Origin of the sequence: Pedobacter ghigonis (assembly GCF_903166585.1) — a bacterium.
GTDB lineage: Bacteria > Bacteroidota > Bacteroidia > Sphingobacteriales > Sphingobacteriaceae > Pedobacter > Pedobacter ghigonis.
Genome location: NZ_CAESCM010000007.1, coordinates 173,014 through 230,684, shown reverse-complemented (window position 1 = coordinate 230,684; position 57,671 = coordinate 173,014). Strand labels below are relative to the sequence as shown.

The following is a 57,671-nucleotide window of genomic DNA, read 5'->3' as shown; positions in this document are numbered from 1 at the left end:
CACAACTGCTCCAACTTTGGCAGATGTAACCATCACCAACGGTACAAATGATAGCAATGGAAAAGTAACACTTGATCCTGCAACAGGCGCGGTGAGCGTAGCAGCGAACACCCCAGCTGGTGTTTATACCTTAACATATACCATCACCGATAAACTGGATGCAAGCAAAACCTCTACTGCAACAGTAAAAGTAACGGTAGCTTCTGGTGCGATATTGGCCAAAGATGATGCTGGTTCGGCAAATTCAGTAACCGGCGGAACAGCAGTAGTGAATGTATTGGCGAATGACAATTACAACGGTACCACAACTGCTCCAACTTTGGCAGATGTAACCATCACCAACGGTACAAATGATAGCAATGGAAAAGTAACACTTGATCCTGCAACAGGCGCGGTGAGCGTAGCAGCGAACACCCCAGCTGGTGTTTATACCTTAACATATACCATCACCGATAAACTGGATGCAAGCAAAACCTCTACTGCAACAGTAAAAGTAACGGTAGCTTCTGGTGCGATTTTAGCGAAAGACGATGCAGGTTCGGCAAACTCCGTAACTGGTGGAACAGCGGTAGCTAATGTTTTAGGAAATGACACTTATAATAATGGTGCTCAGGCGAATCTTGCTAATGTAACCATCACCAACGGCACTAACGATAGCAACGGAAAAGTAACACTTGATCCTGCAACAGGAGCGGTAAGCGTTGCAGCGAATACTCCGGCTGGCGTTTATACCTTAACTTATACCATCACCGATAAACTGGATGCAAGCAAAACTTCGACTGCAACCGTAAAAGTAACGGTAGCTTCTGGTGCGATATTGGCCAAAGATGATGCTGGTTCGGCAAATTCAGTAACCGGCGGAACTGCAGTAGCGAATGTACTTTCAAACGATACGTACAACGGTACTGCAACTGCTCCAACTTTAGCAGATGTAACCATTACCAATGGTACTAACGATAGCAACGGAAAAGTAACACTCGATCCTGCAACAGGAGCGGTAAGCGTTGCAGCGAATACTCCGGCTGGTGTTTATACCTTGACCTATACCATCACCGATAAACTGGATGCAAGCAAAACTTCTACTGCAACAGTAAAAGTAACCGTGGCTTCGGGTGCAATATTGGCTAAAGACGATGCCGGTTCGGCAAACTCAGTAACCGGTGGAACAGCTGTAGTTAATGTTTTGGCAAATGACAATTACAACGGCAGCACAACTGCTCCAACTTTGGCAGATGTGACCATTACCAACGGTACAAATGATAGCAATGGAAAAGTAACACTCGATCCTGCAACAGGAGCGGTAAGCGTGGTTGCAAACACTCCGGCTGGCGTTTATACCTTGACCTATACCATCACCGATAAACTGGATGCAAGCAAAACTTCTACTGCAACAGTAAAAGTAACGGTAGCTTCAGGTGCGATATTGGCCAAAGATGATGCTGGTTCGGCAAACTCGGTAACTGGTGGAACGGCTGTAACGAACGTTTTGGCGAATGACAATTACAACGGTACCACAACTGCACCAACTTTGGCAGATGTAACCATCACCAACGGTACAAATGATAGCAACGGAAAAGTAACACTCGATCCTGCAACAGGTGCAGTGAGCGTGGCAGCGAACACTCCGGCTGGTGTTTATACCTTAACGTATACCATCACAGATAAACTGGATGCGACCAAAACTTCTACTGCAACAGTAAAAGTAACGGTAGCTTCGGGTGCGATATTGGCCAAAGACGATGCAGGATCTGCAAACTCGGTAAGCGGAGGAACAGCTGTAGCTAATGTTTTGGCGAATGACAATTACAATGGCACCACAACTGCGCCAACTTTAGCAGATGTAACCATTACCAACGGTACAAATGATAGCAACGGAAAAGTAACACTCGATCCTGCAACAGGTGCAGTGAGTGTTGCAGCGAACACTCCGGCTGGCATTTATACTTTAACTTATACCATCACCGATAAACTGGATGCCACGAAAACTTCAACCGCTACTGTTAAAGTAACGGTAGCTTCTGGTACAATTTTAGCGAAAGACGATACTGGTACAGCTAACTCAGTGACTGGTGGAACAGCAGTGGCGAATGTACTTTCAAACGATAGCTACAACGGTACCACAACTGCACCAACTTTAGCAGATGTAACCATCACCAACGGTACAAATGATAGCAATGGAAAAGTAACACTCGATCCTGCAACAGGTGCGGTAAGCGTAGCTGCGAACACTCCGGCTGGTGTTTATACCTTAACGTATACCATCACAGATAAACTGGATGCCACGAAAACTTCAACCGCTACGGTTAAAGTAACAGTAGCTTCTGGTGCGATATTGGCTAAAGATGATGCTGGTACAGCTAACTCAGTGACTGGTGGAACAGCAGTAGCGAATGTACTTTCAAACGATACCTACAATGGCACCACAACTGCACCAACTTTAGCTGATGTAACCATCACCAACGGTACAAACGATAGCAATGGTAAAGTAACGCTTGATCCTGCAACAGGCGCGGTAAGCGTTGCAGCAAACACACCGGCTGGTGTTTATACCTTAACTTATACCATCACCGATAAACTGGATGCAAGCAAAACCTCTACTGCAACAGTAAAAGTAACGGTAGCTTCTGGTGCAATCTTAGCGAAAGATGATGCTGGTTCGGCAAACTCGGTAACTGGTGGAACGGCTGTAACGAACGTTTTGGCGAATGACAATTACAACGGTACCACAACTGCACCAACTTTAGCAGATGTAACGATCACCAACGGTACAAATGATAGCAATGGAAAAGTAACGCTCGATCCTGCAACAGGAGCGGTAAGCGCTGCAGCAAACACTCCGGCTGGCGTTTATACCTTAACGTACACCATCACCGATAAACTGGATGCAAGCAAAACTTCTACTGCAACAGTAAAAGTAACTGTAGCTTCAGGTGCGATATTGGCTAAAGATGATGCCGGTACAGCTAACTCAGTAACTGGTGGAACAGCTATTGCAAACGTACTTTCAAACGATACCTACAACGGTACTGCAACTGCACCAACTTTGGCAGATGTAACCATTACCAATGGTACCAACGATAGCAACGGAAAAGTAACGCTCGATCCTGCAACAGGGGCGGTAAGCGTAGCAGCGAATACTCCGGCTGGCGTTTATACTTTAACGTATACCTTTACAGATAAACTGGATGCAGGCAAAACTTCTACTGCAACCGTAAAAGTAACGGTAGCTTCGGGTGCAATTTTAGCGAAAGATGATGCTGGTTCGGCAAACTCAGTAACCGGCGGAACTGCAGTAGCGAATGTACTTTCAAACGATACCTACAATGGTACTGCAACCGCGCCAACTTTGGCGGATGTAACGATCACCAACGGTACAAATGATAGCAACGGAAAAGTAACGCTCGATCCTGCAACAGGAGCGGTAAGCGTAGCAGCGAATACTCCGGCTGGTGTTTATACTTTAACGTATACTATCACCGATAAACTGGATGCAAGCAAAACTTCGACTGCAACAGTAAAAGTAACGGTAGCTTCGGGTGCGATATTGGCTAAAGATGATGCTGGTACAGCAAACTCCGTAACTGGCGGAACTGCAGTAGCGAATGTACTTTCAAACGATACCTACAATGGTACCACAACTGCCCCAACTTTAGCAGATGTAACCATCACCAACGGCACTAACGATAGCAACGGAAAAGTAACGCTCGATCCTGCAACAGGTGCAGTGAGCGTAGCAGTGAACACTCCGGCTGGCGTTTACACTTTAACCTATACCATCACCGATAAACTGGATGCGACCAAAACTTCGACTGCAACCGTAAAAGTAACAGTAGCTTCAGGTGCGATTTTAGCGAAAGACGATGCAGGATCTGCAAACTCGGTAACCGGCGGAACAGCTGTTGCAAATGTACTTTCAAACGATACCTACAATGGTACTGCAACCGCGCCAACTTTGGCGGATGTAACGATCACCAACGGTACAAATGATAGCAACGGAAAAGTAACGCTCGATCCTGCAACAGGAGCGGTAAGCGTAGCAGCGAATACTCCGGCTGGTGTTTATACCTTAACGTATACCATTACCGATAAACTGGATGCAGGCAAAACTTCGACTGCAACAGTAAAAGTAACGGTAGCTTCGGGTGCGATATTGGCTAAAGATGATGCTGGTACAGCAAACTCCGTAACTGGCGGAACTGCAGTAGCGAATGTACTTTCAAACGATACCTACAATGGTACCACAACTGCCCCAACTTTAGCAGATGTAACCATCACCAACGGCACTAACGATAGCAACGGAAAAGTAACGCTCGATCCTGCAACAGGTGCAGTGAGCGTAGCAGTGAACACTCCGGCTGGCGTTTACACTTTAACCTATACCATCACCGATAAACTGGATGCGACCAAAACTTCGACTGCAACCGTAAAAGTAACAGTAGCTTCAGGTGCGATTTTAGCGAAAGACGATGCAGGATCTGCAAACTCGGTAACCGGCGGAACAGCTGTTGCAAACGTACTTTCAAACGATACCTACAATGGTACTGCAACCGCGCCAACTTTGGCGGATGTAACGATCACCAACGGTACAAATGATAGCAACGGAAAAGTAACGCTCGATCCTGCAACAGGTGCAGTGAGTGTAGCAGCGAATACTCCGGCTGGCGTTTATACTTTAACTTACACCATCACCGATAAACTGGATGCGACCAAAACTTCGACTGCTACAGTAAAAGTAACGGTAGCTTCGGGAACGCTTACAGCAAAAGACGATACGGGAAGTGTTAATGGTTTAGTAGGAGGGACTCCAGTGGCGAATGTATTAGCAAATGATACTTATAACGGAACAACTGCTGCGCCTGGATTAAGTGAGGTGACGCTTAGTCAGGTTTCAACAACTAATCCGAACGTTACACTTAATACAACAACCGGAGAGGTTAATGTTAAACCTAATACCCCGGCAGGTGTTTACACGATAGTTTACGAAATTGCAGATAAATTAGATCCTGCTCAAACAAGGCAAGCTACGGTAACCATCACTGTTACCGCACCAGCGATGCTTGCTACAAACGATGCTGGAAATGCAAACGGCTTTACCGGTGGCACAGCAGTAGAAAATGTGTTGGTAAACGATACTTATAACGGTAACCCTGCAACTTTGGCTGATGTTAAATTAATCCAGGTTTCGAGCAGCAATCCTAATGTAAGTTTAGATGTGACCACCGGAAAAGTGAATGTAGCACCAAACACACCTGCAGGAACTTATACTTTGGTTTACCAGATTGAAGATAAACTGAACCCTGCTCAAACAAGGCAAGCTACGGTAACCATTACTGTTACTGCCCCAGCCATGGTTGCTATAAACGATGCTGGAAATGCAAACGGCTTTACCGGAGGCACCGCAGTAGAAAATGTATTGGTAAACGATACTTATAACGGTAACCCTGCAACTTTGGCTGATGTTAAATTAACCCAGGTTTCGAGCAGCAATCCTAATGTAAGTTTAGATGTGACCACCGGAAAAGTGAATGTAGCACCAAACACACCTGCCGGAACTTATACTTTGGTTTACCAGATCGAAGATAAACTGAACCCTGGTCAAACTAAAACAGCTACAGTAACCATTACCGTTGGTACAGGTGCAATTTTAGCAAAAGATGATGCCGGTACTGCTAATGGATTTACAGGAGGTACTGCAGTTGCCGATATTTTAGTGAACGACCTTTATAATGCAGTTTCGACCGCAACAACCGGAACCGTTTCAATCACCCAAAATTCAACTGATAACCCGAATATCAACATCGATGTTACCAGCGGAAATGTAAATGTAGCAGCTAAAACACTTCCAGGGGTATATAACCTGACCTATACCATTACCGATAAACTGGATGCGACCAAGACTTCTACAGCTAAAGTTGTGGTTACCATTCCGGATTGGAGCAGCGATCTTCAGATCAGCAAAACAGCCAATGTTAGCGGTGTAGAAACCAGCGGAAATATCAGCTATACCATTAAAATCAAAAACAATGGTCCGGCTACTGTTTTAAGTGGAAAATCGATAGGCGTAACAGAAAACCTTCCGGCCGGACTTGAAAATATTACCTACACAGCTACAGGTGGCGTTTACAGTGCAACTGGAAATACCTTTACCTTATCGGCTGATTTATTGACAGGTGATGAAGTAAGTTTAGTAGTGAATGGAAAAGTAGCAGCAGGCTATTCAGGCTTGTCGCTGGTTAATCAGGTGTCTTTAACCGCACCTGTCGGAACAAATGATCCTGAAAATACCAATAATCAATCTTCGGTAACTACGCCATTATTAAAAGGCGGTATCGCACTGGTTAAAACAGGTGCCTTAAGTGCCGATGGAAACCAGATTACCTACACTTTTACCATTACCAATACCGGCGATGTAACCATCAATGATATTGTACTGGTAGATAGTAAACTGGCCCTCACCAAAACCTTACCGGGTACTTTGGCGGCAGGTGCCAGTTTAACCTATAATGAAGTTTACACCCTTACTCAAAGTGATAAAGATGCCGGAAAAGTAAGCAATACGGCTTCGGTAACTGCAAAAACACCTGCTAGCAATACCGTAACCGATATTTCGGGTAGCGGAAGAAGTAACGATACACCGACTGAAACACCGGTGCTGAGCAGTCCGTCGTTTACCTTTACCAAAGTTGCCACTTCAGTAGGTACCAAGGCTGGCGAATCAATCGATTATACCTTCACCATTACCAATACCGGTAGCACTACATTGAGTAATCTGGTATTGAGCGATGCAGCAGCAAATGCAGGTAGCATACAGCCGGCAAGCATTGCAACGTTGGCACCTGGAGCAAGTATTAATGCTGTGGCTAAACATACGCTAACACAAAGTGAGGTCAATTCAGGTAGCTTTACCAACCAGGCTACTGTAAAAGTTACCGATAGTAAAGGAAATACGATTACCCAGTTATCAGATGATCCGGCTACCACCACGCCTAACGATCCTACTGTAACGAAACTGGTTCCTTCGCCTGCTTATACTTTAACCAAAGCTGCTGCAAATACAGCAACCAAAGCCGGCGACGTAATTAATTACAACATTATTTTCAAAAATACAGGTAATGTAACCTTAACCGATATTGCTTTAACAGATGCAAATGCTGATGCCGGAAGTTTAATACCTGCTAATATTAGCCGCGTATTACCTGGCGAAACGGTGAGCATTAGCGCTAAACATACCGTAAAACAAAGTGATGTAAATGCAGGTGGTTTCAGCAATCAGGTAAATGCAACGGCTAAAGATCCGCAGGGAAATACTTTAACCAAAGTGTCTGATAATCCGGCTACACCTGCTGCCGATGATGCTACTTTCTCGCCAATTGTTGCCGATCCATCTGTAAGGTTTACCAAATTGGTAGCCAGCGGTGCCGGCGTAATCAAGGTGATTGAATACAGTATCCAGGTAACCAATACCGGTAATATCACCTTAACCAATATCGTAGTAACCGATCCGGGTGCCGATGCGGGTAGCATTACACCTGCGGTTATTGCCAAATTAGAGCCAGCAGAAACAGCTATGATCCTGGCACGACATACGTTAACCCAGCCTGAAATCGATTACGGAAAATTTGTAAACCAGGCCAGTTTAACGGCTAATTATGGTGTGGGTAACAAGCTGGCCAAGCTGTCTGATAATCCAAAAACTTTGGCACCAGACGATCCGACAGTTTATATTATTCCTGAAGCTCCGGGTTTAACTTTGGTTAAAACAGGTGCCCTAAGTGCTGATGGCAATACGGTTTCTTATACATTCACAGCGAAAAACACAGGTAATGTTACTTTAGGCAACTTTAACCTGGTTGATGCTAAAATCCCTTCAACGATTACTTTTACGCCGGCAAGTATTGCACCTGGTGAAACTGCTGTAGCCACCGTAGTGTACACCATTACCCAGGCCGAGAAAAATGTAAGTTCGGTAAGTAATACCGCAACACTTACGGCAAGTACTCCGGCAGGGAATAAGGTTACCGATATTTCGGGCACGGCTGAAGATAACGACAGTCCGACAGTTTTAGAGCTGCCGCGCATTGCGAGTGCCAAAACGGTTACTGATGCCAATAACAATAGCAAGGCCGAGCCTAACGAAGTATTAACCTATAGCATTGTGGTGCGTAATAACGGTACTACAAACCGCACAGGTGTTAAAATTACCGATCAGGTACCGGCTAATACCACTTATGTTACGGCTAGTGCCGATAAAGGTGCTGTATTGGCAGGCAATGTATTAACCTGGAGTAACCTAAGCATACCAGCAAACGGACAGGTGGTGGTAACTTTCAAAGTGATTGTTGATGCAGCCCTTCCTTCAGGCGTTTTAAACATCAATAACATTGCAACAGTGGTTGATCCGGCCAATATCGCATCGCCATTAAATCCGGCAGTTGTAATCCCAACCGAAGGTAAGTTAGAAGGCAGTAAATCGGTAACCGATAACAAAGGCAATAAAGATGGTAAGGCACAGGCAAACGAAGTATTAACTTATGCCTTACAGGTGCGCAATACCGGCGGTTCGGCCTTAAACGGGGTAACCATTACGGATGAGCTTCCGGCAGGTTTAACCTACGTACCGGGTTCGGTGTCGGGTTATGGAACGGTAACAGGCAACAGCCTGAAATGGACTATCAATATGCAGCCTAATTCGAGCACAGTGCTCACTTTCGATGCTAAAGTTGCACCAGATGTAAATAGCTACAATACCATTAAAAACGTAGCTACAATGACTGCTCCAAACGGAACAGTGATTAAGCCTGAGGTAATTATGGATGTAGATAAATCGGCCGATCTGGTAATCACCAAAGAACTGATGACCAAAGGCGAAATCAGGACTGGATCTGACGTAACCTATAAAATTACCGTAACCAATAAGGGAGCAAATAAGGCTACTGGTGTTACCGTTACCGATAGGTTAACAACGCTTATCGATGCGCCAAAAGAGATTACTGTAACCGTGGGTACTACTACTTACAGTACCACAACGCGTGATTTTGTGTGGTTGGTTGGCAGTCTGGATTTAAACCAGTCGGCAACCTTAACCTTCAAATCTCGTACACTGGCTACAGGTATATTGAATAATAGTGCTACGGTAAAAGCCGATCAGCCCGATCCGGTGCCAAATAACAATACCGTACTGGCAGATGCTGCCACCATTTCGGGCGATGATTTGCTTATCCCGAACCTGTTTACACCAAACGGCGATGGTATTAACGATACTTTCGAAATAAACGGACTGGCCAATTTTGCCGAAAACGAACTGACTATTGTAAACCGGTGGGGTAACGAAGTTTACCGCGCCAAAGGTTACCAGAACAGCTGGACAGGGGAGGGGCTGAACGAAGGTACCTACTACTATCTGTTACGTGTACGTAAATCGGGTAGCAGCGAACTAAAAGTGTTTAAAGGTTACATTACATTAATCAGGGCATTTAAGAACTAATACGAAACTGAAATGATGAAGAAATTAATTTGGCTGATAGCAGGTTCTTTTTTGTTGCTTTTGCAGCCTGTATCTGCACAGCAGGATGCCCAGTACAGTCAGTACATGTTTAACGGCATTTACATTAATCCGGCCTACGCAGGTTATAAAGAAGTGTTAAATGTGCATAGCTTTTACCGTAGCCAGTGGACGGGAATTACCGGTGCACCAAGAAGCATGTCGCTGGCGGTCGATGCAATTGCCAACAGTGGAAATGTGGGTTTGGCCCTGCAAATAGCAAGCGATAAACTGGGCGCGCAAAATAACCTGAGTATTTATGGTAACTATGCTTACCGAATCAGGCTGAACGATGATGGCAGCTCACGTCTGGCTTTAGGTTTTGGCGTAGGGATGGCACAGTTGGGTATAGATGGTTCGATGCTGAACCCCAACAATCCGGAGCCTAATCAACCGGTAGGCATGCAAAGCACCATTGTGCCCGATGCCAGGGCAGGGGTGTATTTTGCCAACGATAAATATTATGCAGGTTTCTCGGTCGATAACCTGATTGCTACTTATATCGATATTGATCGTTATGCATTTATTCCGCAACCCAAACCACATTATTATTTAACTGCAGGTGCATTGTTTCCACTTTCAGAAAATTTTCAGCTTAAGCCGTCATTTTTGCTGAAAGACGATCGTGGCGGGCCAACCAGCTTAGATTTAAATGCTTTTTTAATGATCAAAGATTTTATCTGGGTAGGCGGTTCTTACCGCACAGGAGTAAAACTGTATGATAAAAGTTACTTACAGAAAGATCTTACGCCACGTAACTCTGCTGTTGCAGCAATACAGATTTTTCCTTCCGAAAAAATCAGGATAGGTTATGGCTATGATTTCTCAATTGGGCCCTTACAAGGCTATAGCAGCGGCACTCATGAGATTTCTATTGCCTATTCATTTATCAGGCAAAACATCAGATTAGCCACCCCAAGGGTGTTTTAAACAAAATAACTTAATTGTGTATAATAATATTTACACTTTTGGACAAAAAATAACTTACATTAGCGTACAAAAAAATAACTTTTTATTAACTTGCACAATATTATAAAAACAATGAAGACAAAAAATGCTGTTAGCGGCTTCACCGTGCTTATTGCCGACGATCATGAGATCATTCGTCGTGGCTTAAAAGGTTTAATATCAGACTTTTGGCCAGGTGTCGAAATTATCCATGCATCAACGCTTGAGCAAGCCCTTGTTGAAGCAGAGAAATCGCCGAGTTTAATTATCATTGATGTAAACTTGCCGGGTGGAAACAACCTTAAGGTAATCGATCAACTTAAATTGGTTCAGCCAAATGCAAAAATCCTGGTATTTTCTTCATTAAATGAGAATATCTACGCGGTTCCTTATTTGAAATCGGGCGCATCGGGTTACTTAACTAAAAATGCTGAAGAATCAGAAATTGTGATTGCAATTACCACAATTTTAGCGGGTAGCCGTTATTCGAGCAGAAACGTTAAAGAAAATATGTTCAATAGCATATTGGGTAACGATGCCGATAATCCTTTTACCAAACTTTCGGGCAGAGAGCTTGAAGTAGCAGAACTTTTAACCAAAGGTATTGGTGTATTGGAGATCTCTAATCAGTTAAATCTTCAAATGGGTACTGTAAGTACGTATAAGTTGAGGCTTTTTCAAAAACTGAAAATAAAGAGTATTATCGAACTTGCCGAAAAAATGAGCATTTACGAAAGATAAAAAGAGTATTTTACTCTTTTTATCTTTCCCTGTTCTTATTTTTGGTGCCCAAACCGCTCTCTCCCGATTCGTTGTGAGTGGAGCCTGCCTGTCCAAATTTATCCGACGAGCCTGCTCCATTTTGATCAAAAGAGGCTTTTTCTTTTGAAGTTCCTTTCGCATTCTCCTTATTTTCTCCTATGCTGTCTTTCTTTTCTGTACTCATGATCTTCGTATTTAGTTAAAGAAGAACATACTAAAACAGGTAAAGGTTTGGATGGGCTGGTCTTTGCTGCTTTTGTATTGCAGATCAGCTGACCTGCTTCAACCGCTATCCGGCCTTCTAAACATACAAAGCGGTGTAAACCCTGCTGTACAATTTTGATACAAATTTTCGGGCGGTTATACACAAAATCGTGTATTGCCTTACTTTCTACAGCTACAATCCGGTAATGTTAACAAACTGAATCATGTTTATCTGCTTTTCAGGTTTACATATTTAAATTCTATCTGATTTAAGCTTTGACCCAGATGCCTATAAATCGCTATATAGCTGTAGGTTGTGAGTCAGTAATTGATCCAGATCAACAATTGCAAAACACAATAAGTTTAAAACATTCGATTAGGCACATCCAGGCAATGATTTTTTTGATAGAAATCAAAATATAACTTTTTTGTAGGATTAATTGTACGATTTTCGTTGTGCAGGTAAAAAACGTGATACTTAATAATATATCTTTGCAGCTGATTGAAGCAGTGAGTAAAAATTTATTGTATTCTTAAAACCACAGGTTTTAAAATTTCGTAAGTAGGGGGATGTGGAATAGCACGAAATAAATTTATTACAACAGTGCTCTTTCAATTATGACGATCATCTGCCGTGTATGAATAAAAATTTACCTTCTCATTCCTTGTGCCTTTCTTTGTCTAAAACTTTTGGTTTTTTTAAACCATTGGCAAACGCTTTTAGTCGCTTTTTAGTCTTTTTGATGTTGTTTTTGCTCGCCAATATTGGCTTAACGAAAGCACAAACTTATAAAACACATTATATTGCCCCGGCTCCGTGGCAATACTGGAGCCAGGCGAACGAACTGGTAGTTACTACCAATACATCCGGAACATCGGTAACGGTTAAGAAAAGTGACGGAACCCTGGTTACTACGCTTACGCCAACGCCAACAGCACCTGCCGTTTATCGCTTCGTAGGGAACCCAAATTCAGTTTCGGCCAATGCCTTAAATACCATATTAAACGATCGTGGAATTATTGTAGAAGGTAATAACCCGATTACGGTAAACATCCGTAACGTGGCTTCTGATGCCTATACTGATGCCAATATTAAAGGAAATTCGGCGCTATTCAGTTTTGGAGATGCAGCTATAGGTACTTCTTTCAGGGTAGGTTATTACCGGGATGGCTTAAGTAATGTGGTGTACAGTGTAATGGCGATTGAGAATAATACCACCGTGAAATTAAACGGAACGGCTATTACGACTTTAAATGTTGGACAAAGTTATATTTTCCAAACGCCCATTGGCGGATTAGTAGAAAGTTCGGCTCCTGTAGTAATGAACTCAGGCTCTAATTTAGATGCACCTGCCGGCTGTGGTGATGGTGTTTTTAATCCGGTGCCACCAGTTACCTCGTTAGGTAGCGAATACCTGGTAATTAGAAGTGCGGGTAACTCTACTGCAGAGCAAACCACTATTGTGGCCACGCAAGCCAATACCACTTTAACGGTAACCAATTATAATGCTAATGGTACTTTAACCTCAACAAATACTTATAATTTAGTTGCGGCGGGTAGTTTTGTAACCATCGTAAACGGTGTTTCAGGAAGTCAATACAGTACATCAAGGATTTTGGCAACTAAGAATGTGGTAGCCTATTCGGGTACAGCAGATGGATGTGAGGTGGATATGCTTACATTGGCTCCGGTAACTTCGTGTGGAGGTAGTTTAGTGGCCAAAACCTATAAATTTAGGGGCAGCGGTGGTGGAGATCTGCCTTATTTTGGCTATATCACCACTAAAAGTGCAACCGATAAGGTATTTTTAACCACAACCGGGGGGACTACAAACTATACCAATACCGACATAGAAACTATTGCTGGGGTTGGCGTAAGGCGACAACTGGGAAGTACCGGAAATTATATTATCGATTTTACCAATGCAAACATTGGTACACCAGCAGCCTTAACCTTTACAAGTGCTACCAGGATGAACATTGCCATGGTACAAAGTGGTGGTGGTTATTCCATGTCAAATTTTATTACGCCTTTGCCCGAGCAGGCGCTTAAACCAACGCTCACTCAACCAAGCTGTAATAGTGCAACCTTAACAGCGGATCCTTCAGGCGTTGCGCCATTTCAATGGTACTTTAATGGAGTGGCAATTGCTGGTGCAACCGGGAACAGTTACACTCCAACCGAATCAGGAACATATACCATTACCTCTAGACTAAGTTGTGGTACAAGCGCACAATCTTTACCTGTAACTGTAGCTTTATGTAATGTTGACAGGGCAATTCCAAAACGGTAGATAATTCAACTCCTGCAGTAAACGGATCAGTAAAATTTACTGTAACAGCAAGTAACAATGGGGTAGGTACTGCGCTTGGGGTATCAGTAACCGATTTACTGAAATCGGGTTATACTTACGTAAGTCACACGGCATCTACCGGAACCTCATATACCAGCGGTACTGGTCTTTGGAATGTGGGCTCGTTAGGCCCCAATTCATCAGCTACACTGGTAATTACAGCCAAGGTAAATGCCTCTGGCGATTACAGCAACACGGCTACCATAACCGGAACACAAACCGATCCTAATACGGCAAATGATGCTGTTACCATCAGTACAACACCGATTACGGCTATTTCTTTAACTTCTGCAGCCTCAACAGATGCGCAAAATATTTGTATAGGTTCGGCCATTACCAATATTACTTATTCTATTGGTGGTACCGCAACAGGTGTTAATGTAACGGGTTTGCCAGCGGGTGTTACGCCTAGTTATAATTCGAGTACTAAGGTGCTTACTATTTCTGGCACTCCAAGTGCGACAACCAATGGTGCACAGGTTTATACCGTAACCACTATAGGCGGAAGTCCTAACGTATCAGCATCGGGAACGATACAGGTAAATGGACTGGTAGGCACGCCGGTATTTGCTGCCGGAAGCACTTCTACCAGGTGCCAGGGAGCGGGTACACAAACCTATACGGCAACTGCAACTAACGCAACCAGTATTACCTACAGTATCAATACTACCAGTTCGCAGGCAGTAATTAATGCTACAACAGGTGAGGTTACTTTTTCGCCTGTATTTTCGGGTACCGCAACCATTACTGCAACTGCAGCAGGTTGTACGCCTAAAACGGCTACCCATACCATTACCATTACTTCTACCGGAACCATTACAGGTGCTTCGCCGGTTTGTAGCGGCAGTAACGGAACCTTAACATTGGGCAATACCACAGCTACCCCGGTAAGGTGGGAATATTCTACCGATAACGGTACGACCTGGAGTACTTATTTGCCTAATACTACCTCAACTACTTTAAATTATACCAACCTTAACGTTACAACTTCTTTCAGGGCAATTGTAACAGGTGGAGGTTGTACCGAAGCATCATCAACGCCGGTAACCATCAGTGTAACTACCAGGCCAAGTATTGCTAACCAGAGCTATAATTTATGTGTATCGGGCTCTTTCAATTTTGCCCCGGTAGATGCTCCGGCAGGTACCACTTATAGCTGGTCGGCTCCCACCATTTCAGGTGGTACGGTTACTGGTGGAACTTCAGGCACTGCTGCCAGCTCAGTTTCGCAAACTTTAACCAATACCGGAACTACTACAGCAACTGCAGTTTATACCGTTACGCCAACCAATGCAGGTTGTGCGGGTACTGCTTTTACCATTACAGTTGTTATTGGGCCAAATATTTCTGCTTCGGCTGCAAATCCGGCTACCTTATGTAGCAACGGCACTTTCTCGGTAACGCCTACAAGCAATATTGCCAATTTAAAATATACCTGGACAGCCAGTCTGATTAGCGGAAGCAACGTTACCGGCTTTAGTAATGGTACAACAGCAGTAAGTGCGCCAATTAGCCAAACCCTGGTTAACAGCTCGGCTGCCACTGCAACCGTTCGCTACACCGTAACACCGGTGTTAGATAATTGTAGCGGCAATACATTTACCTTTGATGTAAACGTACAGAGTGCGGTTACCGCCGGAGCAATTGCTGCCAGTCAAACCATCTGTACCAATACAACGCCAACTCCAATTAGTTCAACCACAGGCGGAACAGGGGCTGGCACAATAACTTATATCTGGGAAAATTCTACCAACGGTACCACCTGGAATATCATTAGTGGTGCAAACGCTGCAACTTATGCGCCGGGTGCTTTAACCCAAACTACCCAATACCGCAGAACAACGGTATCAACCTTAAACGGAGTTGCCTGCCAGTCGGCAGCTACAACACCGGTAATCATTACCGTAGGTACGGCGAGTACCATCACAACTCAGCCTGTTAACCAAAATGTAAGGGCTTTATCTAATGTTACTTTAAATGTTGTAACCAGCGGTGGTACAGGTACAAGCCAATATCAGTGGCAGGTAAGTACCAATAACGGAACAAGCTTTAGCAATATTACCAACAGCAGTTTATATAGCGGGGCAACAACCAATACCTTAACCATTACAGGTGTAAACAGCACCATGGAAGGTTATAAATACAGGGTGTTGATTACCCAATCTGATAATGCCTGTGCCAGTGTAGTTTCTAATGTTGTTAACCTTACCATCGATTCTGACCGCGATGGGGTGCCAGATAGCGTCGACCTCGACGACGACAATGACGGTATTTTAGATACAGTTGAAGGAACCGCTGATTTTGACCGCGATGGTATTCCAAATTACCTGGATGTAGATTCGGATAATGATGGCATTGTTGATGCCATAGAATCGAACGGAAATCCCAATAACGATCCTGATAAAGATGGTAAATTTGGTACGGGCGCATTTGTAGATGTTAACGGAAACGGATTAATCGATACTTTAGATCCGGCCGCTGGTGGTACTGCACTGGTTATTCAGGATAAAGACAAAGATGGTAAACCCAATTACCTTGATCTCGATTCGGATGCAGATGGAATTCCGGATACTTACGAAGCAGCTTTTTACATTATAGATGGCGAAAACGATGGTATTATTGGTACCGGGGCGATAGTTGATGCGGATAAAGATGGACTTTCAGATTTGAATGACCCGGATTTTGTAACCATTAGTACCTTGTTTAATCAGGATCGTGATTTCGACGGACTTTCAAATTACCTGGACATTGATAATGATAACGATGGAATTATCGACAATATTGAAGGTCTGCCTACAAGTTTGTACGTGGCACCAAAAGGCCTGGATACCGATGGTGATGGTATTGATGATGCTTATGATGTAAACAATGGCGGTGCCGTTTCGGGTTACTCAAACATTGATGGAGGTAGTGCTCCCGATTACGTAGATACAGATGCCGATAATGATGGATTTAGAGACTGGCTTGAAAACGCAGTAAATAGTTCATTAGAGGTTGACGTAAAAAATAACCAAACCGGCGCTGCAGGTGCCGATGGCATTATGGATGTATTACCTGATGCCGATGGCGACGGATTGGCCGATATTTATGATAACGATAATGGCAATACCAGTCCGATAGGTTACGCTACAAACGCTGGTCAAACACCACTTTCTATGCCTGATACGCAGACACCGGGTGGTGAAAGGGATTGGCGATCAACATCAGATTACGATAGGGATGGTGTTCCTGACGGTATTGATTTAGATGATGATAACGACGGAATTTTAGATACGGTAGATGGCTTTACCGATGACGGTGGCCGCGATGGTTTGCCTAACTATCACGATTTGGATTCGGATGGCGATGGTATTCCGGATGTAATTGAAGCGGGAGGTTCTGATCCTGATAACAATGGTTTGCCTGGGATTGGTCTAATCGATGCTTCAAAGGTTGATGCAAACGGTGTTCCGCTGGCAGCTAACGGAGGCTATACGCCACCAGATAAAGATGGCGATGGTATTCCGAATTTCAGAGATTTAGATTCTGATGGCGACGGTATTTTTGATGTAACCGAAAACGGAGGCCCTGATCCTGACGGAGACGGAAAAGTAGGTACGGGTGTAACCAACGATTTTGATAACGACGGTATTGTAGATATTGTTGATGATTACAATAACCTTACCGGTTCTTTAACAGGCGATCCTTCTGGTACCCCAATGACCGTAAAAGATGCTGATGCTGATGGGATTCCGAATTACCTTGATCTGGATTCTGATGGCGATGGCATTAAAGATTCGGTAGAAGGTACTGTAGATACAGATGGCGATGGCATTCCAAATTACCTGGATCTTGATTCAGATGGTGATGGTATCCCGGATAATATCGAAGCACAAACTACTGCCGCCTATATTGCACCATCGGGCGCTGATACCAATCAGGACGGTATAGATAATGCCTATGGAACAGGTTTAACTCCTGTAGATACAGATGGTGATGGCAAACCTGATTATCTGGATTTAGATTCAGATAACGATGGCGACAGCGATACCATTGAAGCTTACGATACCGATAATAACGGCGTGGCCAATGTAATCGCCTTGGGTAGCGATGCCGATAAAGATGGCTTGGATGATGCTTTTGATAATAACGATGCGGCTTATAATCCAACTAATGGTCAAACACCTGCATCATTCCCTAATTTAGATACTCCTGCAACTGCAGAACGCGATTGGCGCGAAGATTACAATATAGCTCCGGTGGCTACGGTACCAGCTTCAATTGCACTAGTTGAGGATACGCCAAAGGCATTAACAGGTATTAGCGTGGCTGATGCCGATGCTGGCAATCTGAATGTAGTGGTTACCTTAAGCGTTCCTGCTGGTCAGGGTACGCTAAGCGCCGCCAGCGAAGCAGGTATTGTAATTACCGGCACAGGTACCAACAGCATTACCATTACCGGAAGCACTACGGCAATTAATGCTTTTATTGCTGCCAGTAAAGTAACTTATGCACCGGCAGCCAATGCAAATGGTAATGTTACCTTAACCGTGGGGATAAACGATCAGGGGAATACCGGCGGTCCGGCATTAACCGATAGCAAAACAGTAACCTTAAGCATTCAGGCGGTTAATGATATTCCAACGGTGGCTAATGTTGCTAAAAACGGAACAGAAGATACCAATGTTACTTTCACTGCCACAGATTTTACCAGTCAGTTTACCGATGTTGATGGCACCTTAGCTAAAATCCAGGTGATAAGTTTACCATCAGCAGCGCAAGGTTTGCTTAAATTAAATGGTGTTAATGTTACTGCAGGGCAGGAAATTGCAACTGCAGATTTGGCCAACCTGGTTTTTGTACCAGCAGCTAACTTTAATGGTAATGTATCATTCAGTTACAATGGTAGCGATGGCACTGCTTACGCAACTACCCCGGCTAATGTAAACATCAATATTGCCGCTGTTAATGATAACCCGGTAATTACGGCCGTACCGAAAGCAGGTACTGAAGATGTAACTTTAACCTTTACAGCCAGCGATTTTACCAATCAGTTTACCGATGCGGATGGCGATGCACTGGCCAAAATCCAGATCGTAACCTTGCCACCGGCCGCACAGGGTGTATTGAAATTAAATGGAACCAATATCGTTGCCGGTCAGGAAATAACTGCTGCCAATCTGGCAAATATCACCTTTGTTCCGGCACCTAACTTTAATGGTGCAGTTACCTTTAAATGGAATGGTAGCGATGGTACAGCATATGCAACTGCACAAAATGATGTAAATATTGTTATTGCGGCAGTTAACGATATCCCAACCATTAACAACGTCAGCTTAACTACTGCTGAAGATGTTAACCTACCGTTTACGCTGACTAATTTTAGCAGCAACTTTAGCGATTTGGAAGGCGATGCATTGGCTAAAATCCAGTTGTCTAACCTTCCTCCAAATACACAGGGAACGCTGTTGCTAAACGGATCGGCGATTACCGCCGGTCAGGAAATTTTAGCATCGGATATTGCCAATCTGGTTTTTGCTCCTGCCTTAAACTTTAACGGAAATGTGAGCTTTAACTGGGCTGGAAGCGACGGCACTTCATACTCGTCTGTTGCTACAGTTAATATTTCGGTTACTCCGGTAAATGATCCACCGGTTGTAGATAACTTTAACAAATCCGGAAATGAAGATACGGTTATACCTTTTGTACCTGCCGATTTTACCGGTCACTATACCGATGCCGAAAATAATGCCTTAACTAAAATTCAGGTGGTAAGCCTGCCAGCTAATGGCCTGCTTAAATTAAACGGTGTAAATATTACCGCCGGACAAGAAATTAACAGCGCTGATTTAGATAAAATAACCTTCACACCTGATGCCAATTTTAATGGCACTGCAAACTTTGACTGGAATGGATTTGACGGAACAGTTTATGCTACAGCGGCTAAAACCGTTACCATTACCATCAATCCAATAAACGACGCACCATCTTTTGTAAAAGGTGCCGACCAGCTTATTAATGCCAATACCGGTGCACAAACCGTAAACAACTGGGCTTCGGCTATTGCCGCCGGACCAACTGATGAGGTGGCCACGCAAACGGTAAACTTTAGTCTGACCAATAACAATAATGCTGCATTTACAGTACAACCAGCTATCGATGCTTCAGGTAATTTAACTTACACGCCTGCAGCTAATTTTACAGGTAAGGTTACGGTAACAGTTGTATTAAACGATAACGGAGGTACAGCAAATGGCGGTGTAAACCAAAGCGCATCGCAAACTTTCATCATTTCGGTTAAACCGGTAGGGGTAACCGACAACATCAATACTTTGGTAAATACACCCGTAACTACCGATGTTAAAGCCAATGATGGTGCAAGTGCAACTAATGCCACTGTATTGGCTGGTAACGGAGCACATGGTACAACCACTGTTGATGGAACCGGAAAAGTAACCTACACACCAAATACAGGTTATACCGGAACAGATAGCTATACCTATACTTTAACCACTGCAGATGGGGTAGTGAGCGATCCGGTTACGGTTAATGTGAGCATTTACCCAACAGTTGTATTGTCAGGACCTGCTTTAGTTAACGAAAATGCAGGTACGGTTAATTATACCGTTACGCTTACCGGTACGCCTGGTACAACACTGGCTTCGCCGGTTACTGTGGTAACAGCGATTACACCTAATACCAGCAATGCAGCCGATTATAACTTTACAAGTTCGACCATTACTTTCCCTGCAGGGGCAGTTGTGGGCGCAGCAAGTGGTACCATTACTTTTCCGGTTACCATTGTTGATGATAATATCCTTGAAAGCACGGAGAGTTATACCGTATCTATCGGATCAATAGCCGGCCCGGCATCTTTGGGTAATGCAAGTGTTGCTACATCAATTACCGATAACGACAATGCATCAGTAGCCATAAACAATGTTACAGTGGCCGAAAATGTAAATGGTGGTGTGGCTACTTTTACGGTAACCTTAACCGGTGCGGTACAAAATAGTTTTACTGTTAATTTTGCAACGGCCGATGGTACTGCTGTTCAACCAGGCGATTATACCGCAACAACTGGTACTGTTACTTTCCCGGCAGGATCGGTAAGTGGCGCAACACAAACCTTTACCGTTCCGGTTATTAACGATAACATTACCGAAACAAGCGAGACTTTTACTGCTACACTTTCAGGAATAACCGGACTTACAACCATTGCTACTGCAACCGGTACGGCTACCATTACCGATAACGACCCTGCAACGGTAAGCATTTCGGCAACGCCAACCAGTTACGATGAAGCAGCCGGAACAGCGACTTTTACGGTGACCTTAAATAATGCCGTTCAAAATGCATTTACGGTAGACTATGCTACAGCAAACGGCACAGCAACTGCCGGATTAGATTATACAGCTAAAAACGGAACACTAACCTTCCCGGCAGGCTCAGTGGCAGGTGCCATCCAAACTTTCACGGTTTCCATTACAAACGATAACGTAGTAGAGCCAGCCGAAACCTTTACGGCTACCTTAAGTAACCCAACAGGTGGTTTGGTAACCATTGCTACTGCAACAGCTACGGCAACCATTACCGATAACGATACTTCGGTTGCATCTATTACGGCGGGTACGAGTGGAAATGAAAACGGACCAGTAAACGGAACATTTACCGTTAACTTAAGTAATCCATCGGCTACTGATACGCAGGTTACTTATTCATTAGGTGGTACTGCGGTAGAAGGTACCGATTACGATGCCATTGCAACCAAAATCATTACCATTCCTGCCGGTCAAACCTCAGCAACCATTACCATTCCGGTTAAAACCGATGCCCTGGTTGAAGGAACTGAAACGGTTATTGCCAACCTGTTGTCTACAAACAGTTCTCTGGTTAACGTAACCACAGTACCAGCCGATAAAACAGCCAGCATTAATATTCTCGATAATAACACTGCTACTGTAAGTATTTCGGCTACACCAACCAGTATTAATGAGGCTGCAGGTATAGCCACCTTTACGGTAACCTTAAACAGTGCGGTTCAAAATGCATTCGATGTTACCTATGCTACAACAAATGGAACAGCAGTTGCGGGACTTGATTATACCGCAACCAGCGGAACGCTAAACTTCCTGGCAAATGCTGCTGCAGGTACTACCTTAACCTTTAATGTACCTATCAATAACGATAACCTTGTTGAGCCAAACGAAACCTTTAACGGAACTTTAACCGGTGTAACAGGTGGTTTGGTTACCATTGCAACGGCCAGCGCTGCCGTTACCATTACCGATAATGATGCGGCTGTAGCCAGCATTGCAGCGGGTATAAACGGTAACGAAACCGGGCCAATAAACGGAACTTTTGTAGTTACCTTGAGCAATCCGGTATCAACCGATACACAGCTTACCTATACTTTAAGTGGTTCGGCTACAGAAGGAAGTGATTATAGTCCTATTGCCACTAAAACCATTACCATTCCTGCAGGCCAAACTTCAGGTACCATTACCATTAACGTTCAGGCCGATGCGCTTACCGAAAGCACTGAAACCGTAATTGCGGCTTTGGTTAGTTCGAATAGTGCTGCAACGGTAAATACAACGCCGGCTAGCATCAACATTATCGATGCCAATACTGCCAGTATTAGTATTGCCACAACGCCAACCGTTAATGAGTCGGCCGGTACGGCAACCTTTACCGTAACTTTAAATAATGCGGTTCAAAATGCATTTAGTGTAAATTACAGCATAGCTGATGGAACTGCAACTGCGGGACTAGATTACACCGCAACCAGTGGAACATTAAACTTCCCAGCCAATGCAGCTGCTGGTACGGTGTTAAGTTTTACCGTTCCTATCAATAATGATAACATAGCCGAAATTTCTGAAACCTTTACGGCTACATTAAGTGGCATTACAGGTGGGATAGTGGTGATCAGTAATGCTACCGCTACCGCAACTATTACCGATAACGATGCCGCAACTGTATCAATTATTGCAGGTACTAACGGAAATGAAAACGGACCAGCAAACGGAACATTCACCGTTAAATTAAGTAATCCGTCGTCAACCGATACACAAATTACCTATACCCTGGGCGGAACAGCAACAGAAGGTACCGATTACGATGCCATTGCTACCAAAACCATTACCATTCCGGCCGGACAAACCAGCGGAACCATTACCATTCCGGTTAAAACCGATGTTATTGTTGAAGGAACAGAGACTGTAGTGGCCACAATTGTAGCTACAAACAGTGCCCTGGTAACGGTAGCGCCGAGTCCGGCTGATAAAACCGCAAGCATTAACATAAATGACAATACCACCGCAAGTATCACCGTTTCGGCCACTAACGATGGGGCTGAACCTGGCACACAGGGCTTGTTTACCTTTACGTTAAGCAATGTTGCTACCACCGATACCCAAATTACTTATGCCCTGAGCGGAACAGCAACCAGTGGAACGGATTACAGCACTTTAGGTACAACGGTAACTATACCAGCCGGACAAACCAGTGTAACCCTACCGGTTTTAGTACTCGATGATACCTTTGTTGAGCCGACTGAAACCGTTGTGTTAACGATGGTGGCGGCTACCAGCAATCCGGCTATTACGGCAAGCACAGCGCCTGCAACGGTAAATATTAACGATAACGATAATGCGACAGTAAGTGTTGGTAATGTTTCGGTAACCGAAAATGGTACCAATGCAACTTTTACGGTAACTTTAACCGGTAATGTTCAAAATGCGTTTACTGTAAATTATGCAACTGCAAACGGATCGGCCTTGGCTGGTACCGATTATACTGCCACAACAGGCAGTGTAACTTTCCCGGCGGGTTCGCTTAGTGGTGCAACGCAAACCATCAACATTCCGTTAATTAATGATAACATCGCCGAATTGGCTGAAACATTTACCGTAACGCTGAATAGTGTAGGAGCGGGATCAACCGTAACTATTCCTGCCACCGGTGCTACCGGAACAGCAACCATTACCGACGATGATGCCGCTAGTGTGGCGATTGCCAATACATCGGCCATCGAAAGTGCCGGTAATATGGTTTTCACCATAACTTTAACAGGTAATGTACAGGATGCTGTTTCGGTAAATTACACCACTGCAGATAATACTGCCATAGCGGGTAGCGATTATACTGCTAAAACCGGCGTGATTACTTTCCCTGCCGGATCGGTATCGGGTGCAACACAAACCATTCTTATTCCGATAACTGATGATAACGTTACCGAAAACGCCGAAAGTTTCAAGGTAACATTAAGTGGTGCCACTGCTCCGCTTACCATTACGCAGGCGGAGGGAATCGGAACCATTAACGATAATGATGCTTCGACGGTTAGTATTTCAGCAACTCCAACCAGTGTTGATGAAGCAGCAGGCACCGCAACCTTTACGGTAACTTTAAACCGCGCCGTACAGGCAGGCTTTAGTGTTGATTATGCAACAGCCAACGGAACTGCTACCGCAGGTAACGATTACACTGCTACCACCGGAACATTAAACTTCCCTGCCGGATCTTTAGCAGGGGCAACTTTGACCTTTACCGTTCCGGTTACAAACGATAACATTGTTGAGCCAGCCGAAACTTTTGTGGCCACCATCAGCAATGTAACAGGTGGATTGGTAACCATTGCTACCAATACTGCTACGGCAACCATTACCGATAACGATACATCGGTAGCGACCATTACGCCAGGAACACCAGGTAACGAAAATGGTCCTGTTAGTGGTACCTACACGGTTACTTTGAGTAATCCATCGGCAACAGATACGCAGCTTACCTATACTTTAGGCGGAACAGCTACCGAAGGAAGCGATTACGCAAGTATCGTAACCAAAACCATTACCATTCCTGCGGGTCAAACCACGGCAACCATTACTATTCCGGTATTAACTGATGCGCTTGTAGAAGGTGCCGAAACCGTAATTGCTACTTTGGCTACTACCAATAACCCAGCGGTAACGGTAAGCAATACACCAGCCAGCATTAATATTGGCGATAATACTACAGCTACCGTAACGGTGGCGGCAACTGCCGATGGTGCTGAGCCTGCTGTGCCAGGTACCTTTACTTTTACCTTAAGTAATGCAGCAACAACCGATACACAGATTACTTACGCCATTAGCGGAACTGCCACCAGCGGAACCGACTACACTGCCATTGGCACAACTGTAACGATCCCGGCTGGTCAGAAAACAGCAACAGTTTCTGTTCCTGTAACAGACGATAACATTGCCGAGGGTAATGAAACGGTGATTTTAACCATGACCGCTGCTACAAGTAATCCATCAATTACGGCAAGTACAACACCGGCAACAGTAAATATTGCCGATAACGATACCGCTGTGGCTACCATTACCCCAGGTATTGCCGGTAACGAAAACGGACCGGTGAGTGGTACATTTACCGTAACATTAAGTAACCCTTCTTCGCAAGCTACCACCATTACCTATACTTTAGGTGGATCGGCAGCTGAAGGAAGCGATTACACCGCTATTACCACCAAAACCATTACCATCCCGGCTGGTCAAACCACTGGTACCATTACCATTCCGGTATTGGCCGATGCCCTGGTAGAAGGAACTGAAACGGTAATTGCTACATTGGCCACTTCGGCAAATGCACTGGTAACCGTAAGCAATACTCCTGCAAGCATAAATATTACCGATAACAATACCGCAACACTAAGTATCGCGGCAACACCTGCCAGTATAAACGAAGCAGACGGAACGGCAACTTTCACCGTAACCTTAAGTAATGCAGTACAAAATGCATTTACTGTTGATTACGCAACTGCAAACGGAACGGCAACAGCAGGTATCGGATCGGATTACACCGCAACAAACGGTACCCTTACTTTCCCTGCGGGATCTCCTGCCGGTGCAACCTTAACATTTAGTGTTGCCATTAATAACGATAACCTGGTTGAACCAGCCGAAACTTTCGATGGTATCTTAAGTAACGTTACCGGTGGATTGGTAACCATAGCCACCAGCTCTGCTACCGTAACGGTTAACGATAACGATGTTTCGGTTGCTACCGTTACACCGGGATCGAACGGCGATGAAACCGGACCTGCTAACGGAACCTTTACCGTAACTTTAAGCAAGCCATCATCAACCGATACGCAGATTACCTATACTTTAGGTGGTACAGCAACTGAAGGAAATGATTACTCAGCCATTACCACCAAAACCATTACCATTCCGGCTGGTCAAACTACCGGAACAATTACCATTCCGGTACTGGCTGATGGAGTAACAGAAAGTATAGAAACTGTAGTAACGAATCTGGTAAATACCTCAAATCCATCAATAACCATTAATGCTGCTCCGGCATCTATTAATATCCTCGATGCCAATACTGCAAGTGTAAGTATTACCGCAACACCTTCAGTTAATGAGGGCGATGGAACTGTTACTTTTACCGTAACCTTAAATAATGCTGTTCAGGATGCATTCAGTGTGAATTATGCTACTGTTAACGGAACTGCGATCGACGGATTGGATTATACCGCAACAAGTGGTGTGTTAAATTTCCCTGCAAATTCTGCCGCAGGCGATAAATTAACATTCACCGTGCCGGTAACCGATGATGGTATTGTAGAAGCGACTGAAAACTTCACCGCAACATTAAGTAATATAACCGGTGGGGTAGTGTTAATCAGTAATGCAACCGCAACCGCTACTATTTTAGATAACGATAGCTCAATTGCAACTATTGCGGCAGGTGTACCGGGCGATGAGAATGGTCCGGTTAACGGAACATTTACCGTAACCTTAAGTAAACCATCATCAACCGATACGCAGATTACCTATACTTTAGGAGGAACTGCAACTGAAGGAAGCGATTACACACCGTTTGTTTCCAAAACATTAATTATCCCGGCTGGTCAAACCACGGGTACCATTACTGTTTCGGTACTGGCTGATGATTTGGTAGAAGGAACTGAAACGGTTATTGCAACCTTAACTACTTCTGGCAATCCGCAAATTACAGTAAACAATACGCCTGCAAGCATCAACATAAATGATGCGACTACGGCAACAGTAACGGTAGCCGCTACTACTGATGGTGCCGAGCCAACAACACCAGGTTTATTTACCTTCACCTTAAACCATCCGGCTACAACTGATACCCAAATTACCTATAGCGTAAGCGGAACAGCTGTAAGTGGTTTAGACTTTACTGCAATTGGTACAACTGTAACCATCCCTGCCGGCCAAACCACTGCAACAGTTAGCGTACCTGTGTTAAATGATAATGTTGCTGAAGAAACAGAAACAGTAATTTTAACCATGGTAGCCGCAACAAGTAATCCTGCTATTACCGCAGGTACGGCTCCTGCAACGGTTAATATTACCGATAACGATACATCGGTAGCGACCATCACAGCAGGAACGCCAGGAAACGAAAACGGCCCTTTAAATGGTACATTCATTGTTACTTTAAGCAACCCGTCGTCGGTGCCAACTACCTTAACCTACACTTTAAACGGTACAGCAACAGAAGGCAGTGATTATACCACAATAGTAACGAAAACAATTACTATCCCGGCTGGTCAAACCACCGGTACCATTAGCATTCCGGTACTGGCCGATCAGATTATTGAAGGCAACGAAACAGTAACAGCCACTTTAACAAACTCTGCTAATCCACTTGTAACCGTAAGCAATACGGCTGCAAGCATTAACATTGATGATAATAGTACGGCAACTGTAACGGTATCGGCCACAACTAATGGGGCTGAACCTGCAACACCGGGCTTATTTACCTTTACCTTAAGTAATGTATCTACTACCGATACGCAGATTACCTATTCGGTTAATGGTTCTGCCACCAGCGGTACAGATTATACCGCAATTGGTACAACGGTAACCATCCCTACCGGACAAACCACTGCAACAGTAACGGTACCAGTGATAGATGATAACATTGCCGAAGGAATCGAGACAGTTGTTTTAACCATGCAGGCTGCAACAAATAATGCTGCAATTACTGCAAGTGCAACTCCGGCTACTGTAAATATCGCCGACGATGATACCTCGATAGCAAGCATTAGCGCAGGTACAAATGGTGCAGAAAACGGACCGGTTAACGGAACTTTTGTTGTAACCTTAAGCAACCCATCGGCGCAGCCAACTACAATTACCTATACCATTGGTGGTACAGCAGTTGAAGGAAGTGATTATGCAACAATAGTAACCAAAACCATTACCATCCCTGCCGGACAAACTACTGCTACCATTAGCATTCCGGTATTGGCCGATAATCTGGTAGAAGGAATAGAAACAGCTGTGGTTACTTTAACCAGCTCTGCTAATTCACTTGTAAGCGTAAGCAACACACCTGCCAGCATTAACATTATCGATAATACTACTGCAACAGTAACTGTAGCTGCAACAACCAATGGGGCAGAGCCTACCACTGCGGGTCAGTTTACTTTCACCTTAAGCAATGTATCAACCAGCGATACACAAATTACTTACGCAGTAAGCGGAACCGCAACCAGCGGAACCGACTATACGGCAATAGGTACAACGGTAACTATCCCGGCCGGACAAACAAGTGCAACAGTAAGCGTACCGGTATTAAATGATGAACTTGTTGAAGGAACAGAATCGGTTGTTTTAACCATGACTGCTGCAACAAATAACGCAGCAATTACAGCAAGTACGAGCCCTGCAACCGTTAATATTACCGATAACGATACAGCTATTGCAACCGTAACAGCTGGAACAACAGGTAATGAAAACGGACCAGTTAACGGAACATTTACCATAACCTTAAGTAAAGCATCGGCTACCGATACACAGCTTACTTATACTGTAGGCGGAACAGCTGTTGAAGGAAGCGATTACTCGCCAGTGGTTAAAACCATTACCATTCCGGCAGGAGCAACTACCGCAACCATTACTATTCCGGTGTTGGCCGATGCCATTGTAGAAGGAACAGAAACTGTTGTGGTTACTTTGGGTACTTCAAATAACCCATTGGTGAGTGTAAACAATACACCGGCAAACATTAACATTTTAGATAACAACACGGCAACAGTAAGTATCGCTGCCACACCGGTTATCAACGAAGCTGCCGGAACAGCAACCTTTACGGTTACGCTAAATACAGCAGTACAAAATTCGTTTAGTGTTGATTATAATACAGCGAATGGAACAGCAATTGCAGGTTTAGATTATACTGCAACAGCAGGAACATTAATATTCCCTGCCAACTCAGCAGCAGGTACGAGCTTAACGTTCACGGTACCGGTTAATGATGATAACATTGTTGAACCAGCCGAAACCTTTAGCGCTAATTTGAGTAATGTAATTGGCGGATTGGTAACCATCGGCACATCAGCAGCAACGGTAAGCATTACCGATAACGATACCGCAGTGGCGACAATTGCACCGGGTATAAACGGAAACGAAAGTGGCCCGGTTAACGGAACATTTACGGTAACCCTGAGCAACCCGTCAGCAACCGATACGCAGCTGACCTATACTTTGGCAGGTACTGCAACCGAAGGTACAGATTACGCCAGTATCGTAACCAAAACGGTTACCATCCCGGCCGGACAAACAACCGCAACGATTACCATTCCGGTTATTGTTGATGCTGTGGCAGAGAGTATCGAAACAGTTGTGGCTACTTTAGCCACTTCGAATAATCCGGCCATCAGCGTGAACGGAACAGCGGCCAGCATCAATTTATTAGATGCCAATACGGCCAACGTAAGTATCTCGATCAGTGCACCAAGCATTAGCGAGGGGGTAAGCACAGTTACCTTATCTGTACTGCTTAATATTGCGGTTCAGAACAGCTTTACTGTTGATTATGCAACTGCAAACGGAACCGCTTTATCTGGATTGGATTACACCGCAACCAGCGGAACTTTAACCTTCCCGGCTAATTCGGCTGCAGGTACTGTACTTAATGTGGTTATTCCGATTATCGACGATCACCTGATCGAAAATTCAGAATCGTTTACGGTTGGCTTAAGCAATGTAGTAGGGGCAGATGTGGCCATTGGTACGAGTCCGGCAACAGTAGTAATTGCCGATAACGACAGCGCAGTGGCCAGTATAACCGCAGGCACGAATGTAAACGAGAATGGTTTAATAAACGGCGTATTTAATATTACGTTAACCAATCCTTCGGCCACGCCAACAACCTTAACCTTTGCTTTAACTGGTACAGCGACAGAAAGTTCCGATTACAGTGCGGTAACCAAAACTATTATTATCCCTGCAGGTGCTACCACGGCAACCATTACCATTCCGGTATTGGCCGATGCATTGGCCGAGGGAACTGAAACGGTTATAGCCACTTTAACAGCATCTGATAATCCGGCAATTACACTTGATAATACACCGGCCAATGTAAACATTACCGATGCGGATGCGGCAAGTGTAAGCATTTCTGCTACGCCGGTAATTAACGAAAACGCTGGTACCGCTACTTTCACGGTAACGTTAAACAACGCCGTACAAAATAGCTTTACTGTAAATTACGCTACGGTAAATGGTACGGCTGCTTCGGGTACCGATTTTACAGCAACCAGCGGAACTTTAACTTTCCCTGCAAATTCGGCGGCAGGTGCAACTTTAACCTTCACCGTACCAATTAACGATGATAACCTGGTTGAACCAACCGAAACATTCAGCGTGGCATTGAGTGATGTTACCGGAGGCGTAGTTACGCTTGGAACTTCTTCTGCAACGGTATCCATTACCGATAACGATGTTTCAGTAGCAACAATCACCACGGGTACAAACGGTAATGAAAATGGTCCGGTTAGCGGAACTTACACCGTAACATTAAATAATCCGTCATCAACCGATACGCAGATTACTTTCACAGTTGGTGGTACGGCAACCGAAGGCAGCGACTACAGCGTTATTACCAAAACCATTACTATACCAGCTGGTCAAACTACCGGAACCATCACTATTCCGGTGGTAAGCGATGCAGTTGTAGAGGGAACCGAAACGGTAGTAGTTACTTTGGTTAGCACCAATAACTCAAATGTAACGGTAAACAATACGCCTGCAAGCATTAATATTTTAGATAACAATGCTGTATCTGCAAGTATTTCGGTATTCCAAACCAATGTAGATGAAGCAGCAGGAACGGCCACCTTTACTGTAACCATGAGCGGATCGGTACAGGATGCTTTCAGTGTTGATTATAACACATCGAACGGAACTGCAATTGCAGGTTTAGATTATGTGGCTACCAGTGGAAAATTAACCTTCCCTGCGGGGTCGGCTGCAGGTGCAAGTTTAACCTTTACCGTTCCGATTATAGATGATAACCTTGCCGAACCGGCCGAAACTTTCAATGGTATAATCAGTAATGTAACCGGTGGCCTTGTTACCATCGATGATGGTATTGCAACAGTAACCATTACCGATAACGACGCATCGGTAGCTACCATTACTGCGGGCACAGCCGGAAACGAAAACGGTCCCGTTAACGGAACCTTTACGGTAACATTAAGTAAACCTGCTGCTACTGATACGCAGCTTACCTATACTTTAAACGGAACCGCAACCGAGGGTAGCGATTACAGTAACATTGTAACCAAAACCATCACCATTCCGGCGGGACAAACCACCGCAACCATTACGATTCCGGTACTAAGCGATGCCATTGTTGAAGGTGCAGAAACCGTTGTGGCTACGCTGGTAACTTCAGGAAATCCGTTGGTAAGCATCAGCAATACGCCAGCTACCATAAATATTGCCGATAATACACAGGCAATTGTAACTGTAGCTGCAACTGTCGATGGTGCTGAACCTGCAACAGCTGGGCAGTTTACCTTTACGCTAAGTCATGTATCTACAACTGATACCAAAATTACTTATGCCGTAAGCGGAACAGCAGGCAGCGGAACCGATTATACTTCAATTGGTAATACGATAACCATCCCTGCCGGACAAACTACGGCAACGGTATCAGTACCAGTATTGAATGATAACATTGTTGAAGGAACCGAAACGGTAATTTTAACCATGAACCCGGCTACCAGTAACACGGAGATTATTGCAAGTGCTACACCGGCGACAGTAAACATTACTGATAATGGTTCCTCTATTGCTTCGGTAACAGCTGGTACAAATGGTAATGAAAACGGACCGGTTAACGGCATATTTACCGTTACTTTAAATAATCCGTCGGCAACCGATACGCAGCTTACCTATACTTTAACAGGCACAGCAGCAGAAGGAACGGATTACAGTATCATTGTAACCAAAACCATTACCATATCTGCGGGTCAAACCACCGGAACAATTACGATTCCGGTACTTACTGATGCCATAGCAGAAGGTAATGAAACCGTAATAGCTACGCTAATTTCATCAGGTAATCCATTAATTACAATAAGTAATGTTCCGGCAACGATTAATATTGCCGATAACAACAATGCAGCGGTAAGTATCTCTGCCACACCAACCATTAATGAATCGGCTGGTACAGCTACATTTACCGTAACGCTGAGCGCGGCTGTACAAAATGCATTTACGCTGGCTTATACCACAAACGATGGAACAGCATTGGCCGGTTTAGATTACACCACAACCAGCGGAACTTTAACATTCCCTGCAGGTGCAGCAGCCGGTAGCACTTTAACGTTCACTATTCCGGTTAACAACGATGATATTGTTGAAGCCGACGAAACATTTAGCGCTACAATCAGCAATGTAACTGGCGGACTGGTAACCATTGGCACTGCTACCGCGACAACAACCATTACCGATAACGATACTTCAGTAGCTACTATTGCAGCTGGGGTTGATGGTAATGAAAACGGTCCGGCAAACGGTACATTCACGGTTACATTAAGCAAAGCATCGGCTACCGATACGCAGCTTACCTATACGCTAGGTGGAACTGCCTCGGAGGGTAGCGATTACAGCGCCATTGTAACCAAAACCATTACCATTCCAGCTGGCCAAACTTCAGGAACAATCAATATTCCGGTTCTCACCGATGCGCTGCTTGAAGGTGATGAAACCGTTATCGCAACATTAACTCTTTCGGGTAACCCTGCAATAACCGTAAGCAATGTTCCGGCAAGCATTAATATTACCGATAACAATGCTGCAACGGTAAGTATTTCTGGTGCACCAACCGTTAACGAATCGGCAGGTACTGCTACATTTACGGTTACATTGAATAATGCAGTTCAAAATGCTTTCACCGTGGCTTATGCTACCAGCAATGGTACTGCAATGGCAGGCCTGGATTACACCACAACCAGCGGAATTTTAACCTTCCCTGCAGGTGCTGCGGCCAATACCAGCTTAACGTTTACCGTGCCAATTAACGATGATAATATTGTTGAAACGGGCGAAACGTTTAATGCAAGCATCAGCAATGTTACCGGAGGTTTAGTAACCATTGCTAATAATACTGCAACGACTACTATTGTCGATAACGATGCTTCGGTGGCAACCATTACTGCCGGAACCGATGGTAATGAAAGTGGTCCGGCCAACGGATCTTTCAATATCACCCTGAGCAAAGCTTCGGCTACCGATACACACCTTACTTATACTTTAGGTGGTACCGCAACCGAAGGCAGCGATTACAGTGCTATTGTAACCAAAACCATTACCATTCCGGCTGGTCAAACAACGGCAACCATTAGCATTCCGGTATTGAGCGATGCCATTGTGGAAGGAGTAGAAATCATAATCGCTACCTTAACACTGTCTGATAATCCTTCAGTAACGGTAAGCAATGCTCCGGCAACCATCAATGTTTTAGATGGAACAAATACCACGGTAACGGTAGCAGCAACAGCCGATGGTGCCGAGCCTGCCACAGCAGGTCAGTTTACATTTACTTTAAGTAATGTATCTACAACAGCTACGCAAATTACTTATACGGTAAGTGGTACCGCAGCAAGCGGTACCGATTATACAGCCATAGGTACTACGGTAACTATCCCTGCCGGACAAACCACCGTAACCATTTCGGTTCCTGTACTTGATGATAACCTTAACGAAGGAAATGAGATGGTAATTTTAACGATGAATGCAGCTACCAACAATGCATTAATCGTAGCCAATACTACACCTGCTACAGTTAACATCAGAGATAACCGTGCACCAGTAGCTACATCACCGGCGCTAAGCACCAACGAGGATAGTGCTGTGAATGGAAGCATAACTGCTACCGATGCTGATAACGATCCGCTTACTTTTGCGGTAACTACACCTCCGGCACACGGTACGGTAGTGGTAAACCCTGATGGTACCTATATCTATACGCCAGCACCAAATTATAATGGTACAGATGTATTTATCATAACTGTAAGCGATGGCAAAGGTGGTACAACCGCAGTTACTGTTTCGGTAACTGTAACGCCGGTAAACGATGCGCCAGTTGCAACTGCACCAGCTGTTGTTACCAATAAAAATACACCGGTTAACGGAACCATTACCGCCAGCGATGTAGATGGCGATCCGCTTACCTTCACCGTAACTACGCAACCGGCACACGGAACTGTTGTGGTGAATGCCGATGGTACCTATACTTATGCACCTGCTAATAATTACAGCGGTGCTGATAGCTTTACGGTAACGATAAGCGATGGTAAAGGTGGTACAATTGCGGTAACTATACCAGTAACAGTTAATCCAACAAACGTTGCTCCGGTTGTTACGGCACCAGCTATTACCACAAACGAGGATAATGCGGTGAACGGAACCATTACTGCTACAGATGCTGATGGCGATCCGCTTACTTTTGCGGTAACTACGCCACCGGAACATGGCACGGTTGTGGTTAATGCCGATGGTACCTATACGTATACACCTGCTCCGAATTATAACGGTACGGATACCTTTACGGTTACTGTAAGTGATGGTAAAGGGGGTACAACTACGGTAACCATTTCGGTAACAGTAGCACCGGTGAACGATGCTCCTGTGGCCACAGCACCATTCCTGGTAACTACCAAAAATACACCGGTAAATGGTACAATTACCGCTAGTGATGTAGATGGCGATCCGCTTACCTATACAGCAACCACATTGCCTGCACATGGTACTGTGGTGGTTAATGCTGATGGTACTTATACCTATACCCCAACAGCAGGTTATAGCGGAGCTGATACTTTCACCGTAACGATTAGCGATGGTAAAGGTGGTACAACCACGGTAACCATTTCGGTAACGGTTAATTCAACCAACGATGCACCTGTGGCCACAGCCCCAGCGATAACCACCAACGAAGATAATTCGGCGAATGGAAAAATTACGGCTACCGATGCTGATGGCGATCCGCTTACCTTTACAGTAACTACGCCGCCTGCACATGGTACTGTAGTCATGAATCCGGATGGTACCTATACGTACACACCTGCGCCTAACTATAACGGTACAGATACCTTTACGGTAACCGTGAGCGATGGTAAAGGCGGTACCACTACTGTGAGCATTTCGGTAACGGTAAGTCCGGTTAACGATGTGCCTGTGGCAACCGCGCCAGCAATTACTACACCACAAAATACTGCGGTTAACGGCAGCATTACGGCCAGCGATGTAGACGGCGATCCGCTTACTTTCACCGTAAGTACGCCTCCTGCGCATGGTACGGTAACAGTTAATGCCGATGGTACTTATACCTATACCCCGGCTGCGGGTTACAGCGGTGCCGATAGCTTTACCGTAATCGTAAGTGATGGTAAAGGAGGTACAACTACCGTAACTATTCCGGTAAATGTAACCCTGGTTGCTGCTCCGGCCATGAGTTTAACAAAAGTGGCTACCAATGCGGTAAGCAAAGCAGGCGATGTGATTAATTACAACATTGTAGTAACCAACACGGGTAATGTAACCTTGACAAATGTTACTGTTTCTGATGCGGGTGCCGATGCCGGATCGATCTTGCCAGCTGGAATTGCAAGCTTATTGCCAGGTGCCAGCGTAACAGTTACAGCTAAGCACACGGTAACTTTAACTGAGGTAAATACAGGTTTGTTTAGCAACCAGGCTTCTGCAACTGCCCAAACACCAAATGGTGGTACTTTAAATAAACCAAAATCTGATGATCCGAATACAACGGCTGTTGATGATGCCACAGTAACGGTAATCGCTCCGGCATCAACCCTTACTTTGGTTAAAACAGGTACTTTAAGCAGCGATGGAAATAGCATTACCTACAACTTCACTGTGAAAAATACAGGCAATGTAACCTTGCATATTATCACGTTAACTGATGCTAAACTGGGCTTAAACAGGGTAATTCCTGGAACATTGGCTCCGGGTGCAACCGTAACCGATAGTTATGTGTATCAGTTAACTCAGGCTGATAAGGATGCAGGTAGCGTGACCAATACGGCTGGCATTGCTGCTCAAACACCGGCAAATGTTACGGTAAAAGATGTATCCGGAACGGCCGAAAATAACGATGCGCCAACCGTTACGGTAATCCAGAGTTCGGGAGCAATTGCCCTGGTTAAAACGGCAACATTTAGTGGCAACAAAGTTACCTATACCTTTACCATCAAAAACACTGGTGCGGTTACTTTAAACACCATTACGTTAACCGATGCTAAGCTCGGCTTAAACAATAAGGCTATCACTGTTGCCGGCGGACTTGCTCCGGGAGCAACGGTTACCAATGTTGAAGTGTACACTTTAACCCAGGCCGATAAGGATTTAGGTACAGTAACCAACACCGCAAGCGTAAACGCAAAAACTGCAGGTGGCGCTAATGTTTCCGATATTTCCGGAACATCAGATGGTAATAATGCCGCAACTGTAATCGCGGTGCCTAAATCGCCAAAAGCAGTTGATGATGAAGGTGGAACCGTTGCCAATAAACCGGTAACCATTAATGTACTCGCTAACGATGATCCGGGAAATTCTACCCTCGATCAGTTAACGGTAGAAATTATGGTTCAACCTAAACATGGTAAGGTGGTTGTAAATGCCGATGGTAGCATCACCTACACGCCTGATCCTGGTTATAACGGCGATGATACGTTTAGTTACCGCGTAAAAGATGCTTTCGGATATTACACCAACGTAGCTGCGGTAACTTTAACCGCCAACTTCGCCGGACTCACCATTCCGAACCTGTTTACGCCAAACGGCGATGGTATTAACGATACCTTCGAAATTTTGGGTATCAACCAGTACCAGACCAACGAACTTACCATTGTAAACAGATGGGGTAACGAGGTGTTCCGGGCTAAAGGTTACCAGAACAACTGGACAGGAGAGGGATTAAACGAAGGTACTTATTACTACCTGTTGCGTGTTAAAAAAGCAGGCAGCGATCAGTACGAAGTATTTAAAGGTTATATTACATTAATCCGGGCGTTTAAAAAATAGATAAGAGGCTTAGTAGGGTCTGGTTTTTAAACCAGACCCTACTTTAAGATATTAAGACGATGAAGAAATTAATTTGGATAATAGCAGGTGCGTTCATGTTGCTTTCGGGGGCAGCATCTGCACAGCAGGATGCCCAGTACAGCCAATACATGTTCAACGGCATTTACATCAATCCGGCCTATGCAGGTTATAAAGAAGTGTTAAACGTACACACCTTTTACCGTAGCCAGTGGACGGGAATTACCGGTGCACCAAGAAGCATGTCGCTGGCAGTCGATGCCATTGCCAACAGTGGTAATGTGGGTTTGGCCCTGCAGGTAGCCAGCGATAAACTGGGCGCGCAAAATAACCTGAGCATTTATGGTAACTATGCTTACCGCATCAGGCTAAACGATGATGGCAGTTCGAGGCTGGCACTGGGCTTAGGTGTAGGTATGGTACAGTTGGGGATTGATGGTTCAATGCTTAATCCCAACAATCCGGAGCCTAACCAACCGGTAGGCATGCAGAGCACCATTGTGCCCGATGCCAGGGCAGGGGTATATTTTGCCAACGATAAATACTATGCAGGCTTCTCGGTCGATAACCTGATTGCGACTTACATCGACATTGATCGTTATGCATTTATTCCGCAACCCAAACCGCATTACTATTTAACCGCAGGCGCACTGTTTCCACTTTCAGAAAATTTTCAGCTTAAGCCATCATTTTTGCTGAAAGACGATCGGGGCGGGCCAACCAGCTTAGACTTAAATGCATTTTTAATGATCAAAGATTTTATCTGGATAGGTGGTTCTTACCGTACAGGAGTAAAACTGTATGATAAAAGTTATCTGCAGAAAGACCTTACACCACGTAACTCTGCTGTTGCGGCAATACAGATCTTTCCTTCCGAAAAAATCAGGATAGGTTATGGATACGATTTCTCAATCGGACCCCTGCAGGGCTATAGCAGTGGTACCCACGAGATTTCGATTGCTTATTCATTTCTCAGACAAAACATCAGATTGGCAACCCCAAGGGTGTTTTAAGTGAAGCATATTTTATATTTTTGACCAAATTAACCAAACGCTATAATGAAGAAAATTTTATTGGGAACCTGTTTTTCTGCATATTGTTTATTTGCCCTCAGTTTTTCAGCAAAAGCACAGTATGTTTTAAAAGATGCTGACAAACAGTACGAGCTGTTTAATTACAGAAAAGCCATTGATTTATACGAACAGGCCTATAAAAAGAAAGCAACTTTGCATACCGCCGAACGTTTAGCCAGTGCCTATGCCCTGGTTTATAACTATAAGCAAGCCGAAAGCTGGTATGCCATTGCCTCGAAAATGCCTGGCAGCAATGCCGAAAATATTTTGGGTTACGCCAAAGCTTTACAGAATAATTCCAAGTACAGTGAAGCCAAAGTGCAGTACCTGGATTATATCAGTAAAAATAAGAAGGTATCAGAAAAGCAGCAGGCTGTTTGGATTTCTTCCTGCGATTCGGCTTTGAAATGGTTAAAGAACCCCAAACAAATTGAACTGGTTAATCAAAAAGCATTAAACAGCATACAGTCAGATTGGGGTGCTGTTAACTACCAGGGGGCTGTGGTATTTACTTCCGATAGGTCTGATGCCCGCCTCGAAACACAAGAAAGTAAACCCTTTTTAAGGTTCGATGGAGCCAAAGAACCCGATAAAAAAGTTTACGGCTGGACTGGTAACGGATATTTAAAACTATACATCAAAAAATCACCGGCCGATAGTTTACAACTGTTCCCGATAAAAGCCGGAACAAGGTACCACGTGGGCTCGGCAAGCTTTACCGCCGATGGTAAAATCATGTATTTTACCTTAACCCGTATTAGCGATGAATTGGAGCGTTTAAAGAAACAGCCTACAACAGTTAATGTTGAGATTTTTAGCTGCACCAAAGCTGCCGATGGCACCTGGGGTAAACCAGTATCTTTTGCCTATAATAACGTAAACCAATATTCGGTTGGCGATCCTTTTATTACCACCGATGGCGATAGCCTCTACTTTGTTTCCAATATGCCTGGCGGATCGGGTGGGACAGATATTTATGTGTGTTTAAAAACCGATGCCGGTGAATGGGGAAAGCCAATTAACCTAAGGCAGGTAAATACCGAAGGTAATGAGCGCAGTCCGGTTTTTGATGCAAAAGATAATTTCTATTTCTCGAGCGACGGCCGTACCGGAATGGGCGGATTGGATGTGTTCAGGGCTTTGAAATCTGGCGGCGAAATCGGTCAGATTGAAAATATGGGTTATCCCTTCAATTCCCCGCAGGATGACTTTGGTTTTAGCTTAAACGAAAAGGGTGGTATTGTTTACCTTTCTTCTAACCGTGAGGGTGGTTTGGGTAGTGATGATATTTACAGCATCGATCAGAAAATGATTTTAGCCTTCAAACTTGAAGGTCGTGTTTTCGATAAAGAAAGTAAACAGCCGCTTGCAGGTGCATTGGTTACCTTAGCCAAGGTAAATGGTGGCATTTTAAAAACAGAGAGCGACGAGAACGGTGCTTATAAATTTAATCTGGCCAAAGAATCAGAATATAATGTTTCGGCCGAAAAAACAAATTACAGGGCTGATGTAGAAAATCTGGCAACTATCGGTTTAACCACTTCTGCCGTGTTAAAAGAAGATTTGTACCTCGAAGCTGTGGTCATTAACAAAGCCATCCGCATCGAAAATATTTACTACGATTTCGATAAATGGAACATCCGTGCCGATGCCGCAGTAGAGTTAGATAAACTGGTGAAAATTATGACTGATAATCCAACCATCTGGATTGAGTTAGGTTCGCATACCGATAGCAGGGGTAAAGACAATTATAACCTCGATTTATCACAAAAACGGGCCGAATCTGCCGTGCAGTACATAATTTCGAGAGGTATCAATAAAAACCGCATTACCGCTAAAGGTTACGGCGAAACACAACTGCTAAATAAATGTGCCAACGGCGTAAACTGTACTGAAGAGGAGCACCAGCTTAACCGAAGAACAGAGTTTAAAATTGTGAAGCAATAAGTATAACCAAGGTTAACAATATATTTATTTTTTTGCCCCCGGTGTAAATCGGGGGCATTTTTTTGCCCTTCCTGCGCCACCACGAGGTTACGTTGCCACCCTGCTGATCCGATAACTGGTCTATTGCCCTTAAATGTCATATCTGGTGAAAAAAAATATTTGGTTATATGTTACAATAATCACTAATAAAAAAAAAGCTAAAATTGTTAGTGTTTTGTTTAAAACAAACTGATCTATATTTTTATTTAAGCTAAAAATATTAGTATTTTTGATTATTCATCCCAGTATTTATAGCAATGGAAAAAGAAAGGCAGATTATTCATATGGATCAAGATGCATTTTTTGTGTCGGTCGAAATTAGAAAAAACCCAAAACTATTGGGTAAACCTGTTATTATTGGTGGGGGCGGCGATAGGGGCGTGGTAGCTTCATGCAGTTACGAAGCGCGGCAATACGGTATTCATTCTGCAATGCCTGGCCGAACGGCAAAACTGCTTTGTCCACAGGCTATTTTTTTAAGGGGAGATATGGAAGAATACTCACAGGCCTCGCACGAGATTACCGAAATCATTGCCGATAAAGTACCGCTTTTCGAAAAGGCCAGTATCGACGAGCATTATATCGATATGACGGGCATGGACCGCTTTTTTGGCTGTATGAAATTTGCTTCCGAACTCAGGCAAACCATTATAAGAGAAATGAGGCTGCCCATTTCCTTTGGTTTATCTGTTAACAAAACAGTGGCTAAAATTGCCACCAACGAGTCGAAACCAGATGGCGAACGGCAGGTTACTTTTCCCGAGTTAAGGCCTTTTCTCGATCCGCTGGCCATCCATAAAATTCCGGGCATTGGGCATGCCACCTATAAAAAACTCAGCGAAATGGGGGTGCGGCAAATCCTTACCCTTACACAAATTCCGCAACAGCTTATGTTTAAAATACTGGGTCAGCACGGGCTAAGTTTGTGGCAAAAAGCAAATGGCATCGACCTGGCTCCCGTAGTACCTTACCGCGAAAGGAAATCGATCGGCACACAGGCTACTTTCGAAAGCGATACCATGGATATGGCTAAACTAAAAGCCATTATTACGGGTATGGTAACCGGATTAACCTTTCAGCTGCGCAACCAGAAAAAGCTTACCGCCTGTATTACCGTAACGGTGCGTTATACCAATTTCGAAACAGTTACCCAGCAGGAACGGATTCCCTATACCTCGCTCGATTCTTTCCTGATTAGTAAAGCCCATAGCCTTTTCGAAAAAGTTTATGCCAAAAGGATGTTGCTGCGCCTGGTTGGCGTTAAACTTTCGCACCTGGTAAGTGGTTACGAACAAATGGGCTTATATAACATCGCCGAAGAAGAATATAGCCTCTATCAGGCCATGGATAAGGTACGCAATAGTTATGGGGCTGAGGCGGTGGTAAAAGCCTGTATTGTTACCCAGCCACCCCGCGATGAAAAAGGGAAAATAATAAAATACAATCCCCGTAAAAAGAAAGTACAAATCGAAAATACTGCTGAAGAAGAACAGGAAGTAAAGAAACGTTCAAAAATCAGAAGTTTTATGAGCGAAAAAGGAACTACCGGAAGCAAATTGTACGATTAGCATGTTTTTAAATGTACATTCCTCATATAGCCTTAAATATGGTACGCTGAGTATCGAACAGCTGATTGCCGTTGCACGTAGCCTGGGTATCCACCAGATGGTGCTTACCGATATCAACAACTCAACAGGTGCTGTAGAATTTATCCGCGAGTGCTACAAACAGGGCATTGCCAAAGAGGCCGACGAAATACATAAAGGCAATATTCCCTATCAGATTAAGCCGGGGGCAGGTATTGAGTTTAGGCTTGATAACAAGCTGCTGTACGTGGGCATAGCGAAAAATAAAGAAGGCATGCGCGAGTTGAATGAGTTTTTGAGCCACCACAACATCAACAATATTGCCCTGCCCGAAACCCCGCCCGAAATGGAAAATGTATACCTCATTTATCCTTTTCAGAAATCATTTAACCGGGTGCTCAAAGAAAATGAATTTGTAGGTATACAGGGCAGACAGCTTAATTTTTTATACAAGCATCCGCTGCTAAGGCAGAAAGAGAAGCTGGTGGTATGGCATCCGGTTACCGTAACCAATAAAATCACCTACCGTTTGCACGAATATTTGAGGGCCATTGAGCTGAATACACTGCTAAGTAAGGTGCCCGACGAGCAAAAATGCGACCCCGGCGAGTTTTTGATGCCCGAAGCCGATCTTACCCGGCAGTTTGAGCAGTATCCTTTCATTGTTCAAAATACCCAGCAATTACTAAACAGTTGCGATTTGAGTATTTATTTCGAAAATAGCCCTGTTCCTTTATCAAAAAATAAATTCTATTATACCGGCGATTTAGCCGGCGATAAGAAGATGCTGCGCGAACTGGCCGAAGCCGGGCTTAAGTACCGTTATGGCGAAAATAATGCAGAAGCTACTGCGCGCTTGGAAAAAGAGCTGCGGATTATTGAACTTAAAAACTTCTGTGCCTATTTCCTCATCACCCACGATATCGTGGATTATGCCATGAACACCTGTGGCTTTTATCATGTGGGCCGTGGTTCGGGTGCCAACAGCATTGTGGCTTACTGCCTGCGCATTACCGATGTAGATCCCATTGATCTTGATCTTTATTTCGAACGTTTCCTACACGAAAAACGGACCAGTCCGCCTGATTTTGATATCGATTTTTCATGGGATGAACGCGAAACCATACAGCGCTATATTTTTGAACGTTATCCCAAATGGCATGTGGCTTTTTTGGGCACCATGAGCACCTTTAAAGACCGTGCAATTATTCGCGAAATTGGTAAGGTAATGGGCTTGCCCAAAGAAGAGATCGACAGTTTTACCGATCCGACCAAAGAAAGGGAAAACCTGCAGAACAGCACTTATCAAAAGTTACTGGCTGTACACCATTACATGAAAAATATGCCGAACCAGCGTTCTATCCATGCCGGGGGGATTTTGATTTCAGAAGAGCCGATTACCTATTATACTGCATTGGATATGCCGCCCAAAGGTTTCCCTACAGTGCAGTGGGATATGTACGAAGCCGAAGCAATCGGGTACGAGAAATTTGATATTCTGAGTCAGCGGGGTATTGGTCACATTCGTGAAGCCGTGCAGCTGATTCAAAAAAACAAGGGGAAGCCGATCGATATACACAATTTTCCGGTTTTTAAGAACGATGCCAAATTAAACGGAATCTTAAAAGAAGGGCAGCCCATAGGCTGTTTTTATATCGAATCGCCCGCGATGCGGCAGCTTCTCAAAAAACTAAAGTGCGATAATTACCTTACGCTGGTAGCAGCCAGTTCCATTATCCGTCCGGGGGTAGCTAGTTCGGGCATGATGAAATCGTATATAGAGCGCTACCACGCGCCAGATAAGGTGGTTTACCTTTGCGAAGTAATGAAGCAGCAACTGGCCGAAACTTACGGCGTAATGGTTTACCAGGAAGATGTAATTAAAGTGTGCCATTACTTTGCCGGCCTCGATCTGGCCGATGCTGATGTGCTGCGCAAGGCCATGAGCGGCAAATATAGGTCGAAACTGGCTTTTGATGAACTGGTAAACAAATTTAAGGTTTCGGCCCGGCACCAGGGCCATCCGGAAGAACTGGTTAACGAAGTGTGGCGGCAGATTTCCTCTTTTGCAGGTTACAGCTTTTCGAAGGCGCACTCGGCTTCCTTTGCTGTAGAAAGCTATCAAAGTCTTTACCTTAAAACGTATTACCCTATGGAATTTATGGTTGCCGTGCTCAATAATTATGGTGGTTTTTATAGTCGCTGGGTGTACGTTAACGAGTTGCAAAAAACCGGTGCACAGGTACATTTACCGTGCGTAAACCATAGCGATGAAGTGGTGAATATACAAGGCGAAGATGCTTATCTGGGCTTTATTGGAGTGCAGGGCTTGGAAGAGAAGAATATAAAGATCATTCCTGCCGAGCGCAGGGCCAATGGGCTCTATATCGATCTGGAAGATTTTGTAAAACGAACCAATATTTCGTTAGAACAAGCCATTATTTTAATCCGTTTGGGGAGTTTGCGCTTTACCGGTAAAGACCGTAAAACCCTGCTTTGGGATGTACATAACTACCTCGGCTATAAACAAAAGAAAGTAAACGCTGCTGAACTTTTTAAGCTCAATTATAAAACCTATCAGCTGCCTGAGCTGGTAGATTCGGAGCTCGAAAATGCCTATACAGAATTAGAATTGCTTGGTTTTCCGTTGAATTATAAAATGTTCGATTTCCTGAAAACCAGCTACCGTGGCGATGTAATGGCTGCCGATTTGCATAAACATTTAGGTAAAACCATCAGGATGGTGGGGAATTACGTTTGTGAGAAAACAGTGCATACCATTAAAAACACTAAAATGTGGTTCGGTACATTTTTAGATGCCAACGGTGAATTTTTCGATACCACCCATTTCCCTAATAATACCCCTATGTACCCTTTTAAAGGAAAGGGCTGTTACCTGATTTTGGGTAAGGTGGTTGAGGATTTTGGCTTTCAAAGCATCGAAGTATTAAAGTTTGCCAAACTGGATATTCAGATGAATCCTGTAGCGATTGATTAAAAATATTCATTATTAGATAACAGTGTTAAAAATATGAGCCGAATAATTTGTGTATTCGGCTCATGATTTTGTGTTTTTATGAGCCGAATAATATTTTGTATGCTTGCGCGCGTTTCTAACGCGTGCATAAATAGCCCAACGATTCCATCGTTTAAGCTTTTTCATCAACATAATTTCTATATTTAATCCATGATCCACTTCAAAGCAGAAATAGAACGTTTCGAAACCATGGGCGAAAAAACCGGCTGGAGCTATGTATTTATTCCGGAGGCTTTAGCCAATGAGATTAAGGCCGGTTGCAAAAAGAGCTTTAGGGTAAAGGGCAAAATAGATCAGCTCGAGGTTTCCGGACTGGCTACCATACCCATGGGAGAGGGCGATTTTATCATAGCATTAAATGGCCCATTACGTAAAAAACTCAGAAAAGAAGCCGGAGCAGCTATCGAATTGTTTTTAACAGAAGATAAAGATTTTAAAATTGAAATGCCCGAAGATCTGGAGATCTGCTTGTCGGAAGAGGAGCATCTGCTCCAAAACTTCTTAAAACAGCCTAAATCGCACCAAAACTATTATATTAACTGGATTAATCAGGCTAAAACAGAACCTACCCGTACCAAAAGAATTGTAATGACTGTTAAAGCGATGGACAAAGGGCAGGATTTTGGAGCAATGATAAGAGAATCACAAGGCAAGTCCTGAGTCTCTGGTTTCAGAGGAGAAAGTATTGGTTGATGGCTAATTGTTGATGGTTTATAGCCAAAATGTCTAAAGCATTAGTTAATAGAATTGGGAACAAGTTATTGGTTATCCCGACAGAGATAATAAAGCTATTGTCTATGGACTATAGACTACGGACTTCAGACTCCTGCTTATCGGTTATAATTCCTGAACCAGCTGTTCACCTTCATCTGGATTACCCCCAAAAAGGCTTCCCTAAAAATACGGGTACTCATTTTAGAAGTACCTTCAGTGCGATCGGTAAAGATAATAGGCACTTCAACCACTTTAAAGCCGAATTTAATGGCGGTAAACTTCATTTCAATCTGAAAGGCATAGCCTACAAACTTAATTTTGTTTAGCGGAATGGTTTCAAGCACTATTTTGCGGTAGCATTTAAAACCAGCAGTAGCATCCTGAATGTTAATGCGCGTAATAAAGCGAACATACATCGAAGCAAAGTATGACATTAAAACCCTGCCCATTGGCCAGTTTACGACGTTTACCCCTTTAACATAACGCGAGCCAATAGCTACATCTGCACCATTTACACAGGCATCGCGCAAACGCGCAAGGTCATCAGGATTGTGCGAAAAATCGGCATCCATTTCAAAAATGTAGTCGTAATTTTTTTGCAACGCCCAGTTAAAACCATAAATGTATGCTGTGCCCAAACCCTGTTTGCCCGAACGTTCTTCGATAAACAAATGTCCCTGGTATTCATCCTGCAGCGATTTTACAATATCAGCAGTTCCGTCTGGAGAGCCATCATCAATAATTAAAACATGAAAAGGTTGTGGTAAAGAAAATACCTTACGGATAATCTTTTCGATGTTTTCCTTCTCGTTATACGTTGGTATGATGACTAAACTATCTGGCACGTTCGTTGTGTTTTTTATGAATAGAAGCTTTGTATTTTATGCCCGGCACATATTTGCGGGCAGCCCTTTGCTTTCAAAAGGCGAAAGTAAAGATTTAATATGAATTCACCACGATTTTTCCTTGAATTGTGGACGCTTTACATCAACAACATTAAACAATATCTTTTACCATATAAGACATTTAAGGACACTTAAGATTTAAAACTTATATGAATCTCAAATATCTTATATGGTTAATATTAAACAATTATTTTACCACCTGAGACATATAAGTACATTTCAGGTGAAAACTATATGAACTTACATGCGCTATATGGCTGGTATTAAGCATTTTTTACCATATAAGACACGTAAGCACATTTCAGGTGAAAACTTATATGAACTTAAATGCCTTATATGGTTCAGAAATGGAGCCTATCTAACCTCTTGCATTAATCTTTTAACCAGTTGAGAGAATAAAATTAACGCCAAGCCAGCTATTAACGAATACAAGGCAAGTGCTTTATACCCTTCTGTATATGCCATTAATTTATCAGTTAACGAGGCATTTTCGATACTCGACATCTCTGCACCCAGTTTCCCTGCAGCGAGTTGTCCGAAGGCGCTTGATAAAAACCAAAGGCCCATCATCATCCCAAACATCTTTTTAGGCGAAAGTTTGGTAATAATCGACATACCAATCGGACCTAAGCAAAGTTCGCCCAGCGTTAGCAGTAAATAAGCCAGCGTAAATACATTTAATGAGCTAATGCCCTGTGCGTTTGCAAAGAAACGGGTGGCGTAAAACACATAAAAACTCAGTGCCAGTAGAAGAAAGCCAATACCGAATTTAACAACAGTGTTGGGCTCAATTTTGCGTTTGTAGAGGCCTAACCATAAAATACCTACAATCGGACTAAAAACAATAACAAAGAAAGAGTTTACACTATTGTTTACCACATTGGGGTCGATATTAAAAAATAGGATTTTATGGTCGAGGTTATCTTTTGCAAACAACGAAAGTGAACCACCACTTTGCTCAGAAATGGCCATAAAAATGAAATAACAGAAGATAAACACAAATGCCGCCAGCAGTTTGTATTGAGCCTTTTTGTCTTTTATTTTGAAGGTTTCGTATAAAAAGTAAATCAAGGCAACTACCCCAATTGTGTACATAAAGTAATCGGTAAAGGCCGTGTTTTTTACCATGATGTAAATCAGCGGAATGCACAGGATAGAACCTACATAAACCGAAATTTCGGCTACTTTCTGTTTTGCTTTTTTAAGGTGTAGTAAAGGTGAAATACCAATCGGGCCTAAATGCTTTTTGGTGAAAATAAATGTGCCTAAACCAAACATCATTACAAGGGCAGCCGATAAAAAGCACAGGTGCCAGCTGTAATATTTACCCAAATAAATACACATGGCACCACCAAGCAAACCACCCACGTTAATACCAGCATAAAATAAACCATAGCCAGCATCGCGCCTGTTATCTTTCTCGTGATAAAGTTCCCCCACCATCGATGAGATATTTGGTTTAAAGAAACCTGTACCAATAATAGAAAGCGTAATGCCAATATAAAATAAATCGTGCGGAGAGAAAGCCAGGATCAGGTTACCAATAATCATTAACGAGCCACCCCAGAAAAGTGACTTTCGGAAGCCCAAAACCCGGTCGGCGAAAATACCGCCAATAAAAGTAAATGCGTATACAAAGGCCTGTATAGCACCATATTGTAAGTTCGATTTCTGATCGCTCAGCCCAAGCTGGTCGACCATAAAAAAGGCCAGTACGCCACGCATGCCGTAAAAACAAAAACGTTCCCACATTTCTACCAGCGACAGGTGCCAAAGCTGTTTAGGGTACTTGCCCTCAAAGTTCTGGATATCTTCTATTGAAATTGTTTTTTCCATGAAATTGGTCTAAAAATTAAAAGCCCGATCAGGAACCGGGCTTTAAGTTAAAATTTATTTTTTCTGTTAATGAACACCATGCATCCATTTGCGTAATAATGGGCTTAATGCAAACATAATTAGGCCTGCTACAATAGGGATGATTGTAAATATTAAGAAGAATGTTGAAATAGAATAGTCGGCGCTAATTTTATCGATTAGTGATCCCGTAGCACCTGCAAGGTAGTTTCCGATTGCAGTGCAGGTGAAAAACACACCAAACATTAAACCAACCAGGTTAGCTGGAGCAAGTTTACTCACATAAGATAAACCAACAGGAGAAATGCAAAGTTCGCCAACGGTGTGGAAGAAATAAGCAAATACAAGCCAGAATAAGCTTACCTCTGCCGAAGTAGCGCCTTGAGGAATAGCAGAGCCTCCATAAGCTAAACCAGCGAAACCAATACCTACGAAGATAAGGCCAAAACCGAATTTTACCGGACCACTTGGGTTAAATTTAGTTTCCCAGATTTTTGAAACAATAGGAGCTAATGATACGATGAAGAATGAGTTAAGTACGCTGAACCATGACGCCGGTACTTCAGTGCTCACTGAACCTAGTTCACGATCTACCTTCCAGATTGCCAATACCCAAATAATGGCAAAGCTTAATAAGGTAAATAAAATGGTTGCAGGGTATTTTTTAAATATCTTTCTGGCTAATGAGAACAGCACAAAAGTTACGGCTACCAATGGAAATATAGTCAGGATACTATCTACCCATTTAAAAGTGGTTGCTGCGCCACCGGTTAAATTTCTTAAGGTGTAATCTTTAGCGAAAATTGTCATTGAACCACCTGCCTGTTCAAATACCATCCAGAAGAAAATGGTAAAAATAGATAAGATGGCAATAACCCATAAACGCTGGCTTCTTACTTTGCTAGGGATTTCTTCTACTGTTGGGTCGGCTTTTTCAACCTCTTTGGTTTTATCTACAGATGCACCAATAACGCCGAATATTTTCTGTCCGAAATAGAATTGCAGCATACCGAAAAGCATAAAAACACCTGCAAGACCGAAACCATAGTGCCAGCCTACTTTTTCGCCGATATAACCACACATTAACATCCCGATAAAGGCACCAGAGTTAATACCCATATAGAAAATGGCATAAGCACTGTCTTTTTTATCGCTGATAGGAGGATAAAGTTTACCTACAATAGATGAAATATTTGGTTTAAAAAATCCGTTACCTACAATCAGTAACAGTAAACCTGCATAAAAAAAGTTGTTGCTAAAGCCTTCAAGCGCCATAGCAGCATGGCCAAGGGTCATAATAAAAGCGCCGATGATAACAGCTTTTCTATAACCTGTAAATCTATCGGCAATTAAACCACCCAATATTGGTGTAAAATATACTAAACCTGTGTAAATTGCATAAAGCTGTAAAGCTTCAGGCCGTGGCCAGCCCCAGCCATTTTTACTTAAATCGCTAATCAGGAACAAGACCAATATGGCCCGCATTCCGTAATAGCTAAATCTTTCCCACATTTCGGTGAAAAAGAGCACAAAAAGGCCAACCGGGTGGCTAAATAATTTTTCTTTGGATACGCCTTGACTTTCTAAATGGAGATCTAGTTCTTTATCATGGTCAATACTAATGGTTTCATTAGATTTTTGCATAAAACATTTGTTGGTTTTAGTTTATGAATTCAGAATTTGTGTGTTGTTTAAGCTAGTTTAGCAGGGCGCAATATAGTCAGAGGATGCCAAACTCACAAATTTTTAAATAATGTATCAGGTAATGAAGTTGTTAAGCTTTGTTAAAAATTAAAACTTTCTGATGGGTTTAACATTTTTCTTCGGATCTGCATAAAGTTCGTCGTTCGAATTGGGGTCGTTGTTAAGCGTAAGTTCTTCCTGTAGCTTTAATTTGCCGCCAATAATTTTGAAGCCATCAAAAGTGCCGTCCGATCCGTAAAATTCAAATTTGCCTTTTACTTCAGGGTCAAAAGAAGCCAGGTGGTCGAATACAATCATTCCGGCTTTCACATCGGTTTTAAGCGTCATGGCATTCGATTTGGCATACTCAAATATAACCCTGTTCTTTCCTTTCAGCTCTTTTCCATCAAAAACCGGCGCGCCAAAGTTTACATTATCCTTATCAAATGAAAGCACTTCGATTACCTTTTTAGTTGTGGCCTGGGTGTTTCCTTTCCAGCCCAGCAATACATAATAAGGTAGCCGGTTTCCGCTGGTTACGGGCACAATTTCATAATACCTTGCCCCAAACCATTTCTGGTTATTGGTAACGATGTTCGGATCATTCATATTCTCCGTTTGATCGATCAGTGGATAAAGCTTTAATGGGCCATTTTTGGTGTTCATTTGGATGGTACCGTAATAACGATAGCTGCCATTTTCGAGTTGTAAATACCAGGTTAAAGTTCTGAAAGCCTGATCGGGAGATTTAATTACCGATACATTTTTTAACGAATCGAAAGGGTATGCGAAAGAATTAGGCGTTTTTAGGGCTTCTACCAATAACTTAACAAACTTGCCGTTATTTTCGAGCTTCTCATTGTCGCTTAATGCAGTTGTGGTAGCTGTTGAAATCTTAATCAGTGAATCCTGAAAAACGTTTAGTTTACTGGGGGCCTGTTGTGCTTTTGCGTTAAAGCCCAGCAGGCCAATAAACAACAGGACAGGCAACTTTATGTTCTTCATCATACTTGATCGTGAGTTTTTACAGCTATTATAGTTATAGTTTAAGTTATGATATTTTTTCTATAACCAGTGCACTGGCACCACCGCCACCATTGCAAATACCTGCAACGCCGATTTTGCCATCGTTTTGTGCCAGTACCGAAAGTAAAGTAACTACGATCCGCGCGCCTGAGGCTCCCAGCGGGTGACCAAGCGACACAGCACCACCGTTAACGTTTACCTGGTTGTCATTTAGCCCGAGGAGTTGGTTATTGGCAATAGAAACTACCGAGAAAGCTTCGTTGATCTCAAAAAAATCAACTGCTTTAATATCAATATTGGCTTTGTGTAAAGCCAGCGGAATCGCTTTTGAAGGGGCTGTGGTAAACCATTCAGGTGCATGTTGGGCATCGGCATAGCCTAATATTTTGGCCAGGGGTTTTATGCCCAGCGCTTTTGCCTTATCGGCGCTCATTAAAACCAAAGCTGCAGCACCATCATTCAGGGTAGAGGCATTTGCGGCAGTTACCGTTCCGTCTTTTTTGAAAACAGGTTTTAGTGCCGGTATTTTATCAAATTTAACCGCTGTTGGCTCGTCGTCGGTATCGATTAAAGTAATATCGCCCTTGCGGTCTTTAACCTCTACAGCAACAATTTCACTTGCAAATTTTCCGGCAGTTTGTGCCGCCTGAGCTCTTTTGTATGAGTTAATGGCAAAATCGTCCTGTGCCTCGCGGCTAATCTTACATTCGGTAGCACAAAGTTCTGCTGCCGATCCCATATGGTAATCGTTGTAAACATCCCATAGCCCATCTTTTACCAGCCCGTCGGTTACTTGTCCGTGACCCAAGCGGTAACCATTGCGTGCTTTATCAAGGTAGTAAGGAACATTGCTCATACTTTCCATTCCTCCGGCTACAATAATATCGTTATCGCCATTGGCAATACTTTGTGCCGCCAGCATAATGGCTTTAGTACCCGATGCGCATACTTTATTAATGGTGGTTGCCGGTAAATCCGGTAAGCCGGCAAATTTGGCTGCTTGTGTTGCAGGTGCCTGACCTAAATTGGCCGATAAAACATTACCCATGTACACTTCCTGAATCTGCTCAGGGTTTAATCCAGCTTTTTCAATAGCCGCTTTAATAGCAAAGCCACCAAGCTGAGTGGCCGAAAATTGCGCTAACGAACCTCCAAAACTACCGATAGGCGTTCTAACAGCCGATACGATTACAACTTCTTTCATGTAAACTAAATTTTTTATGAATTTTTGGTTAGGCCGCTAAGTTAGTTAAACGTTAGAGGTTTGCAAAACCTATGTGCCTTAAATAATAAAAGAAGTCAGGTAAACCTATGAGGTTTCAAAAACCTCATAGGTTTGTTTGGAAAATAGCTGTTAGTATGCAAAAACCTCATAGGTTTGTTTGGAAAATAGCTGTTAGTATGCAAAAACCTCATGGGTTTAGTTGCGGAATATATGGTTTTAGAACCTACGAGGCTTGAAGGTGTCATTTTGATAGTAAAAAGAAGTCAAGTTTAAACCAGCGTGGTGCATGTAAAACTTGACTTCTTTAGTAAGCAAACCTCATAGGTTTGTTGCGGCTAAATTATTTAACAGTTAGCAATTTTATTCTTCTTTCGCTTTGCCTTTCTTACGCGATTTTATAGCCTGGGTAAGTAAAAACTCGATTTGCCCGTTTGTACTCCGAAATTCATCTGCAGCCCAGGTTTCTACTTCCTTTAATAAAGCAGGACTAATTCTTAATACAAAAGCTTTTTTATCTTTCTCCGCCATCTTTATTGTATTGCCTGTATATTATACCTGGTTTTTAAATTAATGAGGAACATCTCCATTTCATCTATTCTGTTCGAACTGAAGAGCAGTTTTTTTCCGTTTTTAAACTCCAGCTGCAAGCCCTTGTTTTTATCGTTTAAGATATAAGCTTTATCTCTAAACTTAAACCATAGGCGTGTTTTAATGCCGTAGCCACCATATTCAGAAAACGCATCATATTTTCTGATATAAGCCTTTTCAATGCTCATCCAGCTAAAAAGATTGGGTTTATAATGAAAAGGGAAATACCGGAAAGAAACGCCTTCTGCATTTATTCTTAAGGTTAGCTTGTTCTGCTGCACTAAAAAAATGATTAAAAAGGGTAGAAGGATAGCAAAAAGCGGAGCAAAGTACATTTTTTTAAATTCCTGCAAGGCAGTGCCGTCCTTATAAAAAATCAAGATTAGCAATGTTGGCAATAGCGTTGCTGCTGTTACCAGGTATAGCCACCAGATTTTTAAACCGTGTTTCTCCTCAAATTCCATTGTTCCTAGTTATATAGAGTACCTGTATTTACAACGGGTTGTACATGGCGGTCGCCGCAAAGCACCACCAATAAATTGCTAACCATTGCCGCCTTTCGTTCTTCGTCCAATTCAACAATACCTTTTTGCGAAAGTTTCTCTAAAGCCATTTCTACCATGCCTACAGCACCTTCAACAATGAGTTTACGTGCTGCAATTACTGCTGTAGCCTGTTGGCGTTGCAACATGGCGCTCGCAATTTCAGGTGCATAAGCCAGGTGCGAAATACGGGCTTCCAGTACCTCAATGCCAGCTCTTGACAAGCGTTCATTAAGTTCGTTTTCTAAAAGCTCGCTTACTTTTTCGGCACCATCTTTTAAGGTAATAGTGCTTTCTTCGCCCTCAGCGTGATCGTAAGGGAAAATATTGGCCAAATGCCTTACTGCAGCCTCGCTCTGGATATTTACGTATTGCATGTAATTCTCTACCGAAAAAATAGCTTTGGCCGTTTCATTTACTTTCCAAACTACAACAGCAGCAATTTCAATCGGGTTACCCAGTTTATCGTTTACCTTTAATTGCTGCCCGTTCAGGTTGTTGGCGCGCAACGAAACCTTTCTCTTGCTGGTTAAGGGGTTTACCCAAAAAAAGCCGTCGGTTTTTACTGTACCTACATATTTACCAAAAAGGGTTAATACTTTCGATTCGTTGGGGTTATTGATGATCAATCCTGGTAAAACCAGAAAGAAATTGAAAGCCAGGATACAACCTCCCCAAATAAAGCTTTCGCTAACAAAACAAAAGACAGCTGCGCCTAAAAGCGCTAAAAATAAGGCGAATGTTAAATAGCCTGATGGCGGATTAATGATTTTTTCTTGATACATGATTGATATTAATTTGATATCATAAAGTAAAATATAAAAACTGGTAATTGCAAACAAAATCAGTAAAATGTATATTGAGATAAAAATGTTAATTTTGAACATATAATAATTACATCGTTTTGGCCAAAATCAAGAGAAATTCCCACAAAATCCTTTACCGTAAATATTCATCCAACCTGAAATATGTGATGATGATATTTACTGTTTTTATCATTACGCTATTCTTGCCCAAACAGCCCAGATTCAGGTATGAGTTTGAAAAAAATGCCGTGTGGAAAAATAAAGACCTGATTTCGCCTTTCAGTTTTGCGATTTTAAAAACGAGTCCGCAGGTAAGTGCCGATAAAAAGAACGCCCTGAAGGATATTTTGCCGGTTTATCAGCTGGATAAGGAAATTACGGCGAATGCGCTCGATGAGTTTTCGAACGAGTTTGATATTAAATGGAAATCGAAGCAGCTTGATGAAAAGGGGAGGGATGCTTATAAAAGCTCGGCCTATAAACTCCTGCAAACCATTTACCAGAAGGGTATTATTGGCTTAAATGTGAAACACCAGGTTGGAGGCAAGAATTACGATTTCTCGCTTATTGAAAATAATGTAGCCCAGGAACGTAATACGCAGGATGTTTTTACTGCCGAAACTGCCCTGAACTTTTTTAAAGATAATTTTAAGACACCCAATCCGGTAATGGGCGATTTGGTAGCCAATCTGGCAATCGATCATATTGCGCCAAATATTGTATTCGACGAGCGTTTAACCAAAACAATACAGGACAATACCATTAGCAATATTTCGACCACCAAGGGGATGGTGCAAAAAGGAGAGCTGATTGTAGCTAAAAACGATGTAATAGACGAGGAGATTTACCAGAAACTCGAATCGTATAAGGCTACTTACGATGCGCAGACCAAAACGATAGGTAGCAGGGCTCTGGTTTATTTGGGGCAGGTGGTGCTGGTTGGTTTTATCCTTACTATATTAATGTCGTTCCTGTTTCTTTTCCGGAAAGATATTTTCGCTGATAACAGGCAGCTGTCATTAATCCTGATTGTAACCACGGGTATGTTGCTGGCGCTTACCTGGGCTATAAAAATAGAAATCCCCAGTTTATACTATATACCGTTCTGTGTGGTTCCAATCATCATCAGGATTCTTTTCGATACGCGTTTGGCACTTTACCTGCATATGCTGGTAATTTTAATAGCCGGTTTTTTTGTTGCCAACAGTTTCGAATTTGTGTTTTATCAGGTTACGGCAGGTATGGTAGCCATTTTTAGTATCAAAAACTTTGTTAAGCGCGAACGGTTTCTGGTTTCGGCCCTGTTTATTTTATTGGCCTACTTCGTGGCTTTTGTAGGCATTGCTTTACTCCGAGAGGGCTCTTTCCGCGAAATAGAATGGATTAACTTTATTCCATTTGTATTTAGTGTGCTTTTGTCGCTGCTGGCCTATCCATTAATTTACCTGTTCGAGCGTATTTTTGGCATTACTTCGGATGTAGCCCTGATCGAGCTCACCAATACCAATAATAAACTGCTTAGAGAGCTTGCTTTTAAAGCGCCTGGCACGTTTCAGCACTCGTTGCAGGTGGCTAACCTTGCCGAGGCTGCGATATTTAAAATAGGAGGGAACTCGGTACTGGTAAGGGCTGGTGCCTTATATCACGATATTGGTAAGGTTGATAATCCGCAATATTTTATCGAGAACCAGAATACAGCGGTTAGTCCGCATGATAAGCTACCTTATGAGCAAAGTGCACAGATTATTATTCAGCATGTACATAAAGGAATTGAGATTTTAAGGAAGAACCAAATCCCCGAAGCGATTATCGATTTTATCAGAACGCATCATGGAAATACCCGGGTCGATTATTTTTATCAGTCGTTTTTGAAAAATTCGCCCGAAAAATTTGTCGACGAAAACATTTTTCGTTACCCCGGACCGATACCTTTTAGCAAAGAAACTGGTGTGTTAATGTTGGCAGATTCGGTCGAAGCTGCCTCAAGAAGTCTGAAAAATCCCGATGCGCAGAACATAAATGACCTGGTTGAACGGATAATTAACTACAAATTGGAGCAAAATCAGCTTGATGACTGCGATTTAACGTTAAAAGATATTGAAACTATCAAATTGATATTCAAGACGATGCTGATGAGTATCTATCATGTGCGCATAGATTATCAACAATTATCATAATTTTTTTTTGCAGAATAACTTGTTTTACTATATTTGCAGACCTCAAAACAACGCCGGTAGGGCGAAAAAAGGAGGTTGAAAAGGTGAGGTGCCTGAGAGGCCGAAAGGAACAGTTTGCTAAACTGTCGTACTGGTAACGGTACCGCGGGTTCGAATCCCGCCCTCACCGCTGAAATAAAAAAAAGTTGGTAAAAAAAATGGAAAACCCAATAAAATCCATATCTTTGCCATCCCTTAGAAATAAGGTTAAATAAAAGATCGATACCAAAGTTCGGGATGTAGCGTAGCCCGGTATCGCGCCTGCTTTGGGAGCAGGAGGTCGTAGGTTCGAATCCTGCCATCCCGACTAAAAGTTCAATCCACTTTACAACAGGATTAAAAAAAGATCGATACCAAGTTCGGGATGTAGCGTAGCCCGGTATCGCGCCTGCTTTGGGAGCAGGAGGTCGTAGGTTCGAATCCTGCCATCCCGACGAAACAAGGATTCAAAATCCGTTAAAAACCCTCTGGTCAATCTGATTAGAGGGTTTTTTGTTTTTCCTCACTCCACAACTTTTCTGCTTGATCCCTGTTTAGCTTAATAAAACGATTTAGTTTGTGTTAAAATTTAGTATCTTGTTCACCAGACCAAATAAGAGCGAAAATTGTTATGAAAAAAACGAGTTTACCCATCTACCTGTCCATATTCGTGCTGGTGCAGCTGTTATTTAACGGAAATCTTAACGCACAGGTGCCCAAACTGCCAACAAGGTGGGCTGCAGAAGCAATAGGCAATTTAAATCCCTTTCCGGAATATCCCCGTCCTCAACTGGTAAGAGCGGAATGGCAATCGCTTAATGGCAAGTGGGATTACATTGGCGGAAAAGAAAAGATGAGTGCCCAGGATCCAAAATCGGCACTTGATTTTAAAGGCAATACGCAACAAATTCTGGTGCCTTATTGTCCGGAATCTGTTATTTCAGGCATTGAGCGCAAACAGGAAATCAATATGTGGTACCGCAGGAGCTTTGAAATCCCAAAGGCCTGGAACGGAAAAAATGTGCTGGTTAATTTTGAGGCGGTAGACCATCAGGCCACCGTATTCGTGAACGGTAAAAAGGCAGGTACGCATTCAGGCGGGTATGATGCCTTTTCTTTTGATATTACAGCTTTATTAAAAGGAGGTGTTAATGAAATTATTGTTGCTGCCTACGATCCTAACGATGGCCGCATGCCTTCGGGAAAGAATGGTCCGCGTGGCGATTATACTTTCAGTTCTGGTATCTGGCAGAGCGTGTGGCTCGAGCCGGTTAATAAAGTC

At 43.3% G+C, this 57,671-nt stretch carries 21 protein-coding genes and 3 tRNA genes (2 of these 24 only partly in view); 15 read left to right on the top strand and 9 right to left on the bottom strand.

Features of this window, described 5'->3' with window-relative positions:
- From HWV58_RS12370 to HWV58_RS12360, 3 genes are all read left to right on the top strand, one after another.
- Positions 1 to 9,484 carry the final stretch of a DUF7507 domain-containing protein gene (locus HWV58_RS12370; RefSeq protein WP_175634391.1) on the top strand. It extends 9,932 nt beyond the left edge of the window, so 9,484 of the gene's 19,416 nt are visible here — the last part of the coding sequence; the start codon falls outside the window, past its left edge; its stop codon occupies positions 9,482 to 9,484.
- Between the two features lie 12 nt (positions 9,485 to 9,496).
- A complete protein-coding gene (locus HWV58_RS12365; protein WP_235972722.1) occupies positions 9,497 to 10,471 on the top strand; it encodes a PorP/SprF family type IX secretion system membrane protein in 975 nt (324 codons plus the stop codon).
- 111 nt (positions 10,472 to 10,582) lie between these two features.
- Positions 10,583 to 11,230: a response regulator gene (locus HWV58_RS12360; protein WP_039479279.1), complete on the top strand. Its 648-nt coding sequence runs from the start codon at positions 10,583 to 10,585 to the stop codon at positions 11,228 to 11,230.
- Between the two features lie 19 nt (positions 11,231 to 11,249).
- Here the strand turns inward: HWV58_RS12360 and HWV58_RS12355 are convergent, their stop codons facing one another.
- Complete coding sequence (locus HWV58_RS12355) at positions 11,250 to 11,435, bottom strand: hypothetical protein (protein ID WP_175634390.1); 186 nt, start codon at positions 11,433 to 11,435, stop codon at positions 11,250 to 11,252.
- Positions 11,436 to 12,093: 658 nt separating this feature from the next.
- Between HWV58_RS12355 and HWV58_RS12350 the strand changes: the two genes are divergently transcribed.
- The 7 genes from HWV58_RS12350 to HWV58_RS12320 all read left to right on the top strand — a co-directional run bounded on the left by HWV58_RS12350 (position 12,094) and on the right by HWV58_RS12320 (position 45,511).
- Positions 12,094 to 13,749 (top strand): IgGFc-binding protein, encoded by a 1,656-nt coding sequence (locus HWV58_RS12350; RefSeq protein WP_175634389.1) that lies wholly within the window; start codon positions 12,094 to 12,096, stop codon positions 13,747 to 13,749.
- Positions 13,750 to 13,925: 176 nt separating this feature from the next.
- Positions 13,926 to 37,151: a Calx-beta domain-containing protein gene (locus tag HWV58_RS12345; protein WP_175634388.1), complete on the top strand. Its 23,226-nt coding sequence runs from the start codon at positions 13,926 to 13,928 to the stop codon at positions 37,149 to 37,151.
- Between the two features lie 59 nt (positions 37,152 to 37,210).
- The gene (locus tag HWV58_RS12340) at positions 37,211 to 38,182 is read left to right on the top strand and encodes a PorP/SprF family type IX secretion system membrane protein (RefSeq protein ID WP_175634387.1); all 972 of its coding nucleotides are present in this window, start codon (positions 37,211 to 37,213) and stop codon (positions 38,180 to 38,182) included.
- Between the two features lie 45 nt (positions 38,183 to 38,227).
- Positions 38,228 to 40,189 (top strand): OmpA family protein, encoded by a 1,962-nt coding sequence (locus tag HWV58_RS12335; RefSeq protein WP_175634386.1) that lies wholly within the window; start codon positions 38,228 to 38,230, stop codon positions 40,187 to 40,189.
- A 296-nt stretch (positions 40,190 to 40,485) separates the two neighbouring features.
- Entirely contained in the window at positions 40,486 to 41,796 is a 1,311-nt protein-coding gene (gene dinB / locus HWV58_RS12330) for a DNA polymerase IV (protein WP_175634385.1), read from the top strand.
- 1 nt (position 41,797) lies between these two features.
- Positions 41,798 to 44,812: a DNA polymerase III subunit alpha gene (gene dnaE, locus HWV58_RS12325; RefSeq protein WP_175634384.1), complete on the top strand. Its 3,015-nt coding sequence runs from the start codon at positions 41,798 to 41,800 to the stop codon at positions 44,810 to 44,812.
- A 189-nt stretch (positions 44,813 to 45,001) separates the two neighbouring features.
- Positions 45,002 to 45,511, top strand: coding sequence for a YdeI/OmpD-associated family protein (locus tag HWV58_RS12320; protein ID WP_175634383.1), 510 nt, complete (start codon positions 45,002 to 45,004; stop codon positions 45,509 to 45,511).
- Between the two features lie 170 nt (positions 45,512 to 45,681).
- Here HWV58_RS12320 and HWV58_RS12315 read toward each other — a convergent pair whose 3' ends face one another.
- The 8 genes from HWV58_RS12315 to HWV58_RS12280 form a co-directional block, all read right to left on the bottom strand.
- Positions 45,682 to 46,410, bottom strand: coding sequence for a polyprenol monophosphomannose synthase (locus HWV58_RS12315; RefSeq protein ID WP_175634382.1), 729 nt, complete (start codon positions 46,408 to 46,410; stop codon positions 45,682 to 45,684).
- 414 nt (positions 46,411 to 46,824) lie between these two features.
- The gene (locus HWV58_RS12310) at positions 46,825 to 48,306 is read right to left on the bottom strand and encodes a peptide MFS transporter (protein ID WP_175634381.1); all 1,482 of its coding nucleotides are present in this window, start codon (positions 48,304 to 48,306) and stop codon (positions 46,825 to 46,827) included.
- A 66-nt stretch (positions 48,307 to 48,372) separates the two neighbouring features.
- The gene (locus HWV58_RS12305) at positions 48,373 to 49,968 is read right to left on the bottom strand and encodes a peptide MFS transporter (RefSeq protein ID WP_175634380.1); all 1,596 of its coding nucleotides are present in this window, start codon (positions 49,966 to 49,968) and stop codon (positions 48,373 to 48,375) included.
- Positions 49,969 to 50,115: 147 nt separating this feature from the next.
- Positions 50,116 to 51,015, bottom strand: coding sequence for a hypothetical protein (locus HWV58_RS12300; RefSeq protein ID WP_175634379.1), 900 nt, complete (start codon positions 51,013 to 51,015; stop codon positions 50,116 to 50,118).
- Between the two features lie 43 nt (positions 51,016 to 51,058).
- On the bottom strand, positions 51,059 to 52,237 hold the full coding sequence (locus tag HWV58_RS12295) for an acetyl-CoA C-acyltransferase (protein ID WP_175634378.1): 1,179 nt from the start codon (positions 52,235 to 52,237) through the stop codon (positions 51,059 to 51,061).
- A 381-nt stretch (positions 52,238 to 52,618) separates the two neighbouring features.
- A complete protein-coding gene (locus tag HWV58_RS12290) occupies positions 52,619 to 52,786 on the bottom strand; it encodes an Arc family DNA binding domain-containing protein (protein ID WP_086545783.1) in 168 nt (55 codons plus the stop codon).
- A gap of 2 nt (positions 52,787 to 52,788) precedes the next feature.
- A complete protein-coding gene (locus tag HWV58_RS12285) occupies positions 52,789 to 53,310 on the bottom strand; it encodes a hypothetical protein (RefSeq protein ID WP_175634377.1) in 522 nt (173 codons plus the stop codon).
- A gap of 5 nt (positions 53,311 to 53,315) precedes the next feature.
- A complete protein-coding gene (locus HWV58_RS12280) occupies positions 53,316 to 54,173 on the bottom strand; it encodes an SPFH domain-containing protein (RefSeq protein ID WP_175634376.1) in 858 nt (285 codons plus the stop codon).
- 191 nt (positions 54,174 to 54,364) lie between these two features.
- On the opposite strand from HWV58_RS12280, the gene HWV58_RS12275 reads away from it, so the two are divergent.
- The 5 genes from HWV58_RS12275 to HWV58_RS12255 form a co-directional block, all read left to right on the top strand.
- Entirely contained in the window at positions 54,365 to 56,371 is a 2,007-nt protein-coding gene (locus HWV58_RS12275) for an HD family phosphohydrolase (protein ID WP_175634443.1), read from the top strand.
- An 82-nt stretch (positions 56,372 to 56,453) separates the two neighbouring features.
- Positions 56,454 to 56,540: transfer RNA gene (locus HWV58_RS12270), tRNA-Ser, on the top strand.
- A 103-nt stretch (positions 56,541 to 56,643) separates the two neighbouring features.
- Positions 56,644 to 56,717: transfer RNA gene (locus tag HWV58_RS12265), tRNA-Pro, on the top strand.
- Positions 56,718 to 56,770: 53 nt separating this feature from the next.
- Positions 56,771 to 56,844 (top strand) — tRNA-Pro (locus HWV58_RS12260).
- 176 nt (positions 56,845 to 57,020) lie between these two features.
- Positions 57,021 to 57,671, top strand: the 5' portion of a protein-coding gene (locus tag HWV58_RS12255) for a glycoside hydrolase family 2 protein (RefSeq protein WP_175634375.1). Its footprint extends 1,170 nt past the window's final position; 651 of the gene's 1,821 nt are visible here — the first part of the coding sequence; its start codon is at positions 57,021 to 57,023; its stop codon lies beyond the right edge, outside the window.

Bases quoted from the DNA above. Each gene is read 5' to 3' on its own strand.
- HWV58_RS12305 (WP_175634380.1), bottom strand. From the start codon at position 49,968: ATGCAAAAATCTAATGAAACCATTAGTATTGACCATGATAAAGAACTA.
- dnaE (WP_175634384.1), top strand. From the start codon at position 41,798: ATGTTTTTAAATGTACATTCCTCATATAGCCTTAAATATGGTACGCTG.
- HWV58_RS12320 (WP_175634383.1), top strand. From the start codon at position 45,002: ATGATCCACTTCAAAGCAGAAATAGAACGTTTCGAAACCATGGGCGAA.
- HWV58_RS12295 (WP_175634378.1), bottom strand. From the start codon at position 52,237: ATGAAAGAAGTTGTAATCGTATCGGCTGTTAGAACGCCTATCGGTAGT.
- HWV58_RS12275 (WP_175634443.1), top strand. From the start codon at position 54,365: ATGATATTTACTGTTTTTATCATTACGCTATTCTTGCCCAAACAGCCC.
- HWV58_RS12340 (WP_175634387.1), top strand. From the start codon at position 37,211: ATGAAGAAATTAATTTGGATAATAGCAGGTGCGTTCATGTTGCTTTCG.
- HWV58_RS12285 (WP_175634377.1), bottom strand. From the start codon at position 53,310: ATGGAATTTGAGGAGAAACACGGTTTAAAAATCTGGTGGCTATACCTG.
- HWV58_RS12350 (WP_175634389.1), top strand. From the start codon at position 12,094: ATGAATAAAAATTTACCTTCTCATTCCTTGTGCCTTTCTTTGTCTAAA.
- HWV58_RS12290 (WP_086545783.1), bottom strand. From the start codon at position 52,786: ATGGCGGAGAAAGATAAAAAAGCTTTTGTATTAAGAATTAGTCCTGCT.
- HWV58_RS12355 (WP_175634390.1), bottom strand. From the start codon at position 11,435: ATGAGTACAGAAAAGAAAGACAGCATAGGAGAAAATAAGGAGAATGCG.
- dinB (WP_175634385.1), top strand. From the start codon at position 40,486: ATGGAAAAAGAAAGGCAGATTATTCATATGGATCAAGATGCATTTTTT.
- HWV58_RS12310 (WP_175634381.1), bottom strand. From the start codon at position 48,306: ATGGAAAAAACAATTTCAATAGAAGATATCCAGAACTTTGAGGGCAAG.
- HWV58_RS12365 (WP_235972722.1), top strand. From the start codon at position 9,497: ATGATGAAGAAATTAATTTGGCTGATAGCAGGTTCTTTTTTGTTGCTT.
- HWV58_RS12280 (WP_175634376.1), bottom strand. From the start codon at position 54,173: ATGTATCAAGAAAAAATCATTAATCCGCCATCAGGCTATTTAACATTC.
- HWV58_RS12335 (WP_175634386.1), top strand. From the start codon at position 38,228: ATGAAGAAAATTTTATTGGGAACCTGTTTTTCTGCATATTGTTTATTT.
- HWV58_RS12360 (WP_039479279.1), top strand. From the start codon at position 10,583: ATGAAGACAAAAAATGCTGTTAGCGGCTTCACCGTGCTTATTGCCGAC.
- HWV58_RS12300 (WP_175634379.1), bottom strand. From the start codon at position 51,015: ATGATGAAGAACATAAAGTTGCCTGTCCTGTTGTTTATTGGCCTGCTG.